General features: G+C 71.8%; 54 protein-coding genes (1 of these 54 cut by a window edge). 29 read left to right on the plus strand and 25 right to left on the minus strand.

Going from position 1 to position 54,916, the window contains the following annotated elements:
* Positions 1–336: 336 nt before the first annotated feature.
* The 4 genes from ACFVGW_RS08435 to ACFVGW_RS08450 are packed head-to-tail and all read right to left on the minus strand — an operon-like array spanning position 337 to position 3,900.
* Positions 337–1,542 carry an ABC transporter permease gene (locus tag ACFVGW_RS08435; protein ID WP_385851320.1) on the minus strand — a complete coding sequence of 402 codons (1,206 nt, stop codon included), beginning with the start codon at positions 1,540–1,542 and terminating at the stop codon, positions 337–339.
* Positions 1,542–2,342 carry an ABC transporter ATP-binding protein gene (locus ACFVGW_RS08440; protein WP_385851321.1) on the minus strand — a complete coding sequence of 267 codons (801 nt, stop codon included), beginning with the start codon at positions 2,340–2,342 and terminating at the stop codon, positions 1,542–1,544. The genes ACFVGW_RS08435 and ACFVGW_RS08440 overlap by 1 nt, the downstream gene beginning before the upstream one ends.
* Complete coding sequence (locus ACFVGW_RS08445) at positions 2,339–3,400, minus strand: peptidoglycan-binding protein (protein WP_385851711.1); 1,062 nt, start codon at positions 3,398–3,400, stop codon at positions 2,339–2,341. Before ACFVGW_RS08445 ends, ACFVGW_RS08440 begins: the two co-directional genes overlap by 4 nt.
* On the minus strand, positions 3,397–3,900 hold the full coding sequence (locus ACFVGW_RS08450; protein ID WP_383221616.1) for a hypothetical protein: 504 nt from the start codon (positions 3,898–3,900) through the stop codon (positions 3,397–3,399). Before ACFVGW_RS08450 ends, ACFVGW_RS08445 begins: the two co-directional genes overlap by 4 nt.
* Positions 3,901–3,988: 88 nt before the next feature.
* Here ACFVGW_RS08450 and ACFVGW_RS08455 point away from each other — a divergent pair, with 88 nt between their 5' ends.
* Positions 3,989–4,648 (plus strand): response regulator transcription factor, encoded by a 660-nt coding sequence (locus ACFVGW_RS08455; RefSeq protein WP_352191315.1) that lies wholly within the window; start codon positions 3,989–3,991, stop codon positions 4,646–4,648.
* Between the two features lie 44 nt (positions 4,649–4,692).
* On the plus strand, positions 4,693–6,036 hold the full coding sequence (locus ACFVGW_RS08460; protein ID WP_385851322.1) for a sensor histidine kinase: 1,344 nt from the start codon (positions 4,693–4,695) through the stop codon (positions 6,034–6,036).
* On the opposite strand, the gene ACFVGW_RS08465 is transcribed toward ACFVGW_RS08460, so the two are convergent.
* Positions 5,984–6,904, minus strand: coding sequence for a glycerophosphodiester phosphodiesterase (locus ACFVGW_RS08465; protein ID WP_385851323.1), 921 nt, complete (start codon positions 6,902–6,904; stop codon positions 5,984–5,986). The two genes, ACFVGW_RS08460 and ACFVGW_RS08465, sit on opposite strands and share 53 nt — an antisense overlap.
* Before the next feature lie 91 nt (positions 6,905–6,995).
* Positions 6,996–7,352: a VOC family protein gene (locus ACFVGW_RS08470; protein ID WP_385851324.1), complete on the minus strand. Its 357-nt coding sequence runs from the start codon at positions 7,350–7,352 to the stop codon at positions 6,996–6,998.
* Positions 7,353–7,496: 144 nt separating this feature from the next.
* Here ACFVGW_RS08470 and ACFVGW_RS08475 point away from each other — a divergent pair, with 144 nt between their 5' ends.
* The 5 genes from ACFVGW_RS08475 to ACFVGW_RS08495 all read left to right on the plus strand — a co-directional run bounded on the left by ACFVGW_RS08475 (position 7,497) and on the right by ACFVGW_RS08495 (position 12,445).
* Positions 7,497–8,093: an HD domain-containing protein gene (locus tag ACFVGW_RS08475; RefSeq protein ID WP_385851325.1), complete on the plus strand. Its 597-nt coding sequence runs from the start codon at positions 7,497–7,499 to the stop codon at positions 8,091–8,093.
* Between the two features lie 128 nt (positions 8,094–8,221).
* Positions 8,222–9,385: a glycosyltransferase gene (locus ACFVGW_RS08480; RefSeq protein WP_385851326.1), complete on the plus strand. Its 1,164-nt coding sequence runs from the start codon at positions 8,222–8,224 to the stop codon at positions 9,383–9,385.
* Between the two features lie 156 nt (positions 9,386–9,541).
* Positions 9,542–10,189, plus strand: coding sequence for an alpha-ketoglutarate-dependent dioxygenase AlkB (locus ACFVGW_RS08485; protein ID WP_383221605.1), 648 nt, complete (start codon positions 9,542–9,544; stop codon positions 10,187–10,189).
* A gap of 70 nt (positions 10,190–10,259) precedes the next feature.
* Positions 10,260–12,002: a serine/threonine-protein kinase gene (locus ACFVGW_RS08490; protein WP_385851327.1), complete on the plus strand. Its 1,743-nt coding sequence runs from the start codon at positions 10,260–10,262 to the stop codon at positions 12,000–12,002.
* A 188-nt stretch (positions 12,003–12,190) separates the two neighbouring features.
* Positions 12,191–12,445 (plus strand): hypothetical protein, encoded by a 255-nt coding sequence (locus ACFVGW_RS08495; protein ID WP_385851328.1) that lies wholly within the window; start codon positions 12,191–12,193, stop codon positions 12,443–12,445.
* Between the two features lie 36 nt (positions 12,446–12,481).
* On the opposite strand, the gene ACFVGW_RS08500 is transcribed toward ACFVGW_RS08495, so the two are convergent.
* The 3 genes from ACFVGW_RS08500 to ACFVGW_RS08510 form a co-directional block, all read right to left on the minus strand.
* Positions 12,482–13,348, minus strand: coding sequence for a PhzF family phenazine biosynthesis protein (locus ACFVGW_RS08500; protein ID WP_385851329.1), 867 nt, complete (start codon positions 13,346–13,348; stop codon positions 12,482–12,484).
* A gap of 331 nt (positions 13,349–13,679) precedes the next feature.
* Positions 13,680–15,239, minus strand: a complete 1,560-nt coding sequence (locus ACFVGW_RS08505) for a glycerol-3-phosphate dehydrogenase/oxidase (protein WP_383221600.1) — start codon at positions 15,237–15,239, stop codon at positions 13,680–13,682.
* The gene (locus ACFVGW_RS08510) at positions 15,236–15,835 is read right to left on the minus strand and encodes a TetR/AcrR family transcriptional regulator (RefSeq protein ID WP_385851330.1); all 600 of its coding nucleotides are present in this window, start codon (positions 15,833–15,835) and stop codon (positions 15,236–15,238) included. Before ACFVGW_RS08510 ends, ACFVGW_RS08505 begins: the two co-directional genes overlap by 4 nt.
* A 74-nt stretch (positions 15,836–15,909) precedes the next feature.
* Here ACFVGW_RS08510 and ACFVGW_RS08515 point away from each other — a divergent pair, with 74 nt between their 5' ends.
* The 3 genes from ACFVGW_RS08515 (at position 15,910) to ACFVGW_RS08525 (ending at position 19,321) form a co-directional block, all read left to right on the plus strand.
* A complete protein-coding gene (locus ACFVGW_RS08515; RefSeq protein WP_385851331.1) occupies positions 15,910–17,505 on the plus strand; it encodes an FAD-binding oxidoreductase in 1,596 nt (531 codons plus the stop codon).
* 44 nt (positions 17,506–17,549) lie between these two features.
* Positions 17,550–18,431: a diacylglycerol/lipid kinase family protein gene (locus ACFVGW_RS08520; RefSeq protein ID WP_385851332.1), complete on the plus strand. Its 882-nt coding sequence runs from the start codon at positions 17,550–17,552 to the stop codon at positions 18,429–18,431.
* Positions 18,432–18,766: 335 nt separating this feature from the next.
* The gene (locus tag ACFVGW_RS08525) at positions 18,767–19,321 is read left to right on the plus strand and encodes an HPP family protein (RefSeq protein WP_383221597.1); all 555 of its coding nucleotides are present in this window, start codon (positions 18,767–18,769) and stop codon (positions 19,319–19,321) included.
* 23 nt (positions 19,322–19,344) lie between these two features.
* Here ACFVGW_RS08525 and ACFVGW_RS08530 read toward each other — a convergent pair whose 3' ends face one another.
* Complete coding sequence (locus tag ACFVGW_RS08530; protein ID WP_385851333.1) at positions 19,345–20,787, minus strand: S1 family peptidase; 1,443 nt, start codon at positions 20,785–20,787, stop codon at positions 19,345–19,347.
* A 312-nt stretch (positions 20,788–21,099) separates the two neighbouring features.
* Here ACFVGW_RS08530 and ACFVGW_RS08535 point away from each other — a divergent pair, with 312 nt between their 5' ends.
* The 6 genes from ACFVGW_RS08535 to ACFVGW_RS08560 all read left to right on the plus strand — a co-directional run bounded on the left by ACFVGW_RS08535 (position 21,100) and on the right by ACFVGW_RS08560 (position 25,982).
* On the plus strand, positions 21,100–21,834 hold the full coding sequence (locus ACFVGW_RS08535; RefSeq protein WP_385851334.1) for a lysophospholipid acyltransferase family protein: 735 nt from the start codon (positions 21,100–21,102) through the stop codon (positions 21,832–21,834).
* 49 nt (positions 21,835–21,883) lie between these two features.
* Positions 21,884–22,468 carry a hypothetical protein gene (locus tag ACFVGW_RS08540; protein ID WP_385851335.1) on the plus strand — a complete coding sequence of 195 codons (585 nt, stop codon included), beginning with the start codon at positions 21,884–21,886 and terminating at the stop codon, positions 22,466–22,468.
* A 136-nt stretch (positions 22,469–22,604) separates the two neighbouring features.
* Positions 22,605–23,408 (plus strand): SGNH/GDSL hydrolase family protein, encoded by an 804-nt coding sequence (locus ACFVGW_RS08545; protein WP_385851336.1) that lies wholly within the window; start codon positions 22,605–22,607, stop codon positions 23,406–23,408.
* Between the two features lie 164 nt (positions 23,409–23,572).
* Positions 23,573–24,148, plus strand: a complete 576-nt coding sequence (locus tag ACFVGW_RS08550; protein ID WP_385851337.1) for a hypothetical protein — start codon at positions 23,573–23,575, stop codon at positions 24,146–24,148.
* A 166-nt stretch (positions 24,149–24,314) separates the two neighbouring features.
* Positions 24,315–24,683: a hypothetical protein gene (locus ACFVGW_RS08555; RefSeq protein WP_385851338.1), complete on the plus strand. Its 369-nt coding sequence runs from the start codon at positions 24,315–24,317 to the stop codon at positions 24,681–24,683.
* Positions 24,684–24,896: 213 nt separating this feature from the next.
* Positions 24,897–25,982, plus strand: a complete 1,086-nt coding sequence (locus ACFVGW_RS08560; RefSeq protein ID WP_385851339.1) for a S1 family peptidase — start codon at positions 24,897–24,899, stop codon at positions 25,980–25,982.
* 80 nt (positions 25,983–26,062) lie between these two features.
* Here the strand turns inward: ACFVGW_RS08560 and ACFVGW_RS08565 are convergent, their stop codons facing one another.
* Together ACFVGW_RS08565 and ACFVGW_RS08570 are read right to left on the minus strand one after the other, a co-directional pair.
* Positions 26,063–26,590 (minus strand): NUDIX hydrolase family protein, encoded by a 528-nt coding sequence (locus ACFVGW_RS08565; RefSeq protein ID WP_383221858.1) that lies wholly within the window; start codon positions 26,588–26,590, stop codon positions 26,063–26,065.
* A 136-nt stretch (positions 26,591–26,726) separates the two neighbouring features.
* Entirely contained in the window at positions 26,727–27,422 is a 696-nt protein-coding gene (locus tag ACFVGW_RS08570) for an MOSC domain-containing protein (protein ID WP_385851340.1), read from the minus strand.
* A gap of 312 nt (positions 27,423–27,734) precedes the next feature.
* Between ACFVGW_RS08570 and ACFVGW_RS08575 the strand changes: the two genes are divergently transcribed.
* The 5 genes from ACFVGW_RS08575 to ACFVGW_RS08595 all read left to right on the plus strand — a co-directional run bounded on the left by ACFVGW_RS08575 (position 27,735) and on the right by ACFVGW_RS08595 (position 34,721).
* Complete coding sequence (locus ACFVGW_RS08575) at positions 27,735–29,558, plus strand: CAP domain-containing protein (protein ID WP_385851341.1); 1,824 nt, start codon at positions 27,735–27,737, stop codon at positions 29,556–29,558.
* 125 nt (positions 29,559–29,683) lie between these two features.
* Positions 29,684–30,118: a VOC family protein gene (locus tag ACFVGW_RS08580; RefSeq protein ID WP_385851342.1), complete on the plus strand. Its 435-nt coding sequence runs from the start codon at positions 29,684–29,686 to the stop codon at positions 30,116–30,118.
* Positions 30,119–30,764: 646 nt separating this feature from the next.
* On the plus strand, positions 30,765–32,177 hold the full coding sequence (locus tag ACFVGW_RS08585) for a family 2B encapsulin nanocompartment shell protein (protein WP_385851343.1): 1,413 nt from the start codon (positions 30,765–30,767) through the stop codon (positions 32,175–32,177).
* Positions 32,178–32,430: 253 nt separating this feature from the next.
* Positions 32,431–33,810, plus strand: a complete 1,380-nt coding sequence (locus ACFVGW_RS08590; RefSeq protein WP_385851344.1) for a family 2 encapsulin nanocompartment cargo protein terpene cyclase — start codon at positions 32,431–32,433, stop codon at positions 33,808–33,810.
* 17 nt (positions 33,811–33,827) lie between these two features.
* Positions 33,828–34,721, plus strand: coding sequence for a geranyl diphosphate 2-C-methyltransferase (locus ACFVGW_RS08595; RefSeq protein WP_385851345.1), 894 nt, complete (start codon positions 33,828–33,830; stop codon positions 34,719–34,721).
* An 81-nt stretch (positions 34,722–34,802) separates the two neighbouring features.
* Here ACFVGW_RS08595 and ACFVGW_RS08600 read toward each other — a convergent pair whose 3' ends face one another.
* The 3 genes from ACFVGW_RS08600 to ACFVGW_RS08610 all read right to left on the minus strand — a co-directional run bounded on the left by ACFVGW_RS08600 (position 34,803) and on the right by ACFVGW_RS08610 (position 37,267).
* Positions 34,803–36,419: an MFS transporter gene (locus ACFVGW_RS08600; protein ID WP_385851346.1), complete on the minus strand. Its 1,617-nt coding sequence runs from the start codon at positions 36,417–36,419 to the stop codon at positions 34,803–34,805.
* A 164-nt stretch (positions 36,420–36,583) separates the two neighbouring features.
* On the minus strand, positions 36,584–37,006 hold the full coding sequence (locus ACFVGW_RS08605; protein ID WP_383221570.1) for an acyl-CoA thioesterase: 423 nt from the start codon (positions 37,004–37,006) through the stop codon (positions 36,584–36,586).
* Positions 37,007–37,033: 27 nt separating this feature from the next.
* Positions 37,034–37,267, minus strand: a complete 234-nt coding sequence (locus tag ACFVGW_RS08610; protein WP_385851347.1) for a hypothetical protein — start codon at positions 37,265–37,267, stop codon at positions 37,034–37,036.
* Positions 37,268–37,472: 205 nt separating this feature from the next.
* Between ACFVGW_RS08610 and ACFVGW_RS08615 the strand changes: the two genes are divergently transcribed.
* Positions 37,473–38,558 carry an S-(hydroxymethyl)mycothiol dehydrogenase gene (locus ACFVGW_RS08615; RefSeq protein ID WP_383221567.1) on the plus strand — a complete coding sequence of 362 codons (1,086 nt, stop codon included), beginning with the start codon at positions 37,473–37,475 and terminating at the stop codon, positions 38,556–38,558.
* Positions 38,559–38,659: 101 nt separating this feature from the next.
* On the opposite strand, the gene ACFVGW_RS08620 is transcribed toward ACFVGW_RS08615, so the two are convergent.
* The 4 genes from ACFVGW_RS08620 to ACFVGW_RS08635 all read right to left on the minus strand — a co-directional run bounded on the left by ACFVGW_RS08620 (position 38,660) and on the right by ACFVGW_RS08635 (position 43,602).
* Positions 38,660–40,423 (minus strand): lysyl oxidase family protein, encoded by a 1,764-nt coding sequence (locus tag ACFVGW_RS08620; protein ID WP_385851348.1) that lies wholly within the window; start codon positions 40,421–40,423, stop codon positions 38,660–38,662.
* A gap of 290 nt (positions 40,424–40,713) precedes the next feature.
* A complete protein-coding gene (gene puuE / locus ACFVGW_RS08625) occupies positions 40,714–41,622 on the minus strand; it encodes an allantoinase PuuE (RefSeq protein ID WP_385851349.1) in 909 nt (302 codons plus the stop codon).
* Between the two features lie 137 nt (positions 41,623–41,759).
* Complete coding sequence (locus ACFVGW_RS08630; RefSeq protein ID WP_352192329.1) at positions 41,760–42,800, minus strand: vWA domain-containing protein; 1,041 nt, start codon at positions 42,798–42,800, stop codon at positions 41,760–41,762.
* A gap of 73 nt (positions 42,801–42,873) precedes the next feature.
* Complete coding sequence (locus tag ACFVGW_RS08635) at positions 42,874–43,602, minus strand: ribonuclease H (RefSeq protein ID WP_385851350.1); 729 nt, start codon at positions 43,600–43,602, stop codon at positions 42,874–42,876.
* Positions 43,603–43,685: 83 nt separating this feature from the next.
* Between ACFVGW_RS08635 and ACFVGW_RS08640 the strand changes: the two genes are divergently transcribed.
* Together ACFVGW_RS08640 and ACFVGW_RS08645 are read left to right on the plus strand one after the other, a co-directional pair.
* Positions 43,686–44,783: a methyltransferase domain-containing protein gene (locus ACFVGW_RS08640; protein WP_385851712.1), complete on the plus strand. Its 1,098-nt coding sequence runs from the start codon at positions 43,686–43,688 to the stop codon at positions 44,781–44,783.
* Between the two features lie 285 nt (positions 44,784–45,068).
* On the plus strand, positions 45,069–46,604 hold the full coding sequence (locus ACFVGW_RS08645; protein ID WP_385851351.1) for a fused MFS/spermidine synthase: 1,536 nt from the start codon (positions 45,069–45,071) through the stop codon (positions 46,602–46,604).
* 3 nt (positions 46,605–46,607) lie between these two features.
* On the opposite strand, the gene ACFVGW_RS08650 is transcribed toward ACFVGW_RS08645, so the two are convergent.
* Complete coding sequence (locus tag ACFVGW_RS08650) at positions 46,608–47,369, minus strand: hypothetical protein (RefSeq protein WP_383289479.1); 762 nt, start codon at positions 47,367–47,369, stop codon at positions 46,608–46,610.
* A 543-nt stretch (positions 47,370–47,912) separates the two neighbouring features.
* On the opposite strand from ACFVGW_RS08650, the gene ACFVGW_RS08655 reads away from it, so the two are divergent.
* Positions 47,913–48,062 carry a hypothetical protein gene (locus ACFVGW_RS08655; RefSeq protein ID WP_385851352.1) on the plus strand — a complete coding sequence of 50 codons (150 nt, stop codon included), beginning with the start codon at positions 47,913–47,915 and terminating at the stop codon, positions 48,060–48,062.
* A 228-nt stretch (positions 48,063–48,290) separates the two neighbouring features.
* Here ACFVGW_RS08655 and ACFVGW_RS08660 read toward each other — a convergent pair whose 3' ends face one another.
* Positions 48,291–48,569, minus strand: a complete 279-nt coding sequence (locus ACFVGW_RS08660; RefSeq protein ID WP_385851353.1) for a hypothetical protein — start codon at positions 48,567–48,569, stop codon at positions 48,291–48,293.
* A 42-nt stretch (positions 48,570–48,611) separates the two neighbouring features.
* Between ACFVGW_RS08660 and ACFVGW_RS08665 the strand changes: the two genes are divergently transcribed.
* Positions 48,612–49,190 carry a suppressor of fused domain protein gene (locus ACFVGW_RS08665; protein WP_385851354.1) on the plus strand — a complete coding sequence of 193 codons (579 nt, stop codon included), beginning with the start codon at positions 48,612–48,614 and terminating at the stop codon, positions 49,188–49,190.
* A 93-nt stretch (positions 49,191–49,283) separates the two neighbouring features.
* On the opposite strand, the gene ACFVGW_RS08670 is transcribed toward ACFVGW_RS08665, so the two are convergent.
* Positions 49,284–49,721 (minus strand): nitroreductase family deazaflavin-dependent oxidoreductase, encoded by a 438-nt coding sequence (locus tag ACFVGW_RS08670; RefSeq protein WP_385851355.1) that lies wholly within the window; start codon positions 49,719–49,721, stop codon positions 49,284–49,286.
* A 344-nt stretch (positions 49,722–50,065) separates the two neighbouring features.
* Here ACFVGW_RS08670 and ACFVGW_RS08675 point away from each other — a divergent pair, with 344 nt between their 5' ends.
* Positions 50,066–50,284: a hypothetical protein gene (locus ACFVGW_RS08675; protein ID WP_385851356.1), complete on the plus strand. Its 219-nt coding sequence runs from the start codon at positions 50,066–50,068 to the stop codon at positions 50,282–50,284.
* Between the two features lie 178 nt (positions 50,285–50,462).
* Here ACFVGW_RS08675 and ACFVGW_RS08680 read toward each other — a convergent pair whose 3' ends face one another.
* Complete coding sequence (locus ACFVGW_RS08680; RefSeq protein ID WP_383221548.1) at positions 50,463–50,669, minus strand: hypothetical protein; 207 nt, start codon at positions 50,667–50,669, stop codon at positions 50,463–50,465.
* 155 nt (positions 50,670–50,824) lie between these two features.
* Between ACFVGW_RS08680 and ACFVGW_RS08685 the strand changes: the two genes are divergently transcribed.
* Positions 50,825–52,759, plus strand: coding sequence for a DnaB-like helicase C-terminal domain-containing protein (locus ACFVGW_RS08685; protein ID WP_385851357.1), 1,935 nt, complete (start codon positions 50,825–50,827; stop codon positions 52,757–52,759).
* 72 nt (positions 52,760–52,831) lie between these two features.
* Here the strand turns inward: ACFVGW_RS08685 and ACFVGW_RS08690 are convergent, their stop codons facing one another.
* Together ACFVGW_RS08690 and ACFVGW_RS08695 are read right to left on the minus strand one after the other, a co-directional pair.
* Positions 52,832–53,092, minus strand: coding sequence for a hypothetical protein (locus tag ACFVGW_RS08690; RefSeq protein ID WP_385851358.1), 261 nt, complete (start codon positions 53,090–53,092; stop codon positions 52,832–52,834).
* 393 nt (positions 53,093–53,485) lie between these two features.
* Positions 53,486–53,950, minus strand: coding sequence for a lamin tail domain-containing protein (locus ACFVGW_RS08695; RefSeq protein WP_385851359.1), 465 nt, complete (start codon positions 53,948–53,950; stop codon positions 53,486–53,488).
* Between the two features lie 586 nt (positions 53,951–54,536).
* On the opposite strand from ACFVGW_RS08695, the gene ACFVGW_RS08700 reads away from it, so the two are divergent.
* Positions 54,537–54,916: the 5' portion of a GDSL-type esterase/lipase family protein gene (locus ACFVGW_RS08700; protein WP_385851360.1), read on the plus strand. Its footprint extends 919 nt past the window's final position; the window shows 380 of its 1,299 coding nt (coding positions 1–380); the start codon lies at positions 54,537–54,539; its stop codon lies off the right edge, out of view.

Raw genomic sequence — 54,916 nt, forward strand, 5'->3', positions numbered from 1 at the left:
TCTTGGGCGGGGCCCGCTTCTTTTTTTTTACTCCCCCTCCTGTGGGGGGGGGGGGGGGGGCCCGGGGGGGGGGGGGGGGCGGCCCCGGGGGGGGGGGGGGGCCCCCCCCGGGGGGGCCCCCCCCCCCGCGGCTCCGTACCCGTACGGCGAGGCCCGTACAGGGACCCCGTACAGGGACCCCGTACAGGGAGCCCGTACGGCGAGGCCCGGGGCACCGGCCCCGGGCCTCGCCGTACGCGGCCGTCGCCGTCCCGTACGCGGCCGTCCCGTACGCAGCCCTGGCCGTGCCCGTACGGGACGGCCACGGCGACGGAGACGGTCAGGTCCTCCGGCCCCTCACGCTGCGGCGAGTGCCAGGGTCGGGGACAGCCGTGACGCCCGGACCGCCGGGTACAGACCCGCGACCGTGCCGATCACCAGCGTGGCGGCGAAGCCGCCTGCGACCGCCCACGGCGGGACCACCCAGGGCAGGCCGCCCGCGTACGCGTACACGCCCGTCGCCGCGCCGCCCAGGGCCACGCCCGCGAGCCCGCCGAGACCGGAGAGCATCAGGGACTCCGTGACGAACTGGATCCTGATCTGACCCCGCGTCGCACCCAACGAGCGCCGCAGACCGATCTCGTGGCGGCGTTCGAGCACCGAGATGATCATGGTGTTCGCGACGCCGACCCCGCCCACCAGCAGGGCGATCCCGCCCAGGCCCAGGAGCAGGGTGGAGAACGCGCCCTCCGTGGCCGCCTTGGCCTGAAGAGCCGAGGACGGGTCGCTCACCTGGACGTTCTGCGGGTTCTGCGGGTCGATCGTCGGGGCCAGCAGCTTCTGGACGGCCGGCACGGACGCGTCCGTGGACCGCTCGTAGACCGCCGTCGGATGCCCGTCGAAGCCCAGCAGCTTCTGCGCGCCCTCCCAGCCCACCAGCGCCGAGCGCTCGATCTCCGGCGCGAGGGGCAGCGGGTCGAGGATGCCGACGACCGTGAAGTACCGGTCGTCGATCCAGACCTGACGCCCCGGCTCGGTGATCCCGAGCCGCCCGGCGGCCACATGGCCGAGGACGACGGAGGGGTAGCGCCCGTTGGCGGCGTTCAGCCAGGTACCGGTGGCTATGCCGCCGCGCAGCACGTCGAGCAGTCCCTCCGTGGTGGCCTTCACCGCGATGCCGCCGGTCTCGCCCTCGGGGATCTTCTCGGAGCGCCGTACGGAGTGGGTGAGCTCGCCGGTGGCCCCGACGTCCTCGACGCCCTCGATCCGTCCCACCATGCCGACCGCGTCCTTGGGCAGCTTGACCTCCTCCCCGCTGAACATCCCCTCACCCGGTTTCGCCACCAGCATGTTCGTGCCCAGAGCGTCGAGCTGGCGGATCAACTGGGCCTGGCTCGACGCCGAGATGCCCACGACGGCGATCATGGTGGCGATCCCGATGGCGATGCCGAGCGCGGACAGCACCACGCGTACGGGACGGCTGCGCAATCCGGCCGACCCGACGTGGAGGACGTCACGCGGCGTGAGCCGGGCGGCCCTGAGAGGCCTGCGTGTACGGGCCATCAGACGCCGGCCTTTCCGAGCGCGCCGCCGTGCCCGGGGTCCACCATGGACCCGCTGTCCACCGTGTGCCCGCTGTCCACCGTGTCCACCGCGTGCGCGGTGTCCACCGTGTTCGCCGTGTCCGCCGTGACCCGCCCGTCGCGGATGCGGACCTGGCGAGGCAGCCGCCCTGCGATCTCCGTGTCGTGGGTGATCACCGCGATCGTGGCGCCCTGTGCGTTGAGCTCGTGCAGCAGCTCCATCACCGCCTCGCCGGATGCCGAGTCCAGCGCGCCGGTCGGTTCGTCGGCGAGGAGCAGATCCGGCTCGCCGACGACCGCGCGGGCGATGGCGACCCGCTGCTTCTGCCCACCGGACAGTTCGTGCGGCCGGTGCCTCATCCGGTCGGCGAGCCCGACGCGTTCGAGGGCTTCCGCGGCCATCGCCCGCCGCCGGGCCCGGGGGAGTCCTGAGTAGAGCAGCCCCTCGGCCACGTTCTCCAGCGCGCCGACCCCGGGCACCAGATGGAAGGCCTGGAACACGAAGCCGATGTGCCGGGAGCGCAGCGCGGAGAGCCGCCGGTCGGTCAGCGAGGCCACGTCGTGGCCCGCGATCTCGACCGTTCCCGCGCTCGGCCGGTCCAGGGTGCCGACGATGTGCAGCAGGGTGGACTTGCCGGATCCGGACGGGCCGACGATGCCGAGGAGTTCCCCCTCGCCGACCGTCAGATCGACCCCGTCGAGGGCGCGGACCCCGCCCGCGTACTCCTTGGTGACCCCGGAGAGCCGTACGACCGTACTCACGGTGCTGACATCGGTCATGCGGACGGCACCCCGACCTTCATGCCCTCCCGCAGACCGCTGCCGCTGATCTCCACCCGGCCCTGGCCGAACATGCCGAGCTCCACCTCGACGTCCCGCGCCGTGCCGTTCTCCACGACCTGGATGCCGAAGCCGCCGCCGGGCAGGGCGAGCAGCGCGTTGACGGGGACCGTGAGGACGTCCTTGCGCGTCTCGCCGGTGAGCTCGACGGTGACGGGGGACTGGTCGACGCCCGTGACCTTCTCCGGTGCGTCGAAGGAGACCCGGACGTCGATCTTCGGCGTCCGGTCCTGGGGATCGTCTCCCGCGGAGGCCGTCCTGCCGACGGAGGACACCTTCCCCGGGGCGCGCGTCCCGTCCGGCAGCTGTACGACGACCCGGGTGCCGGACTTCGCCAGACCCGCGTCCGCGACGGGGATCCTGAACCGTACGACACGCTCGGAACCCGTCACCGTGAGCACCGGCCGACCGGGAGCGACCTGGTCGCCCGACGCGGCGCCGGCCTCCTTGACGCGGACCGCGCTGCCGGCGAAGGCGATCGTGTCGGGGCCGACCGTGCCCGTCCGTTTCAGGTCGTGGGACTTCTGCCACCGTTTCACGGCGTCGGCGGTCTTCGCCGAGTACTCCTCGTCGACGGTGAAGCCGACGTACCCCAGGGCGGCGAGGTTCTCCTCCAGCTGACGGACGTCCTTGCCCTTGTCGCCGGTCTTCAGGGTCCGGTACATGGGCTCGGCCCCGTACATCAGCCGGACCGGCCTGCCGTCGACCTCGTACAGCCGCTTGTCCCGCTCCACGGTCGAGCCGCTCGGCGCCAGCCAGGTGAGGGTGCCCGCCGGGCCCGCGTTGATCTTGCGCTCGCCCAGGTGGCCGAGCGTGCCCTCCTGCTGGGAGCTGTCGCTGAGGTCGCCGCGGGTCAGCGGCACCGTCGAGGGCGGCAGCCGCGGGTCGGCGACGGCCTGCTGTTCGTCCCCCGGATCCAGCGCGGTGACGGCCACGCCACCGCCCGCGACCGCCGCGATCGTGGCCAGGGCGGCCACCAGCCTGCGCCGCCCGCTCATCGCGACACGCTCTCGCACGCCTTGTTGGCCTTCTCGAACTTCTTCATCTCCGCGCCCTGCGGTACGGGCCGCGCGGCGGACACCCCGCCCTCACCGAAGGTCGGGTCCGGCATGTCGAAGCCGTTCTTCCGCATGCACTGGGCGTACTTGATCATCTTGTCCTTGTCGGCCTGGGTCAGCTCCTTGCCCATGCCGGCCCCGCCCTTGTCCCGGCAGGCCTTGAACGCCTTCTCCATCTTCTCCTTGGACATGCCGTCGCCGCCGATGGTCAGGCCGACGCCTTCCTCGCCCGGCTTGGGCTCGGGCACGTCGAGGCCCTGCTCGCGCAGACACTTCCGGTGCTCCAGGGCCTGGTCGGCCTTCTTGCCCTCCTCGCTCACGGTCTCGCCGCCCGCCTTGCCGCCACCGTCGGCGGTGCAGGCGGTGGTGAGGAGGCAGAGGGCGGCCAGGGAGGCCGCGGCGGCCAGCTGGAGGGTTTCTCGGGTACGTCGAGTCGTCATGCCCCGGATCGTGCGGGCGGAAGGTGTTTCGTTTCTCTCAGCGGATCGGTTAACAGAGACGAAAGGTCTCTTCCGATACACAGGGTGCATGCGTGTACTAGTGGTGGAGGACGAGGCCTTCCTCGCCGAGATGATCGCCGAGGGGCTGCGCCGGGACGCGCTCGCCGTCGACGTGGCCGGCGATGGCCTGGAGGCCCTTCGGAAGATGCAGTTCGGCGAGTACGACGTCGTCGTCCTCGACCGCGACCTGCCGGGGATGCACGGGGACGACGTGTGCCGCAGGGTCGTCGAGCAGCGCCTGATGACCCGGGTCCTGATGCTGACGGCGGCGGGAACCGTACGAGACCGGGTCGACGGCCTCGGCCTCGGCGCCGACGACTACCTGACCAAGCCCTTCGCGTACGACGAACTGCTCGCCCGCGTCCTCGCCCTCGGCCGGCGCGCCCGGCCCGCGCTGCCGCCCGTCCTCGAACGCGCGGGGATCGTCCTGGACACCGCCCGCCGCCAGGCGAGCCGCGACGGCCGCCATCTGCAGCTGTCGCGCAAGGAGTTCGCGGTCCTGGAGGCCCTGCTGCGCGCCGAGGGGGCCGTGGTCAGTGGCGAGGACCTGATCGAGCAGGTCTGGGAGGAGCACACCAGCTACCGCACGAACGCGGTCCGGGTGACCCTGAGCAAACTCCGCGCCAAGCTGGGCGAGCCGCCGGTGGTGGAGACGGTGCCGGGCGCGGGCTACCGGATCGCGTCGTGAGCCGCCGGAGCCCGGAAGGGGACCCGAAGCAGGGAAGGCGCCGGATGCCGGCGGAGGGCCCGGACCAGGGCAGGCGCCGGATGCCGGCGGAGGGCTCGAAGCGGGGCAGGCGTCGGATCACGGCGGCGGCGCGACGTGTCGCCGGCGGCGAACGCTCGCGGCTGACGGCGCTGTACGGCGGCCTGCTGCTGCTCGCCGGAGCCCTGCTCACGGGAGTCGTGTACTTCCTGGTCAAGGAGGGGCTCTACGCCTCGATCAGCGTGGCGATGACCACCGCCGTACCCGCGCAGCGCCTCGAAGACCTCCCCGCCACCGCGGCCACCCCGAACCCCACCGCGGCCACCCCGAACCCCACCGCCTCACCCCTGTGGCGCGAGGCCGTTCCCGCGAGCCCCGGCCCGCTGCCACCCGGTGTCAGCCGTGGGATGGCGATCACCCGGACGCTCAGCGACGCCGCCGAGAGCGCCGCCCTGGAGCGGCTGCTGACGGTCTCCCTCGTCGTCCTCGCCGTCTACGCGATCCTGTCCGTCGCCCTCGCCTGGTGGATGGCGGGCCGGGTCCTGCGGCCCGTCGCCGTCATCACCGACACCGCCCGCCGCCTGTCGGGGGAGAACCTGCACGAGAGGATCGCCCTGGAAGGACCGCCGGGGGAGCTGAAGCATCTTGCGGACACCTTCGACGACATGCTCGGCCGCATGGAACGGCTGGTGTCGGCGCAGCAGCGGTTCGCAGCCAACGCGGCGCACGAGCTGCGCACCGCGCTCGCCGTACAGCGGGCCGCGGCCGAGATCGGACTGGCGGGCGAGCCGGAGCCGCAGCGGGTCGCACGGATCCGGGCGAAACTGGTCGAGGTCGCCGACGACAGCGAACGGACCATCGACGGGCTGCTGCTGCTCGCCGCCTGCGATCAAGGCCTCCGGGAGCGTAGGCCGGTGGCCGTCGACGAGGTCGCGCGCAGGGCGGCGGAGGCGCTGGAGGCCGAGGCCGGGGAGCGCGGCGTGACCGTCGAGCTCGACGCCCGCCCCCTGACGGTTCCGGGTGACGCCGTCCTGCTGGACCGCCTGCTGCACAACCTCGTCGCGAACGCGGTACGCCACAACGTGCCGGGCGGCAGTGTCCGGGTCCGTACGGGACCGGAGGGCATCGAGGTGGAGAACACCGGCCCCGCGGTCCCTCCCGACGTGGTCCCGTTGCTCTTCGAACCCTTCCGCCGCCTGACCGAACGCACCCACGTCCCGGGCGAGGGCGCGGGCCTCGGTCTCTCGATCGTCGACTCGATCGCCCGCGCCCACGGCGCGACGGCCGAGGCCTCCGCCAACACGCAGGGCGGCGGCCTCATGGTCCGGGTACGTTTCGCGTCCCCGACCGGGCGTGGTTCCAGCCGGTGAGCTCGGCGGGGCGGTTGGTGATGATGCCGTCGACGCCGTACTGCTCGTACCTGTTCCACCTGTCGGCCGTGTCCACCGTCCACACCCACGTGGCGACACCCGCCCGGTGCAGGTCGGCGACGATGCCGGGCCGGGTCTCCAGCGCCGGTCCGCCGGGGTTGTACGAGGCGAGGTGGAGCTCCTCGGCGACGGCCACGGGGTCGGGGTCCAGCGTGCTGCGGAGGAGAGCCAGGGGAAGCCCGGGGGCCAGCTCGTGGACCCAACGCAGATGCCGGGGATCGAAGCTCTGGACGAGGACCCGGTCCGTCATCCGCTGTGTCTCGACGACATCGACGACGGCCGCGACCTGCTCGCGGGTATCGGCCCGCTTGATCTCGAGGAGCAGGTTCCCGCCGCGGCTGCGCAGGTCGGCCAGCTGGGCGGCGAGGGTGGGGACGCGGACACCGGTGAAGACCGGGGCGAACCAGGACCCGGCGTCGAGCCGGTCGAGCTGGGCCGACCTCAGCGTGGTGATGTCCCCGCTGCCGTTCGTCGTACGGTCCACGGTCGCGTCGTGCATCAGGTACGGCACGCCGTCCTGGCTCAGCTGGACGTCGTTCTCGATGTAGTCGGCCCCGGAGCGCCGTCCGACCTCCTGGGCGACCATCGTGTTCTCCGGTGCGAGCGACGACGCACCGCGATGGGCGACGACCGTCATCGGCGCCCCGGCCACGCGGACGAACGGAGAGGCGACGGAGCCGGCGTCCTCGCGGACGACGGCGTCCGCCGATGCCGGGGGACGTGTACCGGTGACGCCGGCACCGGTGAGACAGAGCAGGGTCACGGCGGTGGCGGTGACCAGGGCGGTGCGGAGGTGTGCCGGACGCATGCGGCGAGGCTAGTACGCCGGGCGGCCGCGCACGGCGGCCACCACACCGGAGCACACCCCCGCCACGCCGTCGGCGTACGGACGGAGCGTCTCAGCCTGCCGTGGTGAGACAGAAGGGATGCCCGGCCGGATCGACGAGGACGCGCCACCGTTCGTTCGGCTGGTGCTCCGGCCTGGTCGCGCCGAGCTGCAGCAGACGACGCTCCGCCTCGTCGAGATCGTCGACGGTGAAGTCCAGATGGAGCTGCTGGGGCACGTCCTGCCCGGGCCACACGGGCGCCCGGTAGCCCTCGACCCGCTGACACCCGATCAGCAGCGCGTCCGGCCCGACGACACCCGCGAAGTCGTCGTCGGACGTGGGGTGGAGATCGAGCCCGGTGGCCTGCTGGTAGAAGGCGGCCAGCGCCAGGGGATCGGCGCAGTCGAGCGTGACGGCCGAAAGCCTCATCGGCACAGATATGGAAACAACTCCTCGTTACTCGCGACACCGCGATCTCGAACCGGACGGAGGACGGCCGGCAGGGGGACGTGCCGTGTGGATGCGCCCGGACCAGGTGTCGCCCTGATCCGGAAGGCCTCTACCCTCCGAGGAATGAACTGTCCCTCGGTCGACGAGATCCGCGCGCTGCACATGAAGCACGCGCCGAGCGCGGAGGCCTTCGAACTCGTCTTCACCCACTGCGAGATCGTATGGAAGATCGCGCGGCAACTGCTCCCCGTTCCGGGCCTCGCCGTCGACGGGGAACTGGTGCGGGCGGGCAGCCTGCTCCACGACATCGGCGTCTACCGCCTGTACGACGCCGAAGGCCGGCTGGACCACCGGAACTACGTACGCCACGGGGTGCTGGGTCACGAGATCCTGGCGGGGGAGGGACTGCCGGAGGCCCTGTGCCGGTTCTGCTCCTGCCACACGGGTGTGGGACTGAGCCGGCACGACATCCGCGAGCAGGGACTCCCGCTGCCGCCGGGGGACTACCTGGCGGCGACGCCCGAGGAACGGCTCGTGATGTACGCGGACAAGTTCCACAGCAAGACGACCCCGCCGACCTTCCTGCGCCCCCACACGTACGCCGCCCACCTCTCCCGCTACGGCGCGCACAAGGTCCAGGTCTTCGACGAGCTGCGTGCCACGTTCGGCGACCCGAGCCTCGGTCCGCTCTCGGAGACTCACCGGCACGCCCTGATCTGAACGGCGGTCCAGGCGCGGCTGCGGACGTGACGCAGAATGGGCCGCCGGAGCCACAGCCACCGGGAACGGGAGTCGCCGAAGTGCGTGTGTTGTTGTCGACGTATGGGGCTCGGGGGAGCGTCGAGCCGATGGTGGGACTCGCGGTACGGCTAAGGGAGTCGGGTGCGGAGGTACGCGTATGCGCGCCGCCGGACGAGGAGTTCGCACGGCTGCTGGCCGGCGCCGGCGTGTCCCTGATCCCTGTGGGCCGGCCCGTGCGCCGGTTGGTGGCCTCGGTGGAGCCGGGGTCGGCGGTGGGGCTGGCCGAGCGTGCGGCCGAGTTGATCGCCGCGCAGTTCGGCACGGTCGCCGCGGCGGCCGAGGGATGTGACGCGCTGGTGGCGAGCGGCCCGTTGCCGGTCACGGCGGGCGCGCGGTCGGTGGCCGAGAAGCTGGGCGTCCGCTCCGTGCACGTGAGCCACCAGCCGGTCATCCTCCCGTCGCCGTACCAGCGGCCGCCCGCCCGTCGGGGCCGTTCGCTGTCCTTGGGGGTGACCGACAACCGGGCGCTGTGGGACGAGGACGCGCGGAACGCGAACGAGATGTTCGGCGCCGCGGTCAACACCCATCGGGCGGCGATCGGCCTGCCGCCGCTGGAGAACGTCCGCGACTACGCCTTCACCGACCGCCCGTGGCTGGCGACGGATCCGGCCCTGAGCCCCTGGCGGCCGACGGAGCTCGACGTCGTCCAGACCGGCGCGTGGTTCCGGCCGGACGAACGCCCGCTGCCCCCGGAGCTGGTGGCGTTCCTGGACGCCGGGACACCACCGGTCTTCGTCGGCTTCGGCAGCACACCCCTCGGCGCCCCCGAGGACGTCGCCCGGGCGGCCGTCGAGGCGATCCGGGAGCAGGGCGCTCGCGCGGTCGTGTCGCACGGCTGGGCCGGCCTGCCCCTGATCGACGACGAGGACGACTGCTTCGCCGTCGGCGAGGTCAACCACCAGGCCCTCTTCGCCCGGATGGCCGCGGTCGTGCACCACGGCAGCGCGGGCACCACGACGACGGCCGCCCTGGCCGGGGCGCCCCAGGTGGTCGTCCCGCAGGGCGCGGACCATCCGTACTGGGCGGGCAGGGTGTCGGAGCTGGGCATAGGCGTGGCACACGACGGTCCGACTCCGACCGCCGCATCCCTCTCGGCCGCGCTGAAGACGGCTCTGACGCCCGAGACGCGGGCACGCGCGAAGGCCGTGGCCGGCACGGTCCGCGCCGACGGAGCGACGGTGGCCGCCCGGCTGCTGATCGACGCGCTCTGACCGGCGTCGTTCGGCCGGCCGCCCGGGATCGGGCCGCGGATGCCGCCGAGGCCCGCTCCGGTGCGGCCTCGGGACCCGCCTGGAGCGGTCGGCGCACGGGAACGCCGCCGGCCTTCGATTCGCTCATACGTACGAATATTCGTCTACGCTGGGACCATGACCGCACCACGACCGCAGATGCCCGGACTGCAGGGCTCGCTCTTCGACCAGGGGTCCGACATCCGGCCCGGCCCGCTGGACGGGGTCCGGCGGACCGCTCTGGACGGCGGTGCCTGGGTCGACCACCTCCCCGGGTGGTTCCTCGGGGCCGACGCGCTCTTCGAGGAGCTGGCCGCGGACGTCCCGTGGCAGGCCGAGGAGCGCACGATGTACGACAACGTGGTCGCCGTACCCCGGCTTCTCGCCTACTACCGCGAGGGCGTCCCGCTCCCGCACCCCGCCCTCCTCGAAGCCCGGGAGGCGCTGAGCGCCCACTACGCCTCCGAACTCGGTGAGCCGTTCGTGACCGCCGGCCTCTGCCTGTACCGCGACGGCCGCGACAGCGTCGCCTGGCACGGCGACCGCACGGGACGCTCCGCCACGCACGACACCATGGTCGCCATCCTCTCCCTCGGAGACCCCCGTGACCTCGCCCTGCGCCCCCGCGGCGGCGGTCCCGTCGCGCTCCGGCTCCCCCTCGGCCACGGCGATCTCGTGGTCATGGGCGGCTCGTGCCAGCGCACCTGGGAACACGCGGTCCCCAAGACGACCCGCGCCGTCGGGCCGCGCGTCAGCGTCCAGTTCCGCCCCCGGGGCGTGGGCTGACCCGCGCGCACCGCCGCACTGCGACCGCCGACGTCCGGCCTGTCACCGGCACCGCATACCATGACCGCTCATGAGCGTGAGCGAGGACCGAAGACCCCTGGTCGACGGGCGTTTCCACCTGATCTCCCGGCTGGGCAGCGGCGGCATGGGCACCGTCTGGCGAGCACGTGACATCGCCTTGGAGCGCGATGTCGCCCTCAAGGAGGTACGTCCGCCCGACCCCGCCATCGAGGAGGCGAACCCCGGACTCGCCGCCCAGATGCGGGAGCGGGCCGTCCGCGAGGCGCGGGCGCTGGCGCGGCTCTCCAACCCCCACGTCGTGACGATCCACCACATCGTCGAGCCCCAGGACGGCTCGCATCCCTGGATCGTCATGGAGCTCGTCGAGGGCTGCTCGGTGTACGACCGTCTCACCGAGGGACCCATGCCCGTCCCCGAGGTCGTCACCCTCGGGCGGCAGGTCCTCTCCGCCCTGCGCGCCGCGCACTCCGCCGGCATCCACCACCGCGACGTGAAACCCGCCAACGTGCTGCTCCGCCCCGACGGCAGCGCCGTCCTCACCGACTTCGGCATCGCCGTGACCAGCGAGGCGACGTCGAGGCTCACGGCCACGGGCGACCTGATCGGCTCGCCCGAGTTCATCGCCCCCGAGCGCGTGCGGGGCGAAGAGGGCAACCCGGCCTCCGACCTCTGGTCCCTCGGGATGCTCCTGTACGTCGCCGCCGAGGGCCACCACCCGCTGCGCCGGTCCACCAGCCTCGCGACGGTCGTCGCCGTACTCGACGACCCGATCCCGGCGCCGGTGAGGTCCGGTGCGCTGGCTCCCGTACTCGCCCAACTCCTCGTAAGGGACCCGGCGTCACGTCCCGACGGGGCCCGGCTGGAACAACTGCTGGCCGATGCGGCATCGGGACAGTCCGGCACGAGCGCACCGGCGGAAGCGGCCCCCGGCCCCTTCGGCCCCCCGCCCCCGCAGTCCTATCCGCCGTCGCATCCGCACCCCGCGTACGCGCTGCCGCAGCAGCAGCCCGTCGCGCAGCCGTGGGCCACCCCCACCGTGCCCTCGCATGCGTCCCCGGCGGTCGCCGGATTCGGCGGGTTCGGACCGCCCACGCAGCCGGTACCACCCTCCGCGGCCCGCGGGCGCCGCCGCACCGCCGTGCTCGCCGTCTCGCTCGTCGTCGCGGTGGCCGCGGTCACGGTCGGCGTGGTGAAGATGATCCCCGACGGCGGTACGGGTTCCGATGCCAAGGGCGGTACGACGCCGACGACCGCGGGCCGCACCCCGGGTGTCGGGACGCCCGGGACCGGCACCGGGACGGGCGGCACGCAGACCGACATCGCGCCCACGCCCCGCGGCACTCTTCTCACGACGGCGAACGTCCGCACCGTCATCGAGGAGCTCCGCAAGGCCAGCGGCTCGTCCACGATGAAGGAACTGACGATCTACGAGGAGTACGCGCTGGCCGCCATCCCGACCCGGCCCGGCGCGAAGACCTACGACGCGTACGAGTACCGCAACGGGGTGGCCCGGAAGACCGGCCCGGGCGGAACCATCTCCGCCGACGCCGCCGACGAGCAGCCGTTCGACGTCTCGGCCATGGCCTGGGACGACCTCCCCGCGCTCATGAAGCGAGGTGAGAAGGAACTGAAGGTCGACAACCCGAACATGCGCTACGTCATCGTCGACCGCTGGACCTTCAACGACGACCGCCCGACCCTGCGCTTCTACCTCATAAACGAGTACAGCGCGGTCGGCTACCTCGCCGCCGACACCGGCGGAAAGGTCGTGTCGAGCCACCCGGCCTCCTGAGCCGATGTGCACCGGCCCGTGCCCCACGGGCCGGGTGCACGGCAACGAAATCCGCACCTGGGGACCACCGCTGGAGCGGAACCGACCGCCAGACGCTGGGCCTGGCCGACGCCCCCGGACTCGCGCCGGACGAACTGCTCCGCGTCATACGGCGGGCAGGCGACCTCGACGACCTGCTCCGCCACGCCGTGGAAGGCCGGTGGAAACAGCACACCACCTCGCTCGCGCGGCTCGTCGCCGCGCCCGAGCCCCGGGTGGCCCAGGTGCTCCGTGCCCTGCACCAGGAGTACGCCCGGTTCAACGAGCGTTACATGGGCCACCTCGTCGCCCGCAACGACAACGCCCGGCTCAGGGAACTCGCCACGGAGCGCGCGGAATGGCTGCACGGCCTGTCGGACCGGTTTCTCGACCTCGTCGGCCACCGAGCCGGGCCGCCGACGTGAGAGGTCGCCGCGCGACCCGATGGCGGGCGGCGTCGCTCAGACGATGCGGGTCCCCGTTCCGCTGACCCGCACCCGGGCCTCGCCCTCGCGCAGTTCCACCGTCAGCAGGCTCGGGCGGCCCATGTCGGCGCCCTGGTGGAGAGTGAGGACCGACGCCCCGGGGACCAGGCCGAGTTCGCGGGCGTACGCCCCGAAGGCACCGGCCGCCGCGCCCGTCGCGGGGTCCTCGACGACGCCGCCGACCGGGAACGGGTCGCGCACGTGGAAGACGCTCCCGGACTCGCGCCACACCAGCTGCACGGTGGTCAGGTCCAGCCGGTGCATGAGCGCTTCGAGCCGCGGGAAGTCGTAGGCGAGGCGGGCGAGCCGCTCGCGGGTCGCGGCGCCGATGACGAGATGGCGGGCGCCCGCGAAGGCGATGCGCGGGGGCAGCGCGGGGTCGAGGTCGGCGGTGGGCCAGTCCAGGGCGGCGAGCGCCTCGTCGAGGTCCGTGTCGCCGATCGCCTCGACGTACGGTTCGACGGTGGTGAGCGTGGCCCGGATGGCACCGGCGTCCTCGGTCACGCTCACCGGCACGGTCCCCGCCCGCGTGGCGAACGCCAGCTCGCCGGAGCCGAACCGCTCGCCGAGGGCGACGGCCGTCGCCACGGTGGCGTGACCGCAGAACGGAACCTCGGCCTTCGGACTGAAGTACCGGATCGTGAAGGCCCGCCCGCTCGTGGCGTCGAGGTCCGCGGGCGGGGCGGTCAGGAACGCCGACTCGCTGTAGCCGAGGTCCGCGGCGATGGCGAGCATGGCGCTGTCGTCGAGCCCTGCCGCGTCCAGGACGACGCCGGCGGGGTTGCCGCCTTGCGGGTCGGTGGAGAAGGCGGTGTAGCGCAGGACTGCCGGCTGTGTCGTCATGATCGGCACAACTCCGCGGCCCGGCAGACTGTTCCCGCCGCGACGGAGCCGATTCGGACTCCTGCCTTCCGAGCCCCGCCCTGCGCGGTCCCGCCCCGCCCGGCCAACGGTCCCGCCTTGCCCTGCCGACGTCCCGCCCCGCCCCGACCGCCCGACCGCCCGGCCGACCGCGCCCGCTCGGCCGCCCGACCGCCCGACCGCTCGGCCGCCCGACCGCCCGGCCGACCCCGACCGCTCGGCCGACCGCGCCCGCTCGGCAGCCCGAGCGTGCTGCGCCCGGCGGGGGCCTTCCCGCCGGGCGGAGCACCGTGCCGTCGGGAGCGTCCCGGGGTCAGGCCGTTCGGGCCAGCGCGCCGAGCGCCGCCGCCTCGGCCGTGTCCCGGTCCTCGGCGACGAGCCCGATGCGGGTGCGGCGGTCGAGAAGGTCGGAGGCGTCCAGCGCGCCCTCGTGGCGGACGGCCCAGAGCAGTTCGGCGCAGGTCACCGGATGGCCGGGAACGACGGGCCGGGCGAGGTCCGGGTTCTCGACGCCGAGCTCGTGCACGGCCGTCGCCTCGGTGCCGTACCGGCGCACGAGGCGCGCGGGCACGTCGAGCTGGGCGAGGGTCCGCGGCCGTGCGGCGCCGACGAGCGGCGTGGAGGCGGTGCGGCAGGGGCCGGCGGTGAGCCCGCGGGCGGCAACGGCGGCGTCGACGGCGTCCTGCGCCATGCGGCGGTACGTGGTGAGCTTGCCGCCGACCACCGTGACGATCCCGTCGGGCGAGGTCAGCACCGCGTGCTTCCGTGAGATGTCGGCGGTGCGGCCGCCCTCCCCGCGGGTGTCGAGGAGGGGCCGCAGACCGGCGAAGGCCCCGACCACGTCCGCGCGTCGGACGGTGACGTCGAGGGCGGAGCCGAGGACGTCGAGGAGGAAGCCGATGTCGGTCTCGGGCACCTCCGGCACGTCGGGCACGTCGCCGTCGACCGGCTCGTCGGTGAGCCCGACGTACACCCGGCCGTCCTGCTGGGGGAGGACGAGGACAAAACGGTTGGTCTCGCCCGGGATCGGGATGTGCAGGCCCGCGGAGAGCCGGCCGAGGTCCACGTCGCGCAGGACGAGATGGGTCCCGCGCGAGGGCCGCAGCCGTACGTCCTCGACGAGACCGCCCGCCCACACACCGGTCGCGTTGACGACGACGCGTGCCCGGATGCGCAGCTCCTGGCCGGTCGTCTCGTCGCGTACCCGCGCGCCGTCGCCGGTGAGTTCGAGGGCGCGGGTCCGGGTGAGGACACGGGCGCCGTGCGCGGCCGCGGTGCGGGCGATCGCGGTGACCAGCCGGGCGTCGTCGGTGAGCTGACCGTCCCAGGAGAGCAGTCCGCCGCGCAGTCCCGTGGGGCGCAGGGCCGGGGCGAGGTGGCGGGTCTCGACGGCGGAGAGGGTGCGCGGCGCCGGCAGCGTGGTGCGTGCCGTACGGGCGGAGACGCGCAGCAGGTCGCCGGCGAAGAACCCGGCGCGCGCGAGGGCCGCCTGACCGCGGCTGACGAGCGGGGTGAGGGGGAGGACGAAGGGCTGGGCGCGGACCAGATGGGGCGCGGTCCGCTCCATCAGGATGCCGCGTTCGACGGCGCTCTCGTGGGCGACGTCGAGCTGTCCGCTCGCGAGGTAGCGCAGTCCGCCGTGGATCAGCTTGGAGCTCCAGCGGGAGGTGCCGAACGCGAGGTCGTGGGCGTCGATCGCGGCGACGGAGAGCCCGCGCGTCGCCGCGTCGAGTGCGGCTCCGGCGCCGGTGGCACCGAGTCCGACGACCAGGACGTCGACCTGGGCGCCGTCGGCGAGTTCGGCGAGCTCACGGCTCCGGCGCTCCGCGTCGAGCGACGAGCCGGGCAGGGACGGGCTGCTCAGGGAGTTCATGGGGTGAGGGTCCTCTCCAGCAGGGTGCGCAGCTCGTCGAGGAAGGCGGCTTCGCTCAGGTCGGGATCGCTCTCGTCGGTCATGGTGCGCAGCGAGAGCGTGAAGGACTGCACGACGAGCAGCAGGGACCTCGCCTGCAGGTCCGCGGGGGCACGGCGCACGGACCCGTCCGCGTGCCCCTCGCCGAGTGCCGTGACGAGAAGCCGGAGGAAGGCCTCCTGGCTCGCGCCCCGGCGGTCGAGGACGTAGGGCAGCAGCAGCTCGGGGTCCACGTCGAGGATCTTGTGGAACAGCGGGTGGGCGCGGAACGCGGCGGCACCCGCGACGAGCCCGTCCACCATCCGCGACCGCACGGGCCGGCCGTCGCCGGCGGCCGGCATGGCCCCTGCGGCGACGGCGATCCACTCACGGGTCATCAGGTCGCCGACGAGGCTCCGGACATCGGGCCATCGCCGGTACAGCGTCATCCGGGACACGCCCGCGCGCCGGGCGACGTCGGTCAGGGTCGTGCGCCGTACGCCGACGGCGAGCACGCAGTCGCGTGCGGCGTCCAGCACGGGATCTGCGTCCGAGTGGTTGTGACGAATGGGCGTCATCTGTCACAGTGTAATGCCAGTACGGGCCGAGCGGCAGCACCGTCCGTGAATCAGACCGAGAGGAACGTCTCGAAATGGACATGTTGTGGAGCGGCTGGGGCGACCCGGCCAAGGCGGCCCCCCTGCCCGACGCGGTGACCGGCCTGCTGCGCGACCTGCTCGGCGTCACCCCCCGCGAGAACGGACCGTCGACCCTCGACGAGATCGAGCTCCCCGCCCCGGCGCTGACCGACGAGGCGCGCACCGCGCTGCGGTCGGCGCTCGCCGCCGAGGACGCGCTGCGCGACGACGCCGAGAGCCGGATCCGTCACACCCGCGGCAAGTCCACCCCCGACCTGCTCCGCATCCGCGCCGGCGAGGTCGAGGACATCCCGGCCGCCGTGGTCCTCCCGGCGAACCACGACGAGGTGCTGGCCGTGCTGCGCGCCTGCGCCGCCCACGGCCTCTCCGTGGTCCCCTTCGGCGGCGGCACCTCCGTCGTCGGCGGCCTCGCGCCCGAGACGAAGCGGCCGTTCGTCGCCCTCGACCTGCGCCGCCTCGACCAGCTGCTGGCCGTCGACGAGGTGTCCCGCACCGCGACGCTCCAGCCGGGCCTGCGCGGCCCCCGGGTCGAGGAGCTGCTGAACGAGAAGGGCTGGACGCTCGGCCACTTCCCGCAGTCGTTCGAGTGGGCGTCCGTCGGCGGCTTCGCCGCGGCCCGTTCCAGCGGTCAGGCGTCCGCCGGGTACGGACGCTTCGACGAGATGGTCCTCGCCCTTACCGTCGCCACCCCCGAGGGCACGCTCGAGACCGGACGCGCCCCGCGCTCGGCCGCCGGCCCCGACCTGCGCCAGCTGATCCTCGGTTCCGAAGGGGCCCTCGGAGTCATCACGGCCGTGACCGTGCGGATCCGTCCCCTGCCGCAGAAGCGTGTCTACGAGGGCTGGCGCTTCGCCTCCTTCGAGGCCGGCTCCGCCGCCCTGCGCCGGCTCGCGCAGGACGGTCCGCGCCCCACCGTGCTGCGGCTCTCGGACGAGACCGAGACCTTCATCGGACTCGCGCAGCCGGACGCGATCGGCGCCGCCGACACCCCGGCCGCCTCCGGCTGCATGGCGATCACCGGTTACGAGGGCACCGAGGAGGAGACGACCGCCCGTCGCGCCGCCGCCCGCGAGATCCTGCTGGCCTGCGGGGGCGAGTACGTCGGAGAGGAACCGGGCGACCGGTGGGAGCACGGCCGCTACAACGCGCCGTACCTGCGCGACGCCCTGCTGGACGCCGGCGCCTTCGCCGAGACGCTGGAGACCGCGGGCTTCTGGTCCGCGCTGCCCCAGCTGTACGCGGGGGTACGCGACGCGCTCACCAACTCCCTCACCGAGGCCGGAACCCCGCCGCTCGTCATGTGCCACATCTCGCACACCTACGAGAACGGCGCCTCGCTGTACTTCACCGTCGTCTCGGCACAGGGAGAGGACGCGGTCGCCCACTGGGCCCCGGTCAAGCGGGCGGCCAACGACGCGATCCTCGCGGCGGGCGGCACCATCAGCCACCACCACGGCGTCGGCACCGACCACCGCGACTGGTACGCCCGCGAGATCGGCCCGCTGGGAGTGCGCATGCTGCAGGCGGTCAAGGCGGAGGTCGACCCGTCGGGCGTGCTCAGCCCCGGGGTGCTCATCCCCGTCCGCTGACCGTCCCGTCGACCGACCCCTTCTCCCGTCCGGAGGCCTGATCCATGCGACAGTTCACCGCCGTCGTCAACCCCACCGCAGGGGGATCCAGCGGGACAGCGGCCCTGCTCCCGCTGGCCCGGCTGCTGCGCGAAGCGGGCGCACGGCTCGACACCGTGTACAGCCGCAGCCTGGAACACGCGCAGGATCTCGCCCGCCGGGCGGGAGCACAGGGCCAGGTCGTGCTCGCTGTGGGCGGTGACGGGATGGCCGGCTGCGTCGGCGGCGCGCTCAGCGGTACGGACACGGTGTTCGGCCTGGTCCCCGCGGGCCGTGGCAACGACTTCGCCCGCGCGCTGGGGCTTCCCACCGACGCCCCGGGGCTCGCGCGGGTGCTGCTCGACGGCGTACCGCGCGCGGTCGACACGATCGAGGTGGAGTCCGCGACGCACGCGCGGATCTCCGTCCTCGGCAGCGTGTACGCGGGTGTCGACGCGGTCGCCAACAGTCATGCCAACGCCTCGCGGCTGCTGCGCGGTGCCGCGTCGTACTACGCGGGCGGCCTGCGGGCCGTGCTCGCCTGGAGAACGGCCACGTACCGGATCACCGTCGACGGGGTGCCGCACGAGCGCTCCGGCTACACCGTGGTCGCGGCGAACTCCGGCTTCTACGGTTTCGGCCGGAACGTCGCGCCCGGTGCCAGCGTCGACGACGGGCTGCTGGACGTCGTGGTGATCGGTGACGCTCCCAAGCGCCACTTCTTCGCGACGATGAACGAGCTCAAGACGGGGGCGCACGTGAACCGCCCCCAGGTGGAGATCCTGCGCGGCAAGGAGATCCGCATCGAGGCGGACCGCCCGCTTCCGTACGGCGCCGACGGCGAGGTCGACGCGACCCTGCCGGTGACGGTGCGGGTGCAGCCGGGGGCGCTCAACGTCCTGGTCTGACCCCCTCCGCCCTTCTGACCCCCCACGGGACGAAAGGGCCGCGTCCCGGCCGTCCCAGACCCACGGCCGGGACGCGGTACCGCGTCCCCTTCGTACGACCACGGGCCGCCCGCCCGCACAGGGGGCGGCCCGTCTTCGTGTCGCCGGGCGCCGACCCCGCGACGAACGGCGACAAACCCGCAGGTTAGAGTCGTGGACGGTCGCGCCGCCGCACCAGGGCGATGCGCAGGGCCGGGCCGGCTGTCGATCACAGAGCCCCAGGGCGTCCTCGCGCCCGCCGTACCGCTACCGCCCCGACCGGCCCCTCGGCCGCCTGCCACGGAAAACAGCAACAGATGACTACCGACGCCCCCTCGCGTCCCCAGCCCGCCCGCGCCACGCTCGACGTTCCCCGCCCCGCCCGCTTCACCGGCCGCGCGCCGGCCAGACCCACGCCGGTGGCCGCGTTCCACAGCGTGAGCGCGGCGACAGCCGTGCTGCTGACCCTGGTCGCGATCGGCGCGGTCATCCACGAACCGGTGCTGATACCTCCGCTGGCCGCCAGCGCCGCGCTGGTGCACGCCGCGCCGACGCTGCCCCTGGCCCAGCCCCGCAGTGTCGTCGTCGGCCACCTTCTCGGCGCGGCCACGGGTTACGCCGCCCTCGCCGTCGGAGGCAGCAACGCGTGGACGGCGGCCGTCGCCGCCGGACTCACCCTGGCGCTGACCACCTTCGCGCGTACGCCCCACTCCGCCGCCTGCGCCACGGCCGTCGTCATCGTGCTCCAGACGCCCGCGCCCGCCCGTTTCGTCCCCCTCCTCTTCGGTGCGACCGTCCTGCTCGTACTGACGGGGTACGCCGGCTCCCGCATCCGCCGCACCTCACCGAGGTACCCCGCCTACTGGTGGTGACCCGCCCCGGTCCGCCGCAGGACTCAGGCCCACGTCTGGGAGTAGTAGTCCTGGTAGTTGCGCCTGCCCTGCCGGGCCTCGATCCAGCGGCTGATCAACAGCAGGACGAGACTCGCCCCGACGACGCCGAGGCCCGGCGCCACACCCCCGAGGGGCCCGAAGTCGTCCGCGATCCCGGAGACGGTGCCCGGACCCGATCCGTCCTCGGTGCCGCCCGCTCCCGGCGGCGCTCCGGGCGGACCCGCCTGGGCGTCGGCCGACGACGTGGGGCGCGGTGAGGGGGAGTCCGCGGCGGAGTCGCCGGAGGGCCCCCCGGGCGTGGGGGAGGGCAGGCCGGGACTCGGCTGCCGGCCGGGGTCCGTGTCCCGGTCGACCAGCCTCACCCCGAGCGTCTGCATCGCCTTCAGCGCGGGCTGGAAGTAGGTGATGCCGCCCCGCGCGCAGTTGCCGTTGCCGCCGGAGGTCACGCCGAGGGCGAGCCCCCGGGAGAACAGGGGGCCGCCGCTGTCGCCGCGTTCCGCGCAGACCGTGGTCTCGATCAGCCCGGTGACGGTGCCCTCGGGGTAGTTGACGGTCGCGTCGAGGGCGGTGATCCGGCCGGTCCGCAGCCCGGTGGTGCTGCCGCTGCGGAAGACCTGCTGGCCTACGACCGGCTCGGCCGCGCCGATGATCCGTACGCCCCGCCGCCCGTCCAGCGTCACCACGTCGGCGTCGTCGAGCGACGCGCCGTCCTCGTACCGTACGAGGGCGAAGTCACCGCCCGGGAAGTCGGCGGTGACGGTGGTGCCGAGCGGGCGCGAGTCGTCCGGGTTCCGGAACCACGTCGTGCCGGCGCCGCCGCAGTGTCCGGCGGTCAGGATGTACACGTCGCGGCCGTCGGTGACGTTGAAGCCGGCCGAGCACCGGCCTCCGTCGGTGAAGATGGGGGCCGCCGCGCTCACCCGGGTGGTGAACCTGCCCTCCGTACGTTCCATCCGCACCACGTCACCGATGCTCCCGGCCACCCCTGAGAGGCGCGACCAGTCGCCGGCGGAGACGGTGCTGTCGGCCCGGACGACGATCCGGTTGGAGGAGTAGTCCGTCACCCACGCGGTGCCCGGGACCCGGGGCTGCGCGGCGAGGGTCTCGGTCGCGTCGCGGAGGCGGTCCATGCTGTAGCGGACCATCTTCGGCGCGACGCCCACCCGCCTGGCCTCGGCCGCCGCGGCGGCGTCGGTCACCCCGACCACCGTCCGGCCGTCCGCGCCGGTCCAGCTGCCGGCGGTACGGGTGTCGCCGAGCCGGGTGACGACCTCCGACGCCGCCCGTGCCTGGTCGCCTCCCGCCCTGAGTGTCCCGACCGTCCCCGTGCCCGCTCCTGACGGTTCGCCGGCCACCGCGTGCGTGACCATCAGCGCACCGCAGACCAGCCCGCCTGCGGCGGCGAGCCGCATCACCCGCCTCACGCCCCGTCGTGCGTGCCTCATCCCGCCCCCTCGTCGTGCCGCCGCGCCGCTTCGACCTGTTCGGTCCCGCCGACCGGGACCCGACCGTCTGTACGTGCGGGAGGCCGCGCATGTTCAGCGCGAGCCGCATCTGGCCTTCCCGGCACCGGAGTTCGCCGTGGCCCGGGACACACGGCCGGGCCGGGCCGGGGCGCGGCCTGCGGCGTGACACGCGTACTCAGCCCCGGGTCCGCGGACGTGCGCGCGGATGAGTACGGGCGCTCAGGTCCGCCGCGAGGCCCTGGGCCGACGATGGGCACCGGATCCCGCGATCGTCAGTCAGGAAGGCCCCGCATGCTCAGTCGCCTCGCCTCCGCAGTCGTTCCCGTCCTGGGACGGCTGGCCGTCACGGCCGACATCCCGCGGGTACCCGAGGGCGGCGCCGTGATCGTCGCCAACCACACCAGCCTCGCCGACCCTCTGGTGGTCCTCGCGGCCCTGCGCCGTATGGGCATCGAGCCCGTCGTGCTCTGCGCGGCCGGCCTCTGGCGCATTCCGCTCCTGGGCCGCGCCCTGACCCGCGAGGGATACGTGCCGGTGCGCCGTGGGACCGCCCGGGCCGCCGAGGCGCTGACCGAAGCGGAGGCCGCCCTGCGCGCCGGGCGCCACGTCCTGGTCTACGGCGAGGGCTGCATCCCGGACCGTCCGGACTCGGCGGACGCACCGCCCCAGGCCTTCCGCAGCGGGCCCGCCCGGCTGGCGGCGGCCGCCGGGGTACCGCTGATCCCCCTCGGCCAGGCCGGTGCACGCCGCATCACCTCGGGCGGCGCCACCAAGCAGCTCGCCGGACTGCTGACCGCGCCGCTGCGCCGGCCCCGCCTGCACGTCCACATCGGGACGCCACCGCGGTTGCCCGCCGACACGGCCTCCGCGACCCACGCGGCCCGGCAGTCCGTGACGCACGCGTGGAGCACCGCCGCACACCGGTGCGCGGCCGGCGGCTCACGACGGCTCGGCCGGGTGCGGGCCGGCACGATCGGCGCGGGGGACAACTCGGCCGCGCACGGAGCTACTCGGCACGGTGCATGACCGGCCATACTCGGGTCGGCGGCGGGAGCGACGGCGGAGAGGCCACGGCATGGGCGGCGAGGAAGCGGGCCCGGTTCACGAGCTGTTCACCCTCGGCACGCTGATCCTCGCCGAGCCGAAGCGGCCGGTCCTGCGCCGTTATTGCGGTCCCAGGATGCACGTCGCGGCCGAGGACGGCAGGGTCCTGGCGCACCTTCACGAGCGCGGAACCTTCTCGTACGTCCTCCAGGACCTCGAAGGCCGGTCCGTGCTGGGTGTCGACCTCGTCTCCAAAGGGGCGATCGCCCGGCCGCGCTTCCGGCTGACCGAGGGTGACGGCCGGCCCCTCGGCGAGGCCCACGCTCCGGGCCGGGTCAACCGCACGCGTCTGCTCGACGTGCGTGCCGGGAGCGGCGCCTTGCGGCTCACGCGTACCGCGGTGATGGGCAGGACCTGGCTCGTCGAGGACGATCTCGACCGCGCGGTGGGCCGGGTGACGGTCTCGACGTGGCGCTCGATGGACGGCCTTCAGCGGTACCAGGTCGAACCGGACCCGCGAGCGGAGGGCGAGCAGCGGCGTCTCCTGGTGGCCGCGACCGTCTGTCTGCAGGTGATCCGGCGCTGGCTGGCCGCCCCTTACGGCACGGCGGCCTGACGCACCCTCATCAGAGGCCTCGGCGGCTCACGGAAACAAACCGAACCGCGCGTCTATCGCGAGGGCGTCGATCACTGCTACAAGAGTGACGCTTCAACAACTCCTGCCCCCACACCATCCTATGGAGCTGTTTGTCATGTACGCATCCAAGCTGAGATGGGTTCTGCCCGCACTCCTCGCCATCGCCGCCACCACCCTGGGCCTCGCCCAGCCCGCCTCCGCCGCCACGGCGGCAGGGGAGCGCTACGTCGCCGTCGGCGACTCCTACTCCTCGGGAGTGGGTGCCGGCAGCTACCTGTCCGACAGCGGCAGCTGCCAGCGCAGCAGCAAGGCCTATCCGTCCCTGTGGGCGGCGGCCAACGCACCGGCCTCGTTCTCCTTCACCGCTTGTTCGGGAGCGACCACCAGTACGGTCAAGAACAGCCAGCTGTCCCCGATCAACAGCTCCACCACGCTGGTCAGCGTCACCGCCGGCGGCAACGACGTCGGCTTCGCGAACATCATGCAGACCTGCGTCCTGCAGAGCGAGGCGACCTGCGTCAACGCGGTCAACACCGCGATCTCGCAGATCAACAACACTCTGCCCGGGAGTCTTTCGTCCCTCTACGCCGCCATCCGCGGCAGGGCCCCGCAGGCTCACGTCGTGGTCCTCGGCTACCCGCGCTTCTACCAGCTGGGCGGCAGCTGCATCGCCGGCCTGAGCGAGACCGAGCGTGCGGCGATCAACCGGGGAGGTGACGCCCTCAACGGCATGCTCGCGAAGCAGGCCGCCAACGCGGGATTCTCGTACTCCAGCGTCGTGGACGAGTTCACCGGCCACGAGATCTGCTCGGGCGACGCATGGCTGCACAGCCTTACGGTGCCCGTCTCCAACAGCTACCACCCCACGGCCGCGGGCCAGTCCGGCGGCTACCTCTCGGCGTTCCGCTCCGCCGTCTGACCGTTCTTCCCGGGCGTTCCCAGGATGTGTCCCGGGGTCTTTCACGCCCAGGAGTCGACGCGGGTAGACCGCAGAGTCCAGCAGGTCCAGCAGGTCCAGCAGGTCCAACAGATCCACCGGTTCCACGCTTCCGTCCGCCGCAATCCGCACCAGGAGGAAAGCTCATGAAGCATCCGCAGGGCCCGAACACTCCTCGGGCCGCCGACACGGTCACAAGCCGCACACCGGGAACCGCACTCCGCGCGGTCCTCACCGCCCTCGCGCTCGTGCTCGGCGCGTTCCTCGCCCCCGGCGTGGGCGTCATCGGCGGTGCGACCGACGCGCACGCGGCGACCAAGATCAGCCACGCCACGGCCACCTCGATGTTCCGCAGTTCCGGGATCACCTGGTCCTCGTCCGGCGGCTGCTCCAACCGCAACAACCCCACCTGCACCTCCTTCGAGCAGCTCAACCTCGCCACCGCCCAGGGCGCCCAGACCCTCAGGAGCGCGAGCGGCTGCGCCCTGAACATCACCGGCGGCACCGAGACCGGCCACGCCTCCGGCACGTACTCGCACTGGAACGGCTACAAGCTGGACTTCTCCAAGGCCACCTGCGTCACGAACTACGTGAAGAACACGTTCACCTACATCGGAGTGCGCGGTGACGGCGCTCCGCAGTGGAGGTCCGGTGCCGGCAACGTCTACGCCGACGAGGGCAACCACTGGGACGTGACCTTCTACAACTGCGGCGGCTGCTGAACCGTCGGCCATCCCGTGGCGGAGCGTCCGGGCGGTGCGCCCGGACGCTCCAGCGTGCTCCGGCGGGGCGAGCGTGCTCCGGCGGGGCGAGCGGCCGGAACCACCGGCGCGCCCCGTCGGTGCAGGGTCCCACGACGACGGGCACCGAGCGGCGACCATGGCGGGTATGAGCACTCAGCATCCCGCGGAGCGGGGCGGTGACGGGCGCGACTGGTTCGCCGCCTACGCCGAGCGGGCGTCGAACTTCACCAGCTCGCCGCTGTTCTACGTCCTGTGCGTGCTCCTGGTCCTCGGCATGGTCGCCGTGCACTTCGCGCACCTGCCTCTGGCGTGGCTGATCTTCGCGGGGCACCTCATGACGGCCGTCAACCTGCTCCTGCTCACTCTGCTGAAGAACACCGAACGCCGTGACACCCACGCCATCCAGGCCAAGCTGGACGCCATCGCGGCGGCGCTGCTGGAGCAGCGCGAGGGCGAGAGCCGGGAAGCGGCGGACGAGCTCCGGCGGGCCATCGGCATGGAGAAGGACCAGTGACAGGAGCGCCGCCCGGACGTCCGTAGGAGTGGGGCAAACCCTCCCAGGGAAGGGCCGCGGCGTGAAGAACCTGTGAACGCACGCGAGTTGTCGCGTGTGCGTCTGCAATGGGCTCTTGTGTGCGACTGCGACGCGTCGGAATAGTGCGGCGGGTCATCCTCCGTACCCGGGCACCCCTCATCGTCCGGGCACGGCCCCCACAGGAGGTCAATTTTGAAGCACCGTCGCATAACCAGGCGAAAGACCGTCGTAGCGGGTGGCGCGGTCGCCGCGCTCGTCGTGGCCGGTATCACGTTCCAGAGTGCGAACGCCAGCGACAGCACCGAGCAGTTCTCCGTCAAGACGCTGACCGCGCCGGCCGCCGGAACGCTCGCCCTCTCCCTCAAGGTGGACCTCGGCACCGCCGAGGCCGGCACCTACTACGACGCCGCGACCAAGGCGCTCGTCGTCAACGTGGTGTCCGAGGACGCCGCCCGGACCGTGCGCGAGGCGGGCGCCAAGCCCCGCATCGTCGAGAACACCCTGGCCGAACTGACCGGTGCGCGGGAGACCCTGACCGAGAAGGCGACCATCCCGGGCACCTCCTGGGCCACGGACCCGGTCACCAACAAGGTGGTCGTCACGGCCGACCGCACCGTCTCGGGCGCCGAGCTCGCCACGCTGCAGAAGGTCGTCAAGGGCCTCGGCGGCAAGGCCGAACTCAAGCGCACCGCAGGCGAGTTCAAGCCCTTCGTCTCCGGTGGCGACGCCATCCACTCCGGCGGGGGCCGCTGCTCCCTCGGCTTCAACGTGGTGAAGGACGGCGAGCCGCACTTCATCACCGCCGGACACTGCGGCGAGACCGGCAGCGAGTGGTCCGACTCGGCCGGCGGGGCGGCGATCGGCTCGATGGTCGACTCCCAGTTCCCCGGGAACGACTTCGCGCTGGTGAAGTACAACGGCGACACCCCGCACCCGAGCGAGGTCAACCTCTACAACGGGAGCGCCCAGGCCATCACCAAGGCGGGCGACGCCACGGTCGGCATGCAGGTGCAGCGCAGCGGCTCGACCACCCAGGTCCACGACGGGCAGGTCACCGGCCTCGACGCGACCGTGAACTACGGCAACGGCGACATCGTCGAGGGCCTCATCCAGACGTCGGTCTGCGCCGAGCCCGGTGACAGCGGCGGCTCGCTCTTCGCCGGCGACACGGCGATCGGGCTCACCTCGGGCGGCAGCGGCAACTGCTCCTCGGGCGGGGAGACGTTCTTCCAGCCCGTGACCGAGGCGCTGTCGACCTTCGGCGCCGAGATCGGCTGACATACGGGATCAACCGTCGCGGCGGGCCCGCCTCCTGATGGAGGCGGGCCCGCCGTCGCGGTCGCGCGTGCCCGCAGACGTCAGTAGGCGTGTCCCACATGCGCGAGGGCCTGCTTCAACAGCACCCCGTGGCCGCCCGGCATCTCACCCTGCACAGCAGGCGACGCCGCCTCCTGCGGGCTGAACCACACCAGGTCCAGCGCGTCCTGGCGCGGGCGGCAGTCGCCCGCCACCGGCACGATGTACGCGAGGGACACCGCGTGCTGACGCGGATCGTGGAACGGGGTGATGCCCGCCGTGGGGAAGTACTCGGCGACCGTGAAGGGCTGGAGGGAAGCGGGAACGCGGGGCAGGGCCACCGGACCGAGATCCTTCTCCAGATGGCGCAGCAGCGCGTCACGGACCCGCTCGTGGTGCATGACACGGCCGGAGACCAGCGTGCGGCTGATCGTTCCCTCCGCACCCATCCGCAGAAGCACTCCGATGCTGGTCACTTCGCCGTTGTCGTCCACGCGCACGGGCACGGCCTCGACGTACAGGATGGGCATCCGGGCCCTGGCGACATCAAGCTCGTCCGTCGTCAGCCAGCCGGGCGTGGTCTCGGTCATGTCAGACATCGCTTGATCATACTTTCCAGGCCGGGTTTCGGCCCAGGTCGCGTGTCTGCCAGCCGGGTGGGAATGCGGGCGGGCGCGGATGACATACGGGGCGGACCCGGGGGAGCGCCCCGCACGCCGAGAGGCGTCAGGGCACCAGGTACGGCGCCCCGACGATCCAACCGCCGCGCACCGGCTCCGGCCACTCCTCGTCGGTCAGCGTGACCTCGTCGCCCTCGGTGACGGTGCCGGGCGAGGCCACCCAGCAGTCCAGTGCGAACGTCCCCTCGTACAGCCGGTGGATGTCGCGCAGCACGTCGTGGTTCCGCTCGCCCGTGTCCGGGTCGACCGTCGTCATGACGCAGCGGGACCGCAGTTTGAGGACGCCGATGACGGCGCCTCCGATGCGGAGCGTACGGCCCGGCCAGTCGCGTTCGGCGAGTCCGGGTACGCCGCCGATCACCAGGTTGGAACGGAGCCGGCGCGGGTCGTGGCCGAGAGCCTGCGCCGCGCCGTCGGTGATGACGGTCAGGTTGAGGACGTCGAACCTCTCCCGGCCGGTGTAGTGCACCGCCTCCGCGTCGGGGCCGGCCGCGCCCCGGATCAGCGCCGCCGCCTCGGGGCCGTCCCACGCGTGACCGTCGACGAGCACGCTGCCGTCGTCCGACGCCGTCGCCGACAGGCCGAGCAGCCGGGAGCGTACCCGGGCGGTCAGCAGGCCGCGGGAGTCCCGCACGTGGATGTGACGGTCACCGGTCAGTCCGTTGTCGGTGAGCTCGACGCTCTTCAGCTGCTCCCCGCGCATGGACTTGACGGGGAATCGCCAGACTTCTCGAAGGTGCACGTGAATCTCTCTCGGGTCCCGGACCGGCGCTGTCAGACGGCATTCTCGTGCCGGCCGGCCCCGAGCTCCAGTACCTCCCGGGACACCCATGGCCGACTTCCCGCCACGCGCCCGGCCGGCCGCCGAGCCGGCCGCGGTGAGACAGCCCCGGCGTCTGCGCCGTATATGCAGGGGGAGTTGCGCAGTTCCCCGCGGGCGCGTCGTCCAGGTCGAGTGACCTGGATCACGTCACGACGTCCCCGTTTCCCGTTATCCGCGGGCCGCGCCGGCATCTCCCATGTGCCGACATCTTCAACAGGCAGGACAGACAGCGTGAATCAGGGCATAGGTACGGAGCAGGGGCACCATACGGAGCTGGTCAGGGCGGCGCAGTACGGCGACGCCTGGGCACGGGACCACTTGGTCGCCACCCATCTGCCCCTGGTCTACAACATCGTCGGGCGCGCCCTGAACGGACACCAGGACGTCGATGCCCTCGCACACGAGACGATGCTCCGGGCCCTCGACGGCCTGGCCGGCCTTCGCGACCTGGACGCCTTCCGCCCCTGGCTGGTCGCCATCGCCGTGGACGGCGTCCGCAGGCACATGCAGCACACCCAGCTCCTCGGCGACACCGCCGGACTCCCCGTCCCCGGCCCGGACTTCGCGGACGCGACCGTTGGACACCTGTTCCTGACCGGTCAGGAGCGCGAGGCCGCGGAGGCGGCCCGCTGGATCGAGCCCGAGGACGCCGACCTGCTGGCGCTGTGGTGGCTGGAGTGCGCGGGAGAGCTGAGCCGGTACGAGGTCGCCGCGGCCCTCCAGTGGTCCGTCGAGAACACGGCCGTACGCGTGGAGGGAATGCGGGCGCGGCTCGACGCGGCCCGGGTCGTCGTCGGCACGCTCGCGACGAACCCGCTCTGCCCCGTCCTGGGGTACGAGGCGGGGACCTGGGACGGCCGCCCCTCCGCCCCCTGGCGCGAGCACCTGGCCCGGCACGCCGGCGGCTGCGTGCAGTGCGCCGCCCGCTGGCGCGGCCTCGTGCCGGTGGAGACGCTGCTGGCCGGACTGCCCCTGGTCCCCCCGCCGACGCACCTGCTCACGGGGCTTACGGCCGCCGAGAACCCGACCACGACCCCGTACGCGCAGACGGCGTACGCGTCCGAGGCACCGCACCCACGTGCGGACGGAGCGGGCAGCCACTATCCGGCCGCCGAGGCGGACGAGACCGATCAGACCCACCTCATCGGTCACGTCGATCTCACGGAGCCGTACGCGCCCGGCGTGCCGCAGGACGCGCACGCGGCCTGGACCGGGCCCGGCCCGCGGGCCACCCGGAACGCGCGCCGGCGCCGCCGTCAGGAGCGCGAACGCAGCCGCCGCAAGGTCGCCGTCACCGCGGGAATGGCCGTCGTGGCCCTCACCGGCGGGTCCTTCTACCTGAGCGGAGGACGCGGGGGAGAGGGCGAGCTCCTCGAAGCGAACCGCGCTGCGGCCCCGGCCCCGGACCTGCCTCTCGCGCAGGAGCCCAACGGCCTCACCGCGACGCCCTCGACGGCATCGGCCTCCGCCTCCGCCTCGAACTCGGCATCGCCCAGCGCCAAGGCCACCACTGCGTCGCCCCGTCCGACGCGCACCGCCACGTCCGCACCGACGAAGACGGCCGCCTCCCGCACCGCGTCGCCCAAGCCCAAGACCACGCGCTCCGGCGGCGGCTCCGGCAAGGGCTCGGAGACCGGGACAGGAGCGGGCAAGCAGGGCGGCTCCGGCTCGGACTCGGTCGCCGACCAGGTGATCAGCCTCGTCAACGCCGAGCGTGCGAAGGCGGGATGCGGCCCGCTCTCGGCGAACGCGACCCTGACCAGGGCGGCCCAGGGCCACTCCGACGACATGGCGGCGCGCGACTACTTCGACCACACCAACCCCGACGGCGACGGACCGGGCGAGCGCGTCACGGCCGCGGGGTACCCCTGGTCGACCTACGGCGAGAACATCGCCATGGGCCAGAGCACCCCGGAGCAGGTCATGAACTCCTGGATGAACAGCCCGGGCCACCGCGCGAACATCCTCAACTGCGACTTCAAGGAGATCGGAATCGGCGTCCACAACGAAGGCGGCCCCTACTGGACCCAGGTGTTCGGCGCCCGCCGAGGCTGACGGCCGGGCACCGGGGCGGTCGCCCCGTGCCGTCACGTGTCAGACGCCACTGCAAGGATGGCGGGGCAGCTCCGGGAGACGCCCCGGGGCGAGGACGTGACAGATTTCGAGCGGTCGGAGGCGGCATGGCCAAGGAATTCCAAGTGACGTACGACTGCGCCGATCCAGGTGCGCTGGCGGCGTTCTGGGCGGAGGCGCTGGGCTACCGCCTCGCGCCGCCACCCGCGGGCTTCCCGGACTGGACGGCCGCCCTGACGGCGTGGGGCGTGCCGCCCGAGAACCACAACGACCGGTCGGCCATCACGGACCCGGACGGCCGGGGGCCGCGGGTGTTCTTCCAGAAGGTCCCCGAGGGGAAGACGGCGAAGAACCGCGTGCACCTGGATGTGCGCGCCGCGCCCGGTCAGACCGGGGACGAGCGGATGGCCACGCTGGAGCAGGAGGCCGCCAGGCTGGAGGCGCTGGGCGCGAAGCGGCAGTACCGGCTCGATCCCAACGGCATCGACGAGGGGATCATCGTGATGGAGGACCCGGAGGGCAACGAGTTCTGCCTGGACTGAGGCAGAGGCAGAGGCAGAGGCAGAGGTAGAGGCAGGGGCCGTGCGCCGCCAACTGGGGGTGGCGCACGGCCCCTTCGACGTGACGCCGTATCCGTCGGCCGCCGCCCGGGGGCGCTGGGCCGCATCACCGACCCCGACGACATGAACGGCCTGAACGACCGGGACGACCTTTACGACACCCGGACGATTCGAACGGACCCGCGAACGGGCGGCTCCGGCGCCGCCCCGGCAAGCCCTCCACCCTGGCCGGATCGCGGCGCCCGCTCCACGCCGGGTGCCGAGCCGAGTACTCCACCCCTCGTGCCCGACCGAGGGTGCCCGATGCGCTCGCGCGCCTCCGCCCGGCAGCGATCCGGGCCCGGACGGCTCCTGCCCGGCGGCGGTCCACGCCCATGCCTCGCCCGTGTCCGGATGTCGTCGATCCCCCGGGTAAACACCGTGCCGAGCAAGATCACTGCATCTGGGTAACCGTGCCGTCTGCCTGGGCGAGTGGGGCTTACCGGGCGTTATTGTTCCACGGGATCTGGAGGAATTCCCGGTACGCCCCTCTTCCTCCCCTTCTCTCCCTTTCCTCTCCGACTTCCTTCTTTTCACCGGTTGGCGTGTGTGGACGCCGATCATCGCCTCGCGAAGGAGCGCTCGCCCGATGACTGTCGAGACCAGCCCGGAAGCGCAAGCAGAGCCGCCCCGGCCCTCCAGTCTGAGTACTGCGGCTGCCCGTAACCTCGCCACCACGACCAAGTCCGCCCCGCAGATGCAGGAGATCTCCTCTCGCTGGCTGCTGCGGATGCTCCCCTGGGTGGAGACCAAGGGCGGTGCCTACCGAGTCAACCGCCGGCTCAGCTACACCGTCGGAGACGGGCGCATCGAGTTCGTCCAGGACGGTGCCGACGTCCGCGTGATCCCCCGCGAACTCGGCGAACTCGCCCTGCTCCGCGGCTTCGACGACGTGGAGGTGCTGACCGCGATCGCCGGCCGGTGCGTCCAACGCGACTTCCGGGCGGGTGAGGTGCTCGTCGAGCGCGGAACGCCCGCCGAGCACATCCACCTGATCGCCCGCGGCCGTGTCACCCAGAGCACCGTCGGCAAGTACGGCGACGAGGTCGCCGTTGCCGTCCTCGCCGACGGCGACCGGTTCGGGGACCACGCGCTCCTCGACGGCGGCGGCGCTTGGGACAGCACCGCCGTCGCCGCCACCGCGGGCACGCTGCTCAGCCTCTCCCGTCGTGACTTCGACGCCGTGGTGGCCGCGGCGCCGCATCTCCATGCCCACATCCAGCAGTTCAGCTCGCTTCCCCGGCAGCGGCAGAACAAGCACGGCGAGGCCGAGATCGCGATGTCCGCCGGCCACGTGGGTGAAGCCCGGATCCCCGGCGCCTTCGTGGACTACGAGCTCAAGCCCCGCGAGTACGAACTCTCCGTCGCCCAGACCGTCCTACGGGTGCACACCAGGGTCTCCGACCTCTTCAACGGCCCGATGAACCAGGCCCAGGAACAGCTCAGGCTCACCGTCGAGGCGCTCCGCGAGCGCCAGGAGGACGAGCTGATCAACAACCGCGAGTTCGGCCTGCTCGCCAACGCCGACTTCAAGCAGCGCATCCAGACGCACTCGGGACCACCCACCCCGGACGACCTCGACGAGCTGCTCTGCCGCCGCCGCAGCACCAAGTTCTTCCTCGCCCACCCCAGGACGATCGCGGCGATCGGACGCGAGCTCAACACCTGCGGGCTCTACCCGGACACCGTCGAACTCCACGGGGAGCGCGTCCTCGCCTGGCGTGGGGTCCCGATCCTGCCCTGCAACAAGATCCCCATCAACGAGGACAACACCAGCTCGATCCTCGCCATGCGAACCGGCGAGGACAACCAGGGCGTCATCGGTCTCCACCAGACCGGTCTGCCCGAGGAGTTCGAGCCCGGCCTCTCGGTCCGCTTCATGGGCATCAGCGAGCAGGCCATCACCTCGTACCTGGTCACCACGTACTACTCCGCCGCCATCCTGGTGCCCAACGCGCTCGGCGTGCTGGAGAACGTACAGATCGCGCGCAGGCGCGACTAGGGCGCGCGGCGCAGCGCCGCGCCGGCGCCGCAAGGGCGCCCGAACAGACCGGCGTTCGGAGCGCACCGGCGCGGCCCCCGCTCGCCGACCGGCCCGCCGCCGTGCCGGGGCCCGGGCCGAAGCTCCCGAGCGCCCGATCCACCACACACCTCTGGACGCCCGTCCGGCAGCCGCGACGGCCCGGACCGCACCCGGTCCTGGCGTGCGCGTCCGGAACCAGGGACAGCCCACCCACCTCACCAAGGAGTCACGGATGCCCGATCCCGGGCTTTCCCCTCTGCAGTCGAGCCTGCCCACCGCCGCGGCCCACTTCGGGGCCCACCTCCTCGCCACCACCCTCGCCGCTGCTCCCTCCGCCGACGCGGCGCCCACCGCGGCGGACACCCCACCCGTGCCCGGCGCCGCGCCCGCTCTCCCCGGCCCGCCGGCCCCGCCGACCCTGCCGCTCCCCGCAGCGGCGGCAGCACCGGTCGCCGGGCCCGCCGGCGACGCGCCGACCGCCGCCGTGGCCGAAGCCGCGACCGCCGCCGTGGCCGGTCAGGCAGAGCCCGCCCTGGCGCGCGTCCTCCGCGGACCCAGCGGCCTCGGCACGGCAGGCCTGCACCTGACCCTGAGCGAGGAGGCCGTCTCCCCGGCGCCCGGCGCCCCGGCGGAGGGCACGCCCATCCCCGGCCTCTACTTCCACCCGGTGGCCGAGCCCGACCCCGTACGGGTCGAGGAAGTCAGCCGCAGGATCAAGTCATGGGCGGTGGACGAGGTACAGGCGGTTCCCGAGGAGTGGCAGGACCAGTTCGACGGCTTCTCCGTCGGCCGCTACATGGTCGCCTGCCACCCGGACGCGCCCACCATCGACCATCTGATGCTCGCCACACGGCTGATGGTCGCCGAGAACGCCGTCGACGACTGCTACTGCGAGGACCACGGCGGCTCACCCGTCGGACTCGGCGGCCGGCTGCTGCTCGCGCACACCGCTCTCGACCCGGTGCACACCACGAAGGAGTACGAGGGGGCCTGGGCCGACTCGCTCCACGCGGACGCGCCCCGGCGCGCGTACCGCTCCGCCATGGAGTACTTCCTCCGGCAGGCCACACCCTCCCAGGCGGACCGGTTCCGGCACGACATGGCCCGCCTTCACATGGGCTACCTCGCCGAGGCCGCGTGGTCCGAGACCGACCACATCCCCGAGGTGTGGGAGTACCTGGCGATGCGCCAGTTCAACAACTTCCGCCCCTGTCCCACCATCACCGACGCCGTCGGCGGCTACGAACTCCCCGCGGACCTGCACGCCCAGCCCGCCATGCAGCGGGTCATCGCGCTCGCCGGAAACGCGACCACGATCGTCAACGACCTCTACTCCTACACCAAGGAACTCGCCAGCCCCGGCCGGCACCTGAACCTGCCCGTGGTGATCGCCGAACGCGAGAACCTCTCCGAGCGTGACGCCTACCTCAAGGCCGTCGAGGTCCACAACGACCTCATGCACGCCTTCGAAGCGGAAGCCGCCGCCCTGGCCGCCGCCTGTCCCGCCCCGAACGTCCTGCGCTTCCTGCGCGGCGTCGCCGTGTGGGTCGACGGCAACCACTACTGGCACCAGACCAACACCTACCGCTACAGCCTGCCCGATTTCTGGTAAATACAAAGGAACCATCCATGACCACCGAGCTCACCACCACCTCCGTCTCCACCTCCGCCGGCTCTCCCTTCGTCCCCTCTCCGGCCTCTCCCTACCAGGGCGACATCGCCCGGTACTGGGACCACGAGGCCCGGCCCGTGAACCTCCGCCTCGGCGACGTCGACGGGCTCTACCACCACCACTACGGCATCGGCGACATCGACCACACCGCCCTCGGCGACCCGGCCGACAGCGAGTACGAGAAGAAGCTGATCGCCGAACTCCACCGCCTTGAGTCGGCGCAGACCGACATTCTTCTGGACCACCTCGGCGCCATCGAGGGCGACGACACCCTCGTGGACGCCGGCTGCGGACGCGGCGGCTCCCTTGTCATGGCCCACCAGCGGTTCGGATGCAAGGTCGAAGGCGTGACCCTCTCCGCAAAGCAGGCCGATTTCGCCAACAACCGCGCCCACGAGCTCGGCATCGGCGACCACGTCCGCGCCCGTGTCTGCAACATGCTCGACATGCCCTTCGAGACCGGGCAGGCCGCGGGCTCGTGGAACAATGAGTCGAGCATGTACGTCGACCTGCACGACCTGTTCGCCGAGCACTCCCGCATCCTCGAGGTCGGTGGCCGCTACGTCACCATCACCGGCTGCTGGAACCCGCGGTACGGCCAGCCCTCGAAGTGGGTCTCCCAGATCAACGCCCACTTCGAGTGCAACATCCACTCGCGCCGCGAGTACCTGCGCGCCATGGCCGACAACCGTCTCGTCCCGCAGGCCGTGATCGACCTGACGCCGGAGACGCTGCCCTACTGGGAGCTGCGTGCCACGTCGTCGCTGGTCACCGGCATCGAGGAGGCGTTCATCAACTCGTACAAGGACGGCTCGTTCCAGTACGTCCTCATCGCCGCCGACCGCGTCTGACACCACCGCCACCGAGGGGCCGGGCCCGCCGCCGACGCGGACCCGGCCCCTTCGGCGCGCGGCGGTGCGGGCACCGGCCGCTCAGTTCCGCGACGCGGATTCCCCGACCGGGGAAGCCTTGCCCTCCGCCGTCACCTGGGTTCCCGGGTGGGCCAGCGCGCACACGAACGCGACGGCCAGCGCGATCGCCATCCCGTAGAAGACCCACTGGTTCGCCTCGGCGAAGTCCAGGCGGATCGCGTCGCCCGCCTGCCGGAGCGCCTGGGCGACCGGCCCGTCGCCGGACGGCCCCTGCTCGTCCGGGTGCCCGGTGACCGCCTCCGCGACGTGACCGGCCGTGGATTCCGCCTCGGCCGGTGGCAGACCGCGCTGCTCCAGCGTCGTGGTGATCCGGTCCGTCGTGACGTGCGTCAGGACGGTACCGAAGACGGCCATGCCGATCGCGGCCGCGTAGTTGCGGACGGTCTGGGTGATCCCGGTGACCTCGCCGTACGAGGCGTCGATGGAGCGGTTGACGGCGTCGGTGGACGCGGGGGCGAGGAGGAACCCGATGCCGGCACCGGCCATGGCGGCGTACGGCCACTGGTCGTGCATCGACAGGTCGGTCAGCTTCTCCGCCCAGAGATAGAAGCCGACGGCGCCGAGCGCACAGCCGATCTTCATCGCCGGCCGGGCGCCGCGCTTGTCCAGGATCTTGCCGCCCCACTGCGACGCGATGCCGAAGCCGATGAAGAAGTACAGCAGGAAGAGCGCGGCCTGGTTCGGCGAGGCGCTCAGCGACACCTGCGCGTACACGGAGGCGAAGAAGAACACCGGCACGAACGCGAGCATGGCGAAGAACAGCACGAGGCTGTCGACGGTGAAGGCCCGGTCCCGGAAGACGTCGAAGTTGATCAGCGGGTGCGTGACACGCCGCTCGTAGCCGTAGAAGACCGCGAGGATCGCCAGGCCGCCGACGATGCACGCCCAGGTCGCCACGCTGCTCCAGCCCCAGGCAGCGGCCTGCTGGAAGCCCAGCACGCTCAGACCCATGCCGGCCGCCACCAGTACGGCACCGACGGCGTCGAGCTGTTCGGCCCGGCGCTTCTCCGGGATCCGGGCCAGCACGGTGAGGACGATCGCGACGACGGCGACGGGCACGTTCACCCAGAAGATCGCCCGCCAGGTCCATTGCGTCAGCCAGCCGCCCAGGAGAGGCCCGAGCGCCGTCAGGGCACCCGACAGGCCGAAGAACAGGGCCAGGGCCCGCCCGCGCCGGTCGACGGGGAAGACGGCGATGACGACGGCCAGCGCCGCCGGGAACATGAGCGCCGCGCCCAGGCCCTGGGTGGCGCGGAAGACGATGAGCCAGGCCTGCGCGAAGTCGCCGGAGGGGACACAGCCGCACAGCACCGAGGAGACGACGAAGACGACCGTGCCGATCAGCATGATCCGGCGGTGCCCGAAGAGATCGGAGAGGCGTCCGCCGAGCGCGAAGAAGGCGGCGAGCGAGAGCAGATAGGCGTTGACCACCCACTGCATGCCGGAGGCCGAGAGACCGAGTTCGTCGGTGATGCTCGGCGCCGCGATCGACACGATGGTCTGATCGATGAACGTCATGGACACCGCGAACAGCATCGCCGTGAGAGCGAGTGTCTGGCGGGGTGCCCCAGCACTGCCCTCGCGGGCCGTCTCGGGGGGTGGGGGAGTACCTGACATGTACGGATGATCTCCCCGGACCGGCCGGCACGCATCCGGGCGCACGGCCGGAGGAGAGCCGCCTCCGTCCGGCCGTCCGGCCGTTCGGCCGTGCGGGTGTACGGCGGTACGGGCCGGAACACGCGGTCCCACGTGCCCCGGCCGACCGGGGCACGTGCGCCCGGTCAGAGGCCGAACTCCTCCGGGGACGCGGCCAGCTCACGGAAGTACGCGCGCGGATCGGCGACCAGCTTGCGCGCCGTCAGATCCAGCAGTCCGCCCACGCCGGTCACCTCGGCGGCCACGGTGCCGTCCACCTTGCGGATCGTCTGCTCGATGTGGAAGGTCTTGCCCTCGCCCCAGACGAAGGTGCAGGTGACCTCCACCTCGTCGCCGGCACGCAGCTCCCTCAGGTACCGCACCGTCACCTCCAGGGCCACCGGCCCCACACCCTTCTCCAGCAGGTCCGCCTGCCGGATGCCACTCTTCTGCAGCAGCGACCAGCGGGCGTGTTCCGCGTACTGGAGGTAGACGGCCTGGTTCAGATGGCCCTGGGTGTCGGTCTCGTAGCCGCGTACGACGACGGGTACGGAAAACGGATCTGCCACGGTGTGCCTCTCGGTGTTCTCGGGTCTTCAGAGGATGTGGATGCGCTCGAGCGCACCCTCGGTGTCACGGATCACCAGGTCGTGGCCCTTGGCGCGCTCGCTCTCGACGAATCCCAGGAGCAGGATCGCCCGGTTGATGACGTCCGCCTTGCTGACCCCGCCGGCCGCGGCGAGTTCGGCCACGGCCGTCACGGCGGGCGGGCAGAGCGTCACGGAGAGCCGCTCGCTGTCGGGGTGGGAGGGGAGCTGATTCACGGTCATGATGCCTTTCGGGTCGGATGCCGGTACCTGCACCACGATGATACGGATCTGGTGCGCATGTGCATCACATTTACACCGGTGGTACACCTCGACACTGTCGATACCCCCGCCCCCGGGGTGGGGCCACCACGGCGTCGGACGGAATTCGCCGACGAGGCAGCACGGCACACCATGAACGGGAGCGGAAGGGGGAAGAATCCGCCCTATGACACAGCGGGTTCAGGGCGTGGTCGTCCTCGGCAGGAACGAGCCGGTACGGGTGGAGACGGTGCTGGTGCCGGATCCGGGGCCGGGTGAGGCAGTGGTCAAGGTGCAGGCCTGCGGGGTCTGTCACACGGATCTGCACTACAAACAGGGAGGCATCAGCGACGACTTCCCGTTCCTCCTCGGCCATGAGGCCGCCGGCGTCGTCGAGTCGGTCGGCGACGGCGTCACCGACGTCGCGCCCGGCGACTTCGTCGTCCTGAACTGGCGGGCGGTGTGCGGACGTTGCCGCGCATGCCTGCGCGGGCGCCCCTGGTACTGCTTCGACACCCACAACGCGCGGCAGAAGATGACCCTGGCCGACGGCACGGAACTCAGCCCCGCGCTGGGAATCGGCGCGTTCGCGGAGAAGACCCTGGTCGCCGCCGGACAGTGCACCAAGGTCGACCCCGCCGTGTCGCCGGCCGTGGCGGGTCTCCTCGGCTGCGGAGTCATGGCGGGCATCGGCGCCGCGATGAACACCGGAGACGTCGGCCGCGGCGACACCGTCGCGGTCATCGGCTGCGGCGGCGTCGGGGACGCGGCGATCGTCGGAGCACGGCTGGCCGGCGCGGCCCGGATCATCGCCGTCGACATCGACGACCGCAAGCTCGAGACGGCGAAGACCATGGGTGCCACCCACACCGTCAACTCCCGTTCCTCCGACCCGGTCGCATCGATCCGCGAGCTGACCGGCGGCTTCGGCGCGGACGTCGTCATCGAGGCGGTCGGCCGCCCCGAGACGTACGAGCAGGCCTTCTACGCCCGCGACCTCGCGGGGACCGTCGTCCTCGTCGGCGTCCCCACCCCGGACATGAAGCTCGAACTGCCCCTGCTCGACGTCTTCGGCCGCGGCGGCGCCCTGAAGTCGTCCTGGTACGGCGACTGCCTGCCCTCGCGCGACTTCCCGATGCTGATCGACCTGCACCAGCAGGGACGTATCGACCTCGGCGCCTTCGTGACGGAGACGATCGGGCTCGACGACGTCGAGAAGGCCTTCGCCCGCATGCACGAAGGTGACGTACTGCGTTCCGTGGTGCTTCTCTGAGCGGAGACGGCCTGGCGGCCCACCTCGTCGCGTGAGAAGGCCTCCCCGGGCGAGAGAGCCATGGGGAGGCCTTCGGGTGACCGTGCGCTACGGACGTGCCGTCAGTTCGCGTTCACCAGATCGTGCGCCGGCACCGTCACCGTCCGCTTGCCCGGCTTTCCGCCGAGCACGACCTTCCGCAGGGCGCTGTTGTTGGCGGTGTTGGTCTCCTTCAGCCGGTTCTCCGGGTTGGCCAGCACCTGGATGTAGTACGTGCCGTTGGGCAGGCTGGTGATGTCGAACGACTGGCCCGGCAGGTCCTGGGTGTAGGTGTCACCGGAGCCGACGTCCAGGACCTCACGGACGGAGATCGAGTTCTCCTGACCGCAGGCGGTCGCCAGATCGGTGTTGTACGGGTGCCAGTTGGCGTTCTTCACCGTGTAGTCGACCGCGTCGGTGTTGGCCAGGCAGAAGGCCTCCTTGCCGCTGCGCACGGTCTCCTTCTTGTCCGCCTTCAGCAGCCGGTAGCTGGCGAAGTCGGTGAAGTGCCAGTGCACGTGACCCGGCCGGGGGTCCCATTCCATGGTGCCGGTCGGGGTGTAGCCGACCTGCTTGCCCTTGGCGTCGTAGAAGTACTGGTAGGCGTCCATCTTGGCCTTGCCGGGCGAGCGGAACCCGTCCACCACGAGCTGCGCCGGGCCGGCGTTCCAGACATTGGCGCTGAAGGCCAGGTAGTCCTTGCCGGGGACGTCCTCGTACCCGTCACTGATGGTGATGCCGTAGGCAGGCAGCGACCGCAGATCGGGCTTGGGTACGTCGGGGACGGAGGGCTTGCCGGTGGGCCGCTTGGACAGCGGGCCCAGGGCGGGCGCCTTGCGCGAACCGTCCGTCTGGCCCCCGGTGTCGCCCACCTCCGTCGCACGCGCCGCCGCCTGCTGCTTCTTCAGCGCCCACGGCAGAGCGGGCGGGGCGGCCTTCAGCGGGCCGTGACCCACGTTGTACGAAGGGCCCGCGCCGCTCGTCAGCGCCGCGCCCGCCTGGGCGGGCGTCGGCGCGTGACCCGGCCCGTGGCCGGCGTGCGCGGCGCCGGCGGCCGGCGCCTGGTGGGAGGCGCCGTGGCCGGCGTGCTCACCCGGGTTCGCGGTGCGAGCCGCGACACCCCGGCCGTCCTCGTAGCTGCGCTCCACCACGGTCACCTTCACCGTGGCGGGCTTGTTCGCGATGCCGAACAGATCACGGTACTTCTTGGCGACCGAGACCTTGGCGGTGTACGTGCCGACCGGCAGCTTGACCGGCTGCGTGTAGGAACCCGCGTAGGTGTTCGCGGCCCAGCCCTTCTCGACGCCCCACACCGAACCGAGGGTGAAGGGGTTGGTCGGGCAGCTCTCCGGATACTTCGAGGTGGCGGGCGCGTCGGGCCGCACGCGGCCACTGGCGTTGTTCGGGCAGAAGCTCTCGGCACGGCTGAGAACCTGCTTGCCCGCCTTGTCGGTGACGGTGATCTCCGCGAAGCCCGGCAGGCCGGAGAAGTCCTTCACGGTGCCGTTCGGCAGTGACTTGGCCTTGGCCTTGGCCTTCCCGCCTTCGAACACGGTCTGGGTGATGGTCACCGGGTCCTTGTAGGACTTCCGGGTCACCTTCAGCTCCAGCGGCGACCCCTCCGCCGTGAGGTAGGTGCCGAGATCCAGGTAGACGCCCGGCTCCTCCTTCCAGGAGGTGAGCGTGATCGAATTGCTCGCCGCGATGAGGCTCAGGGTGGGTCCCGCGGCGGCGTTCGCCGACTTCGACGTGGTGGCCACGAATCCGGCCGTCACGGCCATGACAGCGATGGCCGTGGTGCCCGCGAGCAGCGGACGCCGCAGTCGGGTGGTACGCGTTCTGGTCATCGTTCCCTCGTCTTCCGGGTGCTGTGAGAAGGAAGCGGGCGGCGGCCGTTCACGGCTACGACAGAGGACGACCGCCTCCTTGCGCGGTGAGAGGAGAGAGCCGGGCGCCCGGTTGTCCGCCGGGAAGAAATCGCCGCGACATTGGCCGGATAGTGCCGTTACGGAGAAAACAGACTGTCATCGTCCGCAGTGGCGGAGGGGAGGCACGGTAACTTCCGTACGTCCGCAGGGCAGTTGAGAGTGGGAACCCCCGGGAACGGTCCGGGCGACGCGACAGGGGCGCCCGTGCCTCAGCGCCGCGGCGGATGCGTGGCGAGCCAGTGACGTGCGATCTGCTCGCGCGTGGCGACCCACGCTCCGCCCCGCCGCGCCACGTGCCGCAGGAAGCCGTCGAGCGCACGGATGCGCCCGGGGCGGCCGAGGATCCGGCAGTGCAGGCCGACACTCATCATGCGCGGCCGGTCGGCGCCCTCGGCGTGCAACGTGTCGTACGTGTCGATCAGGTACGCCAGTATGTCGTCGGCGGTCGTGAACCCGTGGACGAGAAGGAACTTGAAGTCGTTCGCGTCCAGGCTGTACGGGAGGACCAGATGCGGTCGTCCGGCCGCCTCGACGTAGAACGGCAGGTCGTCCGCGTAGTCGTCGCTGTCGTAGAGAAAGCCGCCTTCCTCGGCGACGAGACGCCGTGTGTGCGGGCTCGTCCGGCCCGTGTACCAGCCGACGGGACGGCGCCCCACGAGCCGCTCGATCGTGGCGACCGAACGCGCGATGTCGGCCCGCTCGACGTCCTCGGGCACATGCCGGTAGTCGATCCAGCGCCAGCCGTGGCTCGCCACCTCCCAGCCCGCGCCGGCCATGGCTCGCGCCGCATCGGGGTTGCGCGCCAGCGCCTGAGCCACCGCGTAGACCGTCAGCGGGGCACCGTGCGCCGCGAGCGTCCGGTGGATGCGCCAGAAACCGGCACGCGAGCCGTAGGCGAACATGGACTCGACATTCAGCTCGCGCCCCCCGACCACCGGCGGCGCGCCGACGATCTCGTGCAGGAACCCCTCGGAGGCGGCGTCGCCGTCGAGAACGTTCTGCTCGCCGCCCTCCTCGTAGTTGAGGACGAGGCTGACGGCCACGCGGGCGCCGCCGGGCCAGGATGCGTGTGGCGGCTCGGCGCCGTAGCCGACGAGGTCACGCGGATGCTCGGACACGGGCGGCACGCTACCGCCGCCCCGCCGGGCCGACACCGCGACGCGCCCCGCGCCCGTCGCTGCCACGCGCGGTGGAGGCCGACGCGCGGTCGGGCCACGCGCGGTCAGAGGGAAGACCTCCGCAGGCTGACATCGGCTCAGAGCATGAGCAGAAGCCTCGTGTTCGCCACGAGCTTCCGGTTGACGCTGGTGCTCTGCACGAAGATCGTGAAGTCGTCGTTGTGGTCCGGCCTGACGCGAACCTCGACATCCGGCAGCCCGAGCAGGGCTCGCGCCTCGGGCCCGGTGTACACCCGGTCCGTCTTCTTCTCCAGCACCGCGATCTTCTTCTGCGCCTGGACCTTCTCCGACTTGCTCAGCTGGTAGAACGCCCCACCGGTGCGGTACGTGTGCCCGCATTCGACGACCCAGTCCCGTATCCCCGCGTCACGAGCCACCGGGATCAGCTGGTACCCGGACGGATCCACCGGGACGAGACCGGCCGCCTTGACCGTCTCCTTGTTCACGGCCTCCGCGCCCGTGGAGAACACCGCGCGCGAGCCCCGGATGCCCTGAGCCCGGCCCACCATGAACTTCTCCGTGGCCTGCTGGATGACCTGGCCGGCCTCCTCCAACCCCTGCGTGCTCGTGGCGTCCCAGATCGCGATGTTGTCCTTCGGGAAGCCGCCCTGCATCGCCTCGCGCTTGCCCATCTGGTCCGGCACAAGGACGGCCAGCGTCCAGTTGTCCTCCTGCGCCCTGATCATCTCGGCCACGGCGTCCACCAGCTCGCGCGGGCTCTTGGACGGGGTGTCGGGGCAGCGATGGCTCGCGTTCTCCTGTCCGTCGGTGAGCACGAACGTCAGGAAGCTGTGGTCGCCGTACAGCTGAGCCGTCTGCGCCAGCTCCCGCTGCGACTTCAGAGCGGCCGCCAGCAGAGCCGTCATCCCCCCGACCCGGTACAGCTGCTTCAGGGACGGCATCCGCAGCACGTCCTTGTCGTAGATGACGCACTCCACCTTGTCGGCGAAGACGTACACCGTGACACGCGTCTCCTGCTCCAGCTCCCTCGACCGGCGGGCGAGATAGGCGATCTGCTGGTCGGCGACCTCGACGACCTTGCTGCGCAGGTGCGACATGGACGAACTGGCATCCAGCACCAGGGCGACGTGGTTGATGTAGTTCTGGCTTCCGGACATGACGGGCTCCCCCTCGTTCTCTCCGAATCGATGGCTCCACCGTCTCACCCGCCACTGACAATCGATCTTGAGATCAGCCCGCCGCGGTGACGCAGCCGGTGTGGCCCCAGCCGTCGGGGTTCTTGGCGATCGTCTCGCCCTTGGCGTACGGCGTCCCGCAGCGGCACCGGCCGGGGAACCTGGCCTTCACCGACCCGCCCGAGGACCGCTCGCCCGAAGGCCCCGCACCCGAGGACCGCTCGCCCGAGGAGCCTGCCGTGCGCCTGCGAGCCGTCGGCCCGCCGCGCTTCACCCCGCCCGCCGGAGCGGCCTCCGACGGAGGCAGAGGCGACCCCGCGGCCGAGCCGACAGGCTGCTGGGTACGGGCGGAGTGGCTCGCCGCGCGGTCCGCGGCGTCGTTGAGACGATCCCCGTCCACCTGGTGCGCGGGGGTGTACACGAAGTCGACGTGCCGGCCGGCGAGCAGCTCGTCGATCCGGACCACGAGGTCCTTGTTCGCGACCGGGGTACCGGCCGACGTCTTCCAGCCCTTGCGGCGCCACCCCGGCAGCCAGGTCGTGACCGCCTTCATCGCGTACTGCGAGTCCATCCGCACCTCCGCGGGCACCCCCGGGTCCAGGTGCTCCAGGAGCTTGAGCAAGGCGGTCAGCTCGGCCACGTTGTTGGTGGCCCTGCCCAGCGGGCCCGCCTCCCAGCGTCCGACCTCACCGTCCGCCCCCGCGACGACCCACGCCCAGGCCGCAGGCCCCGGATTGCCCTTCGACGCACCGTCACACGCCGCGATGATCTTCGTTTCCGTCATCCCCCGATCCTGACATGCCTCCCCGCCTTGAGCCTCACGCGGCGTCAGGCTCCATAGTCGGTCCCGTGGAGGACTACTGGACCGTGGGGCGCGTGGCCGAGCTGGCCGGGGTGAGCGTCCGCACGTTGCATCACTACGACCAGATCGGGCTCGTTCGCCCGTCGGCGCGGACCGTGGCGGGGTACCGGGCCTACGCGGCATCCGACGTGGAGCGGCTGCGGGAGGTGCTGGCCTATCGCCGGTTGGGCTTCGGGCTGCGGGAGGTCGCGGAACTGGTCGGCGACCCGTCCACCGACGCGGTCGCGCACCTGCGGCGGCTGCGCGGCCTGCTGCTGGAACGGCGGGATCGCGCCGAGGCGATGGTGGCGGCCGTCGACAGGGAACTTGAGGCACGGGCGAAGGGGCTGAAGGTGACACCGGAGGAGCAACTGCAGATGCTGGGTGCACGGTTGTACGACGAGATCGGCGGCGCCTACACGGCGACACGACGCACCGAACCCCGGATCGCCGCACAGATCTGGGACGCGCTCGGGGACGCGCGGACGGTCCTGAACGTCGGGGCCGGCACCGGCTCCTACGAGCCCGTCGACCGCGATGTGACCGCGGTGGAGCCATCGGCGGTCATGCGGGCGCAGCGGCCTGCAGGCTCGGCGCCGTGCGTGGCGGCATCCGCGGAGAGGCTGCCGTTCGAGGACGCCTCCTTCGACGTCGCGATGGCCGTCTCCACCGTTCACCACTGGGGTGACCCGATCGCGGGGCTGCGCGAGATGCGGCGCGTGGCCCGCCGCGTCGTGGTGCTCACCTTCGACACGGACGAGACCGGCTGGCAGGACCGTTTCTGGCTCACCCGCGACTACCTGCCCGAATTCGTCGCCGTCCTCGCGGACTTCCCGTCACTCACGGGCATGGCCGACGCGATCGGCGCCCGCGCCGAGCCGGTGCCCGTCCCCTGGAACTGCGCCGACGGCCTGTTCGAGGCGTACTGGCGCCGGCCGGGGGCGTACCTGGAGGATCACGTACGCCGTGCGATGTCGGTATGGACGAAGGTCGGCCCGGAGGCAGAGCAGCGGGCGGTACGGAGCCTCGGCGACGATCTCGGTTCCGGACGCTGGGCCGAACGCAACCGCGCCCTCGCCGACCTCGACGCGGCAGACCTCGGTCTCCGCCTGCTCGTGGCCTGAACACCGGGGGCGGCTCGCCGAGCCAGGCCAAGGCTCTCGGCTGCGGCAATGCCTCCCTGCCACGGGAGAGTGAAGTCACCGAGTTCCGGAAATCCTCGGCGCCTGCTTCGGGATCATGGTTCCGTTGTGCACGACGAAGGGGCGGCCGGCGACCGGGCTGTCCGCCTCGTCGGCCGTCCCGGTCGCCGCTCCGGGATCAGTCGTTCCGTCAGACCTGTCGTTCCGGGAGCCGAGGGACGGGAATCCCGTCATGCTCCCGATGAGCCGTAAGCAAGGAAGTCTCCCGTGACCGGACTGTCCTCCAAGCCTGTCGTCGACGACACGCCTCGCCCCCACAGCCTGGGCACGTGGACCGCCACGCTGCTCGTGTTCGGGTCGTCGGCCGCGGTCCTGGTGGTGGAGATCGTCGCTCTGCGGCTGCTGGCTCCCTATCTCGGCCTCACCCTCGAGACCAGCACGTTGGTGATCGGCATCGCCCTCACCGCGATCGCCGCCGGCTCCTGGCTGGGCGGGCGCATCGCCGACCAGGTCGATCCGAGCCGGTTGATCGGCCCCGCGCTCGGCCTGTCGGGAGCGGTCGTCGCACTCACCCCCGTCGTACTGCGCAGCACGGCGGAATGGGCGCCGGAGCTGCTCCTGCTGATCGCGTCGCTGACCATCCTCCTGCCCGGCGCGCTGCTCGCCGCGGTGACGCCGATCGTGACCAAGCTGCGTCTGACCAGCCTCGCCGAGACCGGCACGGTCGTCGGCCGGCTCTCCGGTGTCGGCACCTTCGGCGCCATCGTCGGCACGATCCTCACCGGCTTCGTCCTCATCTCACGGTTGCCGGTCAGTGCCATCCTGATCGGCCTGGGAACGCTGCTGGTCGCCGGCTCGGCGCTGGTCGAGCTGCGCACGCGCAAGTGGCGCGGCACCGCGACCCTGACGCTCGTGGTCGTGGGCGCCGGCCTCGCCACCACGGTCGCGCCCGGTGCCTGTGACACGGAGACCCGGTACCACTGCGCACGGGTCGTCGCCGACCCCGACCGGGGCACCGGCCGCACGCTCGTCCTGGACGGCGTGCGGCACTCCTACGTCGACACCGACGACCCGACATACCTGGAGTTCGAGTACGTGCGCGCCATCGCCGCGGTGGTCGACTCGGCCTTTCCCGCGGGTGAGCCACTCTCCGCCCACCACGTGGGCGGAGGCGGGCTCACCTTTCCCCGCTACCTCGCCGCGACTCGGCCCGGAACGCGCAGCCTCGTGTCCGAGATCGACAGCGGGGTCGTGCACATCGACCACAGCCGGCTGGGTCTGAGCCCGCGGAGCGGCATCGACGTACGCGTCGAGGACGGCAGGCTCGGCCTGCGGCGGCTGGACGATGCCGGCCACGACCTCGTCGTCGGCGACGCCTTCGGGGGCGTCAGCGTCCCGTGGCACCTCACCACCGTGGAGGCGATGGCCGACGTGCGGCGAGTGCTCGACGACGACGGCCTGTACGTGGCCAACCTCATCGATCACGGAAACCTCGCCTTCGCCCGCGCCGAAGTGGCCACCCTCGGCGCGGTCTTCGAGCACGTCGCCCTCCTCGGCGAACCCGCCCACATCGGCCTCGACCCGACCGCCACCTCCAAGGGCGGCAATTTCGTGGTGCTCGCCTCCGACCGACCGGTCGACCTCCGCGCGACCCAGGAAGCGCTGGACGCCCGGGGGACCGGCTGGAAGATCGCCACCGGCGCCGACCTCACCTCCTGGATCGGCGACGCCCGACGGCTCACCGACGACTACGCACCCGTCGACCAGCTCCTCCAGCCGTACAGCCCACGGAGCACCCGGTGACCCTCAGGCAGCGCTGGTGATCAGGTCGCTCAGAGGCTGGGCCGAGTCCGTTCCGGAGTGGCCGAGGGGCGCGTCGAAACTCCAGACGAGGAAGAGCAGGAAGACCACCAGAGCACTGAAGGTGGTGGCAAGCAGCAGTTCGCGCGCGGAGCGGCGGATCTGCAGGGTGTAGAGCAGGCCGAGGGTGACCATGGCGCCGGCGACGAGGCCGAACCAGAGTGCGGCGGGCAGTGTCGTGCCGGAGGTGTCCAGCCGCTGGTGACGGGCGTCGTCAGCGGCCGCCACCTGGTCCAGGAGCGGCTGGTAGGCCTGAGCCTGGAGTTCGTCGGCCGGCGCGCGGTGGGCGATGTCGCTGCGGATGCGGCCCAACAGCTCGGCGCCGGTGCCGTCGACGGGCGTGCCGTCCTTCAGGGCCGGCCATTCGGCGGCGACGGCGTGCCGGGCGTAGGCGTCGATGTGCGTCTTGATCTGCGTCCGGAAGGCGGCGGGATAGACGTCCAGGCGCTGGTCGATCTCGTACAGGGCCTGGGCCTCGCGCTGGACGGTGTCCTCGGCCGCACTACGGGCCTCCCACACGCCGGCGATCGCCAGACCGAGCACGATGGCGTAGACGACGCCGACCATCATGACCATGTACTCCAGCACGTCCGGGGTCTCGGAGGTGTCCTCGTCGACGTCCACGCGCCGGTGCCGTACGACGGTCGCTGTGACGACGAGAACGCAGACCAGGACAGAGGCCAGGGTGTAGACGAGCCATTCCGGCATAGGACAACTCCATGACAGGTGAAGCGATGTGGACGAAGGGCGGGCCGACGCGGTGGGCCGCTCGGCCGGGTATCCGCGGACCCGACGGGGAGACGACGGTCAGCCACGGCCGCGGCGACGGGACCCCGGTCGGAGGGCGGCTGCGGCGAGAACAGCCGGGAGGGTGACCACGACCGTGGACATGGTCATCGAGAGCCTGGCCGGCGCCGGACGCGCCGGACCGCCGGTGTAGTGCGAACGAGGCACCCAACGGAAGGCCTGGGGCGCTTCCGCCGGTCGCGGCGGCGCCGGGGCGGTGCTCGGCGCGGGGTCCGAGGCCGGTGCCGGCTCGGGACGGGGAGAGGGCGCGGGCGGCGCGGGGAGCGCGGGCGCCGGAGCCGCTTCCGGTGGAGCCGAGAGCACGCGTCCGGGCGTCCTGTGCGGCGTCGGCGTCGGCGTCGGCGTGGGTCCGGGCTCCGGGGCCGACGGTGACGGAGGCGAGGGAGACGGCCGCACCACGGGCGGTGGTGTGACCGGCGGGGACGGCGGTGTGCAGGCGGGCCGATGGGGTTCGGGCGCCTCATCGCCGTACCCCATGTCGACGCTGACGTCCGGGGCACACACCACCAGGCGATGGCCGGTGAGGTCGTGGTCCATGACGACGGTGACGTCGCCGTGCTGCGGCAGCGGGCACAGGGCTGCCGCAGCCCCTAGACCGACATTGATCCAGCCACCCACTCGTCGTTCCTCACCGTCGCGGCCTGAAGTCGTACGCGCGCCGGGGACCCGAGGACGGAGGGCGCAGCCACTGCGGGTAACGATCATGACCGGGGCCGGTCACGGGATGCCGTGCCTGCCGTCGGGGTGAACGCTTCATCAGGTGCCCGACAGGAAGCGGCTCGAAGCGGTCGCCGCTCCCTGTCACAGGGGTGGGGGACCCGCTTACGCCGTCACACGGAAGTAGTTGTAGAGGCACACCCGTTCCGAGCCCTTCACCAGGCACACGTCGAGGTCGTACTTGCTGCCCTCGTCGAGGTTGCCGGTCTGCCACGGGGTCGTGTACGGAGACGGGTGTCCCTGCGTGGAAGCCTCGCGGATCAGCCACCCGGGAGATGAGACAAGCCCTTCGATGCCCCACCCGTCGGCCCCGTCGTCCATCGCGCGCAGCGCGTCCCCGGGGCGCTGTCGCTGCGGTGCCTGCACCGGTTCCGAGGGAGACACCCACCATGGTGGGGCTGGGCACAGGCCGGGCATCATGTTCGGATGCCGGACACCACAGCGCGCGCTGCACTTCTCGAGCACCTCCACCGGACGCTCCCGGGGCGCGTCATCGACGAGGTCCCAGGGGTGGAGGGACCCATCGAGGACCGCGTACCCGGATTCAGGGTGCTCCGGGTTCATCCCGCGCATCCGGGCGACTGGTGGCTGTATGTGACGTCGGGCTGTTGGGAGGCGACGCAGCACGACGGCCATGGCACGGAGTTCTTCCTGGCGGCACCGCGCGACGACTGGACGAACCTGGAGAGCGTCACGGTCAACGCGTACTACCACTGCGGACCGGTGCACCAGCGGCTCGACGTCGGGCACACCGTCCCTATCGGCCGCCCGTGGCTGGACGACTCCGACTGCGACCACTACCTGGTGAGCCTGCCGTATCCCTTCGGACCCGACTTCGAGGTCTGCCAGTGGGAAGGCGGAGCCCATGCCCGGATTCTGTGGCTGTTGCCGATCACCGCGGCGGAGAAGGACTACCGTCGTGAGAGGGGACTCGAGGCCCTCGAAGTCCGTTTCGACGAGCATGCGATCGACCCCGTCGATCCAGGGCGGGCCTCCGTGGCCTGAGACGGGCCCGGCGAAGGCAGGCAGGCACGCACCGGTGCGCCCCCAGGACACTTGTCCCGGGGGCGCACCGGCGCGGACACGATCGAGTCCTGGCTAGTCGGTCCGCTCGACGACGAAGACGGGAATCTCCCGATCGGTCTTGCGCTGGTAGTCCGCGTAGTCGGGGAAGGCGGCGACAGCGCGCTCCCACCACGCCTGCCGCTCCTCGCCGGTGACCACGCGGGCCTTCATGTCCCAGACATCCTGGCCGTCGCGCAGTTCGACGAGAGGCGAGGCGACCAGATTGTGGTACCAGACCGGATGCTTCACCGCGCCGCCGTTCGAGGCGACGAGCGCGTAGGCCCCGTCGTGTTCCACCCGCATGAGCGGCGTCTTGCGGATCTTGCCGCTCTTCACGCCGACGTTCGTCACCAGGACCACGGGCAGGCCCCGCATCGTCGTTCCCTTGGTACCACCTGACGACTCGTACAGCTCGACCTGGTTCCGCACCCACTGCGACGGACTGGGCTCGTATACACCTTCGAGTGGCATGAACACCCTTCCCTGGGATCCGGCGACACCGGATCCCGTAGACGCTCTCAGGCAACCGCCGTCGGGACTGTCTGCATGGCAGCCGCGTGGCGACCACCATCTCCCCGCCGACGTACGGTCCAGCCGATCCCGCACCAGGTGTATTCCCGGCAGCGCAAGACGAAGGCGAACTGCTCCCACGCGGCCCCCCTGGAGGTCGGCACCGCGGTGGGCCCGGTCCACACAGCGGTCGCTACGATCATCCGACGACAGGCGGCGAAGAGGGCAGGGGTCGGGGCATGAGTTTCTTCGGTGGAATCGACGACCTCGAACTCTTCCTTACACGCAGCCGCATGATGACCGTCATGTCCGTCCCGGTCTGTGTGGCAGTGATGGTCTTCTTCCTCAGTGAGGAGGGCTGGCACTTCAGCCTGCTGCTGTGCTGCGTGCTCCCGTTGATCGCCGCCTACCTGGGGGTTCGTGGCAAGCGGGAGATCCGCGGCGGCCTCGCAGCAGCGGGACTCGCGCTCGCCGTTGCCACCCTGCCGCTGACACTCGTCCTGGCACGGCTCGAAGGGGCGTAGGAGGGCGTACGGAGAGCCCCCGGCCCCCTCGCGAGTCCGCGCCGGGTACCGGCCTTCCGCAGATGCGGCTTCAGCCGGACCCATGAACATGCCAACGAGCTGAACCCGCAACAGTCACCTGATCCGCCGGACAGCCCTGGGGAAGCGGAAGCGACGGTCTCCTACCGCTGAAATCCGACTACTTGGCGACCGCGACCGCGACGGCGAGGACGGCGCTGAACACCATCAACGACGTCGCGAACGCCTTGCCGGACGCGGCGACGCACGCAGGAACCGGGCTGCCGCCCCAGCGCGCCACAGCGAAGGCCGCCCCTGCTGCCAGCAGCGAGAGGATCACGCCCAGAGCGATCGACAGGACCAGCATCGCGGTGTGGGTGAGGTTCACGGATTCCTCCAAGGCCGTTCGGCGGAGGGCGATCTGCTCTCGGACCGCCTGGAATCGACGATCCACCTCCCACCTGCGCTGATGAACCGGTTGGATGTTGTTTCCGGGACAACGAGGGGTTGTTCGACGGACAACTCGCTGAAGGGGGGGGCGACGTGGGGACTTCGAAGCGCCCGGGGCGTCCGTGGGCGGCGGCGCGCGGATCGTGCACGGAGATCAACGACCTCGTGCACATCCTGCGCGGCTGGCTCGACGCGTCGAACGTATCGGTCACCCGGCTGCACCGGCTCCTGACGCCGGAACACTTCGGCGGGGATGTACCAGCGATGTGGCGCTTACGTGAGCAGCTCAACGGCGTGGGCCTGACGTGGGAGCTCGCCGAGGCCGTCGCCGACGTGTGTTTCCCGTACGAAAGCGGGCAGCACGCGTCCGACCGCCTGGAGGTGATCCGGCCGTTGTGGGAGGCGGCGGGCACAGCCCCGACTGCCACCGTGCCCCATGCCGCATACGACCTTGTCGAGGCCCAGAAGGGCACGATCGCGGCGCTCGAGGATCTCAACCGGGTCCGTCAGGCGTTCGAGATCAGCGAGCAGGCGCGGGTGCAGGCGCTGCAGGTGGCCACCGTGCTGTTCGCCCTGCTCGGGCAGGCGCAGGCCCAGGTTGCCCAGCTCACACGGCAGTTGGACGCGATCCGGGCCTCGGCCCATCCCGAACCGGTCGAGGTCCGTACGACCTCCGGCCGGCTGGAACGTGCGCGAAAGCAGACGGAGGACCTCCGGCTGCAGCTGGCACGCGCCGAGGCCGAGCGGGACAAGGCACAACAGGTCGCCGATCTCGCAGCCCGCCAGATCATCGACCTGGAGGAGGAGCTGCGGGAACTTCGGCGGGAGGTGAAGGACGACGGGCCGCCCTCGGGCAGTACGGAGGTGGTGCTCCCCGCTCCGGCGGATGCCGCTGACGACGACGCCCTCGACCAGGTCGACGCTGCGCTCCGTAAGGCCCGCGATGTGCTCGACCGCGAGCACGAGGCAGTCCAGGAGGCGGCCGAGGACATCGGCTGGTGGGACGAGACGGACAAGCGCATCGCCGGCAGGGTCGTTCCCGGCCGGACCGGCGAGAGAGTCATTCCCGGTGAGACCGTCGGCGACGAGGTTCCAGGGGCGGGGGAGGGGTTGTCCCGGACAACCCCTGACAACCCCAGGACCAGTGAGGACGTGGCGGCGGGAGACTTTCCGCCTGCCGCGTTCCCTCTCGGAGACGTCCTGGTAGGAGCCCTCGACCAGATCGAGGCGATCGGCACATCGGGCAGTGCCGGTCTGCCGACAGGCTTCAAGGATCTCGACATCCTGACGGGCGGACTCCACCCCGGGCAGCTGATCGTTCTCGCTGGCGCCACCTCCATGGGCAAGTCCATCCTGGCCCAGGACATCTTGCGGTCCGTCTCGATCGGTCAGGGGCTCCCGTCAGTCCTCTTCACGCTCGAAGAGAGTCGGAACGACGTGGTGATGCGGCTGCTGTCGGCCGAATGCCGCGTCGCCCTGCACCGTATGCGCTCCGGGACCATGGACGACGAGGACTGGACCCGACTGGCGCGACGCATGGCGGACGTGTCCGCCGCGCCCCTCTACATCCAGGACGGCGCCACCCCGTCGTTCAGAGAACTGTGCGAACACGCCCGGCGGCTCCACGCCAGGAACGACATCCGTCTCATCGTTGTCGACGCCATGCATCTGCTCGCCAACGACCTGCGGCCGCTGGACCCGCACGCCGAGGAGAACACCGAGATCGCCCTCGGGCTCAAGCTCCTGGCTTCCGAGCTCGAAGTACCGGTGATCGCCGTCTCTCAGCTCACCCCGACCCATGAGTCGCGCACCCCCACGATGCCGACCCTCGCCGACCTGCATGCGTCCGGCTCGCTCGAGAACCACGCCGACCTGGTGGTCCTTCTGTACAGGGAAGACGCGTACGTCAGAGATACACCGCGAGCCGGAGAGGCCGACCTGATCATCGCCAAACACCGCCAAGGGCCGACCGGCGTCGTCACCGTGCTCTTCCAGGGGCACTACTCGCGCTTCGTCGACTTCAGCTGACGCCTGCAGGTCACGCGCGGCGGCCGGCGGGCCGGTGGGCGAGGTGCGGACTCGTTCGCGCGCAGCCGCTCCTCACCCGGTCACGATGATTCTCAGGGTGTACGGCGCGCCGGTGCTGATCGCCTCCGCCTGCTCGCGCAGATCGGCCGGAGTGAAGCCGAGGAGCGCCTGGTCGGCGGCCGCACGGAGCAACGGCAGGATCTCCGCCACCGGGCGGCCGCGGTGCGACGCGGCGAGTGCGGCGAAGGCCTCCTGATACGGGGTGCCGTAAGGGCTGGCGCTGTCGGCCAGCAGGTGGTCCAGGTGTTGTCTGTCGACACTGATCTCGCCCATGACCCGCTCCGGTGCTCCGGTGGCCGGCGTGCTCCGGCCCTCGTCCACGACGTTACGAGGGGGGTCTGACAATCCCGGGACACGCCTGGACCCTTCCCGTGGGGAGCCGGGAAGGGGCGGCGTGGGTCCGCCCGCCGGACGGCAGACGGAACCAGGGTCGCGATCCCCTTCCGGGGTGGTGCGCGAGGACCGCGTACGGACACATTGCCACCGTCGGCCCGGCGTGCGACAGAGTCGTGCACCGAGAACATGCGCATATGCCAGCGCCTGCCCTGTCCACCTCGTGCGCGTGCGCCGGGCAGCTCAGGATGCCCGGCGCACGCGGTTCAGGAGGGCCGGCCGGCCTGGCTCTCCGCCGTGGACGAGCGGAGAGCGGGGTGCCGGCCCGTCGGGTCAGCGGTGGTGGCGGCCGCCCCAGGACTCGGTGTCGACGGTGCGGCCGTGGTCGTCGCGGAGGGTCGCCTTGTCGCGGTGGTCCCAGACGTAGTCGCGGCGGTCCTGGTAGAGGTCGGTGCGGGTGTCGCGACCGTAGCCGGTGTGGATGCGGACGGTGGCGCGGCCGCCGAGACGGTAGTCGTCGAAGCGGTAGCGGTTGCCGTCACTGTCGCGCAGGGTCCAGCCGTCCAGGTTCACCGAGTGGCGGGAGTTGTTGGTGATCTCGACCCACTCGCCGTTCAGCGACCGGTTGGTGCGATTGTCGCGTCCGGGGCTGTCGGCCTGGACGCGGCTGATCTCCACCCGCTCCTGACGGTGGCGGTCGCCGTCGTGGGCGGCGGCCGGCAGGGCGGCGACGGAGACCATGGCGCCGGCCGCGAGGGCGGTGGCGGCGATACGGCGGGCGGTCGAAGAAGCAGACATGGGTGATGTCTCCTCGAGAACGGCGCCTCAGCAGCAGGAATTCGCTGGTGAGAGCGGTGTGGATGCCGGTCCGGTGTGGGCCGGGGACGCACACTGTGCCGCCCCGCCGGGCACGTCGGCACGCCGACCGAGTCCAGTTACCGATTACGGACATTTCCGTAACCGTCGCCTGTATCGATCAAGCATCCCGATAGGCATGGTCCCGACATTTGCTGACTGCTGCACCCACCCGTCGCATCGGCGACGGCAAGCCCTTGCGCGCTCCGGCGCGCCACCGATCGCGCCACCCGGCATGCTCCGCCGATCAGGTGGCGGGCCCGCGTAACGGCAGTTCTGCACGTTTCTTCGCACAACTAGCAGGCTTTCGCACACGAGGGCGGCAGGTCGGAGCGGCCGCCGGCGGTCGTCTTCTCCTCTCCGTGCGCCGTACGCCTACATGACGTGCGCTCGCCTTACGACACACCCCTTGCTGTCGTAGCGTCCTGCTGCGGCTACGCGGGAGAGTCGGGTCCCACGTCGCCGCGCGGCAGTTGTCACCGAGGCAAGCGCTCGGTGCGAGCGCCCCTCCGACCGCAGAGGAATCACTGTGCGCAGACGATCTGTCCTCTTCGCCGCGGGAGCCCTGCCCGCCCCCCTGGCCACGCCGTTGAGGCGGGCCTTCGCGGCGTCGCCGATGCCGCCCGTGCTGGACCACCGGGTCGAGAGGGTGTACGACGGGCGGTCGTACACCGACCTGTCCGGTGAGATCGTGAAGGTGCGGGCACTGGCCGCGGGCACGATTCTGGCCACCTTCAGCACGACGAGCCGCAACACGGCGATGACGTTGGTCAGCGCCTCGGACCCGACGAGACCGGCGACGGACGTCGCGGTCTGTGTCAGTGCCGGCAGGCTGCAGTTCTCCGTGCGCAGCAACGGAGCCGTCAAGCAGAACCACCTCACGCGCACCATGTACGACGACGGCATGCC

It is taken from the genome of Streptomyces sp. NPDC127129, assembly GCF_042671585.1.
Taxonomy (GTDB): Bacteria; Actinomycetota; Actinomycetes; order Streptomycetales; family Streptomycetaceae; genus Streptomyces.

What these genes read in the sequence shown, in the direction of transcription:
- ACFVGW_RS08695 (WP_385851359.1), bottom strand. Translation starts at nt 53,950, where the DNA reads ATGTCTGCTTCTTCGACCGCCCGCCGTATCGCCGCCACCGCCCTCGCG.
- ACFVGW_RS08550 (WP_385851337.1), top strand. Translation starts at nt 23,573, where the DNA reads ATGAAGCATCCGCAGGGCCCGAACACTCCTCGGGCCGCCGACACGGTC.
- ACFVGW_RS08505 (WP_383221600.1), bottom strand. Translation starts at nt 15,239, where the DNA reads ATGAACTCCCTGAGCAGCCCGTCCCTGCCCGGCTCGTCGCTCGACGCG.
- ACFVGW_RS08475 (WP_385851325.1), top strand. Translation starts at nt 7,497, where the DNA reads ATGAACTGTCCCTCGGTCGACGAGATCCGCGCGCTGCACATGAAGCAC.
- ACFVGW_RS08650 (WP_383289479.1), bottom strand. Translation starts at nt 47,369, where the DNA reads ATGCCGGAATGGCTCGTCTACACCCTGGCCTCTGTCCTGGTCTGCGTT.
- ACFVGW_RS08615 (WP_383221567.1), top strand. Translation starts at nt 37,473, where the DNA reads ATGACACAGCGGGTTCAGGGCGTGGTCGTCCTCGGCAGGAACGAGCCG.
- ACFVGW_RS08635 (WP_385851350.1), bottom strand. Translation starts at nt 43,602, where the DNA reads ATGACGGAAACGAAGATCATCGCGGCGTGTGACGGTGCGTCGAAGGGC.
- ACFVGW_RS08440 (WP_385851321.1), bottom strand. Translation starts at nt 2,342, where the DNA reads ATGACCGATGTCAGCACCGTGAGTACGGTCGTACGGCTCTCCGGGGTC.
- ACFVGW_RS08445 (WP_385851711.1), bottom strand. Translation starts at nt 3,400, where the DNA reads ATGAGCGGGCGGCGCAGGCTGGTGGCCGCCCTGGCCACGATCGCGGCG.
- ACFVGW_RS08565 (WP_383221858.1), bottom strand. Translation starts at nt 26,590, where the DNA reads ATGACCGAGACCACGCCCGGCTGGCTGACGACGGACGAGCTTGATGTC.
- ACFVGW_RS08530 (WP_385851333.1), bottom strand. Translation starts at nt 20,787, where the DNA reads ATGAGGCACGCACGACGGGGCGTGAGGCGGGTGATGCGGCTCGCCGCC.
- ACFVGW_RS08670 (WP_385851355.1), bottom strand. Translation starts at nt 49,721, where the DNA reads ATGCCACTCGAAGGTGTATACGAGCCCAGTCCGTCGCAGTGGGTGCGG.
- ACFVGW_RS08585 (WP_385851343.1), top strand. Translation starts at nt 30,765, where the DNA reads ATGACTGTCGAGACCAGCCCGGAAGCGCAAGCAGAGCCGCCCCGGCCC.
- ACFVGW_RS08515 (WP_385851331.1), top strand. Translation starts at nt 15,910, where the DNA reads ATGGACATGTTGTGGAGCGGCTGGGGCGACCCGGCCAAGGCGGCCCCC.
- ACFVGW_RS08510 (WP_385851330.1), bottom strand. Translation starts at nt 15,835, where the DNA reads ATGACGCCCATTCGTCACAACCACTCGGACGCAGATCCCGTGCTGGAC.
- ACFVGW_RS08630 (WP_352192329.1), bottom strand. Translation starts at nt 42,800, where the DNA reads ATGTCCGGAAGCCAGAACTACATCAACCACGTCGCCCTGGTGCTGGAT.
- ACFVGW_RS08545 (WP_385851336.1), top strand. Translation starts at nt 22,605, where the DNA reads ATGTACGCATCCAAGCTGAGATGGGTTCTGCCCGCACTCCTCGCCATC.
- ACFVGW_RS08535 (WP_385851334.1), top strand. Translation starts at nt 21,100, where the DNA reads ATGCTCAGTCGCCTCGCCTCCGCAGTCGTTCCCGTCCTGGGACGGCTG.
- ACFVGW_RS08600 (WP_385851346.1), bottom strand. Translation starts at nt 36,419, where the DNA reads ATGTCAGGTACTCCCCCACCCCCCGAGACGGCCCGCGAGGGCAGTGCT.
- ACFVGW_RS08520 (WP_385851332.1), top strand. Translation starts at nt 17,550, where the DNA reads ATGCGACAGTTCACCGCCGTCGTCAACCCCACCGCAGGGGGATCCAGC.
- ACFVGW_RS08580 (WP_385851342.1), top strand. Translation starts at nt 29,684, where the DNA reads ATGGCCAAGGAATTCCAAGTGACGTACGACTGCGCCGATCCAGGTGCG.
- ACFVGW_RS08465 (WP_385851323.1), bottom strand. Translation starts at nt 6,904, where the DNA reads ATGCGTCCGGCACACCTCCGCACCGCCCTGGTCACCGCCACCGCCGTG.
- ACFVGW_RS08455 (WP_352191315.1), top strand. Translation starts at nt 3,989, where the DNA reads ATGCGTGTACTAGTGGTGGAGGACGAGGCCTTCCTCGCCGAGATGATC.
- ACFVGW_RS08435 (WP_385851320.1), bottom strand. Translation starts at nt 1,542, where the DNA reads ATGGCCCGTACACGCAGGCCTCTCAGGGCCGCCCGGCTCACGCCGCGT.
- ACFVGW_RS08665 (WP_385851354.1), top strand. Translation starts at nt 48,612, where the DNA reads ATGCCGGACACCACAGCGCGCGCTGCACTTCTCGAGCACCTCCACCGG.
- ACFVGW_RS08460 (WP_385851322.1), top strand. Translation starts at nt 4,693, where the DNA reads ATGCCGGCGGAGGGCCCGGACCAGGGCAGGCGCCGGATGCCGGCGGAG.
- ACFVGW_RS08620 (WP_385851348.1), bottom strand. Translation starts at nt 40,423, where the DNA reads ATGACCAGAACGCGTACCACCCGACTGCGGCGTCCGCTGCTCGCGGGC.
- ACFVGW_RS08590 (WP_385851344.1), top strand. Translation starts at nt 32,431, where the DNA reads ATGCCCGATCCCGGGCTTTCCCCTCTGCAGTCGAGCCTGCCCACCGCC.
- ACFVGW_RS08595 (WP_385851345.1), top strand. Translation starts at nt 33,828, where the DNA reads ATGACCACCGAGCTCACCACCACCTCCGTCTCCACCTCCGCCGGCTCT.
- ACFVGW_RS08485 (WP_383221605.1), top strand. Translation starts at nt 9,542, where the DNA reads ATGACCGCACCACGACCGCAGATGCCCGGACTGCAGGGCTCGCTCTTC.
- ACFVGW_RS08675 (WP_385851356.1), top strand. Translation starts at nt 50,066, where the DNA reads ATGTCCGTCCCGGTCTGTGTGGCAGTGATGGTCTTCTTCCTCAGTGAG.
- ACFVGW_RS08480 (WP_385851326.1), top strand. Translation starts at nt 8,222, where the DNA reads ATGGTGGGACTCGCGGTACGGCTAAGGGAGTCGGGTGCGGAGGTACGC.
- ACFVGW_RS08655 (WP_385851352.1), top strand. Translation starts at nt 47,913, where the DNA reads ATGGGGTTCGGGCGCCTCATCGCCGTACCCCATGTCGACGCTGACGTC.
- ACFVGW_RS08690 (WP_385851358.1), bottom strand. Translation starts at nt 53,092, where the DNA reads ATGGGCGAGATCAGTGTCGACAGACAACACCTGGACCACCTGCTGGCC.
- ACFVGW_RS08450 (WP_383221616.1), bottom strand. Translation starts at nt 3,900, where the DNA reads ATGACGACTCGACGTACCCGAGAAACCCTCCAGCTGGCCGCCGCGGCC.
- ACFVGW_RS08555 (WP_385851338.1), top strand. Translation starts at nt 24,315, where the DNA reads ATGAGCACTCAGCATCCCGCGGAGCGGGGCGGTGACGGGCGCGACTGG.
- ACFVGW_RS08490 (WP_385851327.1), top strand. Translation starts at nt 10,260, where the DNA reads ATGAGCGTGAGCGAGGACCGAAGACCCCTGGTCGACGGGCGTTTCCAC.
- ACFVGW_RS08540 (WP_385851335.1), top strand. Translation starts at nt 21,884, where the DNA reads ATGGGCGGCGAGGAAGCGGGCCCGGTTCACGAGCTGTTCACCCTCGGC.
- ACFVGW_RS08610 (WP_385851347.1), bottom strand. Translation starts at nt 37,267, where the DNA reads ATGACCGTGAATCAGCTCCCCTCCCACCCCGACAGCGAGCGGCTCTCC.
- ACFVGW_RS08500 (WP_385851329.1), bottom strand. Translation starts at nt 13,348, where the DNA reads ATGACGACACAGCCGGCAGTCCTGCGCTACACCGCCTTCTCCACCGAC.
- ACFVGW_RS08470 (WP_385851324.1), bottom strand. Translation starts at nt 7,352, where the DNA reads ATGAGGCTTTCGGCCGTCACGCTCGACTGCGCCGATCCCCTGGCGCTG.
- ACFVGW_RS08525 (WP_383221597.1), top strand. Translation starts at nt 18,767, where the DNA reads ATGACTACCGACGCCCCCTCGCGTCCCCAGCCCGCCCGCGCCACGCTC.